This window comes from Nostoc sp. NMS7, assembly GCF_017115085.1.
In the GTDB taxonomy this organism is placed as follows: domain Bacteria; phylum Cyanobacteriota; class Cyanobacteriia; order Cyanobacteriales; family Nostocaceae; genus Nostoc.
The window spans coordinates 1-57,671 of the sequence record NZ_JABXKJ010000164.1; the positions used below are offsets into that span (position 1 = coordinate 1).

The window sequence follows — 57,671 nt, forward strand, 5'->3', positions numbered from 1 at the left end:
TGGGCATGGGGCATTGGGCATGGGGCATTGGGCATGGGGCATTGGGCATGGGGCAGCATGGGTTATTCCCCTTGTCTCCCTTGTCTCCCTCATCTCCCTCATCTCCCCCATCTCCCTCATCTCCCTCATCTCCCCCATCTCCCCCATCTCCCCCTAAACTCCCCACTACCAGACTTTGTAACCAAGTCGCTAACGTGGAGTGAGTCAATTCAAAATGTATCCAACCAGGGGGAACTATTTGGATGCTAAAAACGCCACCACAGATCCCTGATACATCTGAGGCGATCGCACTGGCAAGCTCCATAGCTTTTCGATTCTGAGATTTTGAAAGTCGCAGAGCCACACCTGAAATATACAAAACTCTACTATTATCTCTATCTTTATATAGATTCTTTTCTTCATCTTTTATGCTTATATCTTTTAATTTATAAGTATCAATACTTAGAACATTTATCAAGCAACTACATAGTAGCTGTTTTATTGACGTATATTTGCTATCTAGTAATTTATGATGCACGTAATTTTATTTAAATAATCATGTAAAATATATTTTTTAAATTTTTGTCATCTATCTTGCGGTATAAGTTAAATTTAGATGAAGAAAAATGAGAAGAGGATAAAATTTGATGAATAATCGATGAATAGTAAGTAAACTTTACTACCATCATTGTACAGTAGGAAGTATAACAAAAGAGTAGAGAGTAATTTGCTTTCTATTCTTTGTATGGCTGGCGCTGTTGGGCGTTAAGCCTGCCTCGCCAACACAAAGACACTCCTTGCACCTTTTTATTTACACGTCTTTGTTTTCAGCCGATCGCTCTTTGTTACCTATGCAATCTCAATCCTCCTTTTCTGAGGCATCACGGCCTTTTTTGACTTGGCAACGAATTCTTGACTGGGCTCAAGAACACTACCGCTGCCGCACCTTTAGTAAAGATGAACGCATTCCAGCCCGGCCTGGATTGCTATATTTGGTACAAAGGGGTGCGATCCGCATGGTAGGAACCGCACAAGTTAGTGCGACTGCTAGTCAGCTAACGTCTCGACGAATCAACAGAACCCCAGAAGAAGCGTTCTTGGGTTTTGTGGGAGCGGGACAGCCATTTGAAATTGTTGCTCAATCACCATTTACACTCCAGGCTTACGCCCATGTTGACCAAACTGCGGTGCTGTGGATGTATTGGCACGACCTAGACAATTGGCCTCACTTCCGTCGTGAAGTTATGGATGCCTTTAGGTATCAGCACCAGCGTAAGCTGCTGTGGCTGAGTGCCTTGGGACAACGCCGCACAATTGACCGACTCTTAGGATTTCTCACATTGTTGATTGAGGAATATGGAGAGCCAGCAATGAGCGACACTGATCCAGATGTGATTCGCGGTTATTGTCTGCCTTTTCCCCTCACCCATGCCCAAATTGGTAGCGCGATTGGTTCCACTCGTGTCACCGTCACCCGCTTGATGGGCAAGCTGCGTCAACGCGGCTTAATCCTCACCCAAGGGGATAATCTAATATGCTTGCCAGCAGAGTCGATTAATAGAGCTGGTTAAAGCACAGTTCAGAGCGGCGATTTTCGCCACTCTGGCTTGAGTGGATCGCAGTGTCAGCGAATTTTGACAAACCCAGCTTGGGTAATCAGTTCCTGTCCCTGCTGAGTTAGCAGTAAGTTGGCGTAAGCGACACCTGCTTGCTGCTCAGTCTGACCATTCTGTTTGACCACCACAAACAGATTGCGGGTAATCGGGTATTTTCCTGATTGGAAAGCCTCAATGTTCAACTTGTTCCGTTTACCAGGACATTCCGACGGGAGGACAGAAGGTTCTTGGTAAGGAGCAATATATGTCCCTTGCGTCCGCCCCAACAGCAAGGCTTTGATTGAGCATTGAGGAATCACCTCTGGGGCAGAAGCGTAATAGATACCACCAGGACTACCAGCTAATTTTTGCAAGGCTTGGGTGGTTGTGGAGACAAATTCCACATTGGGGCTGAAAGCTTGACCACCCAAGATGTCTTGGACAAAAAGCTCAACCGTACCGCCATCAGCAATACGGCGGGAATAGGGCTTAATCGGAATATTGGGGCCGCCCACCTGGCTCCAATTATTAACTTTGCCTGTGTAAATTGACTTTAACTGTTCTATGGTTAATCCTGGGATATTAATATTGGGGTTAACTGCGATCGCCAAACCATCAATTGCAACAGGAATTTGTTTTAAACTGAACCCACGCTGCTGGGCACGGCTTAATTCCTGATCTAGAACTGGTCGGGAGGACTGGGCAAAAGCTAATTGACCGTCTATCAGCGACTGGATACCAGTACCAGAACCAGGAGATGCATTGCTAGGTTCTACATAACGTAGGCGAAACTCTGGTCGCGCCGCTTGAATTGCTGGATCAACTACTAGTCGAATCGGTGCCCAAGATGTACTGCCTCCGTAATTAAATAATCCTGTAGGAACATCCTGTACTGAGGTGAAAGTCTTGCCACTAGGTTGTTCTGATGTGGCTTGGGGCGTTTTGGTCTTACCAGAATTAATTGTATTTAGCTCAAGACCAGACTTTCTGCTGAACCACCAAAAACCGCCAGCTACTAGCCCGACCGTGATTAGGATGGATAAGACAAGAATAGGTATTTCGTTTTTTTGGGACATAGTAAATTACCCGCGCGTCCATTCAATACAAGTGCTTGACTTGATAGGTGCTTGCTACTTGAGATTGTATTTGGAGAACGGGTGTTTTATTAACGAATTCTGACAGCATTGAAAAATAGTTGGTTTGAGTGTCTAGGGTGTTTTTGCCAGCACCATTGAAAGTTCAGGTTTGGACTCTTCAAGAATCCCTGTTCCTTTAGGGCTGGGAGTGTCAAAAATCCTCACTTCTGACTATTTTAAAAGCCAAGGTATATTAACAATTCAAAATTCAAAATTCAAAATTAAAGACATTTATTCTTGGTTGAAATTATTCGAGGAACGGGCTTAGAAGAAGTCCTCCTCGGAAATGGTTCGCATTTAATTCGCGATCGAGCTTGAGTAGTGAGCCTTTCCCCAGATGGCGATCAAAGATGTCGCCATAGTTACCTACAGATGTGAGAACTCGGCGTTGCCACTCTTTATCAAGACCGAGTTCGGGTGCAGAAATCGGTAGCGTCCCAGCACCGCCTGCATACCAGGGTGTTTCCGGTCTTTCGGCGTTGATCAATGTATCCACTGTCCACGCGACGATCGCCGACCACTGAGCGTCTTCGGTTCCGGTCGCAGCGATCACCGGAAAGGTTGTCAGCGACTCCGGGAGGATGCGGCTTGATAATCGGTTCACCCCAGAGTCGAGGCGGATATTTGCAAGGGTCGTGATTTCACCAGCGATCGCGTGGCAATTTTGCACATTGTATGTATCGATCATCTCCCCATCCTCAGAGAATGCCCGACGGAACCAATTCTTGTGGAGCGCACCGAAGTAAGCTGTGAGGCTCCGCTCGACCGAACTGCCAATCATGAAGCAGATGCTTTCTCCGGCCAGGTCGCTGACGTGGTGTACAGCCGAGGTGGACGCCACCATCACCACATGGGATTCTACGAAGACAGTAGGACCTGGCAGTAGTTTACCGGCCAGTTTCTGCTCGTTAATTTCCGATCCTGTGAGGAAGTATACGTCGTCCTGCTGGTTACGCACAGCGTCGAAGTCCTTCGGTGTCTCGTACTGATGATATTCGATGCGGTCAGAAGATCCCAGCACGGCGGCGGCGATCGCACGGCAGATATCAACGTTTAGACCACTCCAGCCACCTGACTCGGCTTCAGTTGCCAAACCTGTCCGCTCGACGCTGCCACAGCGAACCACATTGTGTTCCTTGACACGTTTGATCACCGAACCCGCCTGAGCGGGGGAAATCGAGCCGCAGATACCAAGTAGAGTCAGCAAGACTAACACAAAGCGCATGAATTCTCCTCAGGGAATGTCGAAAAACGGGGATACGAAGAGTGCTGAGTTCCGAGTACTGAGTGGAGAATCTCACTTCTTTACTCAGGACTCAGCACTCATGTCTTTAACCGAGTACCGTGGGTTTAAGTCCCCCGGTTCAATAACCGGTAAGTTTTGGGTCGGGGTCTGTCTTACAAAGTTGCTCCTCTTGGGGAGACCCCAAGACCGCACTTTGCGCTAAATCCCCGTCACAAAACTTAATTACGAATTATTTAAGGGTTAGCTGCTGGATAAGTGCTTGGTAGTGGGTTGAAGCCCTTGGGAATTTTATTGACTATCCCCTGGCGCTTGTCCTCCGGCGTGATTCCGATCGCTCGGCAGCCTTGCCCACCGTAGTGCGGTAGTGTGTTTACAACGCTATCTGGAATCTTCGCAAATGAGGCTGGCAGTGGGGGCGAGATGCCAAGCAGTCTCTTCGGATCGAAGCCCGAGAGCAGGCTGTCGGTGATCGGCGAATTGATGTCCCGTGGTCCGAGGTACTTTTGTTCAAATCCTGGCGGCCCGAACTTGTTGAACTCTGGGGAGTTACCAGCAGCAAGTGCCTGTGCCTCATCGGGGAGGCTGGCGAGGGCAGGCAAATTAAAGATCGTGTTAATCGTCTCGATCACCGAGTTGTGATCGCCCTCGACGTGGGAGACAGCGTGCGTCCGCGCGTAGGGTGAAATTAGGATTAACGGCACACGGACACCACGGGAGAGTGGCAACCCGTCAGGGCCATAGGACAAAATCCTTGGTGGCACATGGTCGTAGAAGCCATCGGACTCATCATAGGTAATGATAATAGCACTCTGCTGCCAAAGCTTTGGATTTGAGGCGATCGCATTGATCGCCCTGGCCGCCATCGCCTCGCTGAGTTGGCGATCGGTGTAGCCCGGATGGTCGTCATCGCCCGACTTTGCCGCATTAATCGCGGCAATCTCATCCGCAGGTGTATTGGGGTTCGTGATCGGTGGCTTCAAACCCTGCTGGTTCGTGTAGCCGCCACGGATGTAGAAGACACCGCCTTTGGGCAGGGTATCTTTGGCGATGTCGGTGAAGAAGTCACCAAGTCCGCGGAGGTTTTTGCTTACCTCCGGCGTGTTGGCGATATAGCCGAAATACTCTGCGCCGTTGTGATGAGTGACATAGGCATTGTGGGAAGCGATGCCGTTGGTATCCGTCGGTTCGAGATTGTAGCCTTCTTGGTACCAGCGCCAATTGACAGGCTCACTTCGGAGTTTCTGGATATAGGGGATATCCTGCTGGATATCGGCTAGATCGAATAAAGGATTCCTGTTGCCAGCTAAAACCGACCGAATATTGCGCCCCTGGAAGGTGAGCGGCAGACTGGCGAAGGTCAGGTTTGAGGAGATGTTGTTATCGGCGTAGCTCTCTTTCGTGCCAGCAGGCTGCTTGTTGTTCGTCGTTGTGTCGAACTGGGAACCATAGAATGGCTGTGGGTCGTTGACCAGGGGTACACCCTGCGTCGTCCCCGTGTGGCTACCCACGGTGTAAGATTTGCCGCTCGAACCGTGCTTCACCCACTGAGTTTCACCCGCCTGCCCTGCGATCATCGCCACTGCATTCGGGGTTGAGGGCGTGTCTTCGGTTGCAAAGATGTTGTCGAAGACCGTGAAGCGACTAGCCCACTTCCAGAAGAATGGAATGGTGTCGCAGTCGATGTGCGACATGACTAGACGCGCAAACTGCTTGCCCTCAGCAATATTGGCGGCTCCACCCTTGGACGCGAAGCGCGTGTACTCGTCGTAGACGAACTGATCCATCTGTGGCTTGCCGTCCACAACGTGCAGCTTGGTTGCCAGTCCGGTGTGCGAGTGGTCAACGCTGTCAACGACAGTAGCGTTCTGCTCAGACCCAATCCGAAATGGCTGAACCGTGACGGTCATGCCATTGGCATCGGTGTAGGTCTGGGTGAAGCCCGGCGTTTTCTTTGGGTCACGACGCTTTTGTCCATCTGAGTAGAGTCCGTTAACACCGGGCAACGTGCCATACTCGTTGTCGAAAGAGTGGTTCTCGTTAAAGATTACGAAGACGTACTTGATCCGATCCTGAAGCAGTTTTTTAAGCACCTTTGGCGGCAGCTTGGGTTCCTTGTGCGGATCATTCAAATATCGCGCTACATCTGGCGCTGCATTTGGCTGAGTTGTGACGGTTGAGTTTGCTTGCAATGCTTCGTGTGGAGAGGAATCCTCTGCGATCGCCGAGCCGAGAAACATCGACGGTAGTAGCAAGAATGTCAGAGCAAAATATAACTTTGTAAATCGTTTCAAAGCACATCTCCTTGGTAATTTTTATCCAGGTAATATCGCTATTTAGTATTCAGATACCGCAAGCATTTGATTAATTTAAAATAGGTATTTCGGTTAAGCTGTGCTTTATTGGTTCCGAAATTAATCAAAACTTAATCTCGTTGAGCAAAAGCAAAATTATGCCGCTATTTAAGCTTTTTGCTTTCTTTTAAGCCACAAACCGATAGTACCAACAACTACTATTCCACCAAAATTTCCAGGTTCAGGAACAGGCTCAGTTTTAGCGAAAGTAACGGCAGTAATGCCGGAGCTTTGCACACTTCCAAGGTCGCTGTTGTCCAAAAATTTTCCATCAGTGGTACTACCCAGACCTGTAAAATTCCTGTCAAAATACAGTTCAAAACTGTACAAGTTATTATTTTCTCCTCTCAATAAGCCTGCGTCTGCAAAAGCAAGTATGTTCTCTTGAATGTAAGCTGTATTGCCAGCCAAACTGTTGGATAATGTTCGCAAAACAGTATTGTCATTGACTAAGTTGATAGTCCAACTTGTCAAATCTACAAAAGAACTAGAAGCGGGTAATTGATCCACATCTACTGTGTAAGTTCCATTAAAAGAACCATTTGCTAAATTCACAGGTAGCCCTACTGAACTATCAAGAGGCGTAGGAGCAAAATTTCCCGAAATATTAAATGTTTTCAAATTGACAGCCTGAGCTGGATCTGTGCCAATAGCTGCTAGCATAGCGAAACCAAGCGCGACGTTAGCAGCTGCTTGCGATAACCTTCTTAAAGGTGTTGCACTCAGCATAAGTTTGCTCTTAATATTTTTTGCCCATAGTTTAGAGAAGTGCGCTTTTTGCACACCGAAAATAATGCCAAAGTGAAGAAACTGCTATGGGTAGGCTTGAAGGTATACAGCAGAATTCAGAATCCAGAATCCAGAAGTAAAACAGGGTTTATAAGCTAATCGGCATTGAAGTTGCATAATCAGGGCGGGCAAGACTTCGGCGTGAGCGCTCAGTCGAACGCTGCCCACCCCACAAGATATTGAGAAAATTTTAATATGCAAATTAGATGTGTTTTAGCTTACCTGGCTTTGGGACGAATCGTCGTGTACTTCACCTTCCTTGAAATCTGCTGTAAATAAAAATCCAGAAGTCATAAATGACTGCACCCATAATTTAATACAATTTTCATCGCAGCAAATTATTCTTGATTTTTGCCACAAGGGACAAGGTATTAAACCACTTGTCCATTAGCCGTCTGGGTTCGGCAGTTACTCACTTGGGAAAACCTCAAGATTGCACTACCTCAGCAGCTGCTAAAAATCCCCACTTCTGTATTTTGTTACCTGAAAATTAATGACAAGTTAAGGAAAAGCAAAGGTTATTAAATAGTCGTCTTTAATTTTGAATTTTGAATTGTTAACGCACTGGTTCAAAGTCATAATCAGCGCCGGCACGAGAACCAGGAACGATTTTTACAAGTTGGACTGGCGCATTGCGATCGCCTGATGCTAAAAACCGAATTGTACCAGAAGCGCCAGTGGCAGAAAAGTCAGAGGAAGTTAGTGCTTGTTGAACTCCAGATCGCGTGGGATTGCGTTCTAATGCCGCAATCAAAGCTACAGTGGCATCATCGCTGAGGGCGCTTCGCCAACTCACATCAGCGCCCCATAACTGCCGAGATTTCTGGGGAAAATCTGACTTGGGATCGCTATCAATATGCCAGGGAACTGCCAATACCATCCCCACAGCTTGTTCTCTGCCAATTTCTAAAGTTTTAGCGGTGTAAACATCATCTCCAGAGAGCAGAGTTAACTTTTTCTGGTTAATCTGAATTACTTGCAGCGCTTTATCCAGAGTTTCAGTGTTAGCAGCTAACATCAACACTTCTGCACCTTGTTTAGTTGCTTGTTCTATACTTTTAGCCGCACTAAAATCCACCTTGGATAAGTCAAATTCGCTGGATACCTGTCCACCCTCCAGCAAAACAGATGAAACAAACTCAGACTTTAAAGACTGGCTATAGTTACTCTGAGAATTAAAGAAAACTGCTGCATTTTTTTTCTGCAAGGTTTTCACCATATAGTTAGCCAAACTTCTAGCAGCGATAAAATCACTGGGAACCGTGCGAAAAACGTAGCGGCTAAAGTTAGAAATTTTTACAGATGTGCTGGTAGGGGAAATGGCTACAAGTTGTCCAGAAGTATAAATAGTACCTGCGGCTAAGGTGGAATCGCTAGTAATCGGCCCAACTACACCTAATACTTCTGAATTGCTGACTAGGCTGGAAGCGATTTGCTTGGCTATTTTTGGATCGTCGTTGTCGTTAGCTATCCCTACCTTCAACGGCACTCCTTTGATTCCTCCAGAGGTATTAATTTCATTTTGGGCTTGGGCGATACCACGTAAAACTTCTAAAGAAGTATTGGGGTCACTGCCTATTGGTACAGAAGCCACAATGGTGTAGCTCTTTGAAGATTTGATTCGGGCATTGTTAAGAAAGATCAATGCTTCTGGATCGTTACGGTTGAGTTTTAGGGCAGCTGTGAAATTGGCGATCGCCTGATCATAACTTTTAGCAGCGATCGCCTGTACTCCCGCTTTTTTAACTGAAGAAATGTCGCCAGGAGTCAAGGATTTTTCCCCAAAACTAATCTGGTCTTGTAAGGATGGATTGCTGCCTGTCTTCTGATTTGGAGTATTACCAGGTTTGAAACCAGAGTTGTTACTAAACCACCAAAAACCACCGCCAACTATTCCAACTGTCAGCAACAGAGCCAAGGCTAAAATTGTGGTTTCATTCTTTTGGGACATGAACAAATTTGAATAAAGTAAAAATGTTTATTATTTGTAGAACTTAGGTCTTGAGATAAAAAACGAACTACTCCAGAGGCAGAGAACACTGAGAAATAAGAGTTTAAGAGAGTTTTTGCGTAAGTCCTAATTTGATTATCTTGCTAAATCTAACCACTTTGATCATTTAAGTCTAACAAATCCAGCCTTTTCGATCAGTTCTTGACCTTGAGGTGTCAGCAGCCAATTTGCATAAGCTTCGCCAGCTTGCTGATCTGTTTGACCATTTTGTTTAACGATTACAAATAAATTGCGGGTAATTGCATAGTCTCCACTCCTAAATGCTTGACTATTCAACTGATTACGTTTATTAGGACATTCAGATGGAGGTATAAAGTGTTCTTGGTAGGGAGGCACAAATTGACCGCTTGTGCGCCCTAGTGGTATGGACTTAATCGTACACTGAGGTACAATCTCTGGGGCAGAAGCATAGTAAATTCCGCCAGGACTTGCAGCTACTTTTCGTACCGCTTCAGTGGTGGTGTTAATATAACTAACGTTTGCACCAAAATTCTCTTTATTTAAAACATTTTCGACAAAAAACTCTGCTGTACCCCCAGCTTCTTTGCTGCGAGAGTAGACTGTAATTGGTAAATTTGGGCCACCCACCTGTTGCCAATTAGTAATCTTGCCTGTGTAGATGTCTTTGAGTTGGGCGACAGTTAAACCAGGGATATTGAGACTCTGGTTAACTGCGATCGCAATACCATCAATTGCCACCGGAATTTCTTTTAGACTAAATTCTTTTTGTTTAGCTTCTGCATTTTCTTCAGCTTTAACTGAGCGAGAAGATTGAGAAAAAGCTAGTTGATTATCTATCAACATCCGAATCCCAGTTCCCGATCCTGGTTGACCTGACGGAGGTTGAGTGTAGCGTAAAATAAACCGAGGACACAGGCTTTGCAGAACCGAGTCTGCCTCTTTACGAATGGGTGCCCAGGTTGTGCTACCACCATAGTTGAATGTCCCCTCTGGGAGATTTGCCACGTTACATTTGTTGATAAACTGGTTTAGGGGATTACTTATGTTGCTTGTGTTGCCAGTCTCTGAAGGTTTAGGAATTCCATTTATTTGCGCCCACCGTTCCATAAAAAACCATAAGCCACCAAAGATGAAGCCAATGGTGATGACAGCGGCTAAGAAAAGGCTAAGTGTTTCGTTTTTCTGAGACATAGATGGCTGTTAGCACCAGAAGTTTTTTAAAGAAAGATAGATAATAATTTATAAATAAGTCGAAAGACGGCTGTTAATGAAATAGTTACTAAGCCTGCTGCAACTGCTAAAACAACTACAGCCTGAATGCCAATACCGCCTTGTAAAAAGGGGATAAAAAAAATAATCGCAAAAGTAATTGCCGGAATAATTAATAAATCGAACTTTTCAATCCACCGCCTGGTTTGGACAAATATCAGTATCCCCAAAATTACAGATGCAACAATGAAAGTAGCTATTGGTGATTTTACTAGACTGAAGAGGGCGATCGCGATCAATGCGCCCTCAAATCCACTAAATGCCGCCCCACCTAATAATTCCAGTGTAGAAAACGCTGGTTGAGTTGATGAACGCTGAGGGACGACGGGATTAGAACTTTTGCCTGGTTGTGGTTGCGGAAGTGTTACAGAAGGTGTTACAGAAGGCGAATTAAGTTGTGTAGGGGCTTGAGGCTGTGAGTTAAGTGCATCTAAAACCTCCTGGGCTGACTGGAAGCGCTGATTAGGAGCCGGTAGCAGCATCTTGTCTAAAATGTCAGCAAGGCGAGGGTTGACAGTCACTTGCGATCGCCATTTCCACTGGTTGCTATAAGCATCAAATAATTCAATTGCTTCCTGATTTGTCAACAAAGTAACAAGAGTTACAGCCAATGAGTATAAATCTGTAGATGGGAATACTTGACCCCTAGCCATCTGCTCAGGTGGTGCAAATCCCATAGAATAAATTCCTGTGGAAGAAGCCGCAGAACCAAGTGCAGCGTTTGTTACTTGTTTAACTGCACCAAAATCTAGTAAAAAAAGTTTACCATCACGACGACGCATGATGTTAGAAGGTTTGATGTCTCTGTGGATAATGCCTCGATTATGGACAAAGTTTAGCACCTTCAGGATTTCTTGCAGCACCTCCAACACTTGCTGCTCAGAAAATTTGCCATTTTGAATTAATTCTTCCTCTAAATTTTGCCCATCAATGTATTCTTGTGCCAAGTAAAAAAATTGGTCTTGCTGCCCTGCTTGCAAGCTATTAACTATCACTGGAAAGAAGGCAAACAAGTCAGGAATTTGCTCGTGATCGTTACCAAGTTGGGCTAAAACTTCTGCCTCTCTCTCGAACATCAGCTGTGCTTGTTGCAATTGAGTTGGGCTTAAATTCCCGGCTGGTTGAAACTGCTTAACTACGCATTGACGCATTCCAGGTATTCGGCGATCGCGTGCCAAAAAGGCTGCTCCAAACCCGCCCCTTCCCAGCAACTTCGTTGTCACGTATCGACCATCTAGCATCAGTGGCATACCGCAGGTGGTACAGTACTTCTGCTGCATTGTTCTCAGCGTCGTAGTATCATCTAAATCGACAAAATAGTTTTTTGGGCGTGGGCAATAGGGACGAGTGCAGTAAACTTCCATTTTCGTGATTATTTAAAATAATTCGTAATTGATAATTCGTAATTAGTTCATTCAGGTTACATAGAAACTAAATTTTTTTATCAGGAACAGGAAACTTTTTTAGTGATGTCTAACCTCTGGCTTCCCTACAGCACTCTGCATGAACAGCGATGGGTTAATAATTACGAATTACGAATTACGTAGCTTGCTTCTCGCGTTTGGCGAGTATTACGAATTATTTAGTCATTGGTCGTTTACCAAAAAACAAAAGACAAATGACCTGATTTTAGCCTTCGCCGGATGAGATGGGCGTTGCTCCATCCAAGGTACTTACCACGATGCTTTTTTGTGCCAATATTAACACATCTTGATTCCATCCAGGGTTAGCAAATTCGGGCAAAATTTCCCGGCTAAAAGCTTCTGCGGCCTTGGATCTATACCGATTAGGATTAAAAATCAGCCACAGTGTCCGTTTGACGACAACGCCTTCGATGTTGGCACAGTGCAGAACGCCCATTTGTAACTCTTTAGCGATCGCACTAGTTGAGACAAAGGCAGCCCCCAGACCAGATTGCACAGCATTCTTAATTGCTTCAATGGAATTTAGTTCCATTTCAACCTTAAAACGTCTGGTATCAATCTCACAGCGTGATAGCACTTGGTCAATTACTTTGCGAATAGTCGATTGGGAATCTAGGGCAATGAATTGTAATTTATATAGGTCTTCTTTGTGGATTTTTTCCAGTTTCGCAAAGGGATGAAAGACAGGTAAAATCAGCGCTAGTTCGTCTTCAGCGTAAGGAATAACTTCTAAAGATTCTGATAGTTCACCCGGAATTTCACCGCCGATAATTGCCAGATCAACTTGTCCGTTAGCGACACTCCAAGCAGTGCGTCGAGTAGAGTGGACGTGTAATTGCACTGCCACATCGGGATATTTTTGTCGGAACATCCCGATCATTCTGGGCAAAAGATAAGTGCCGGTGGTTTGAGAAGCACCGACAATCAAAGTACCGCCTTGGAGATTTTGTAAATCCTCGATCGCGCGGCAGGTTTCTTGACACAGACTGAGGATTTTTTCCCCGTAGCTGAGGAGTAAATGCCCTGCTTCAGTTAATTGGGCGCGTCGTCCTCCCCGATCGAATAAGGGGACATCTAGCTGCCGTTCGAGATTTTGAACTTGCAAACTCACGGCAGGTTGGGAGACGTAAAGACTATCAGCGGCACGCTTGAAGCTTCCTTCTTGAGCGATCGCTTTCAGAATACGTAATTGATCTAAAGTGAAAGGAAGGTCAGACATAAGGCTCAAACCACAAACTTTAAAAGGAGCGGATGCATACAACAAATCAGCTTGGGCAACAATCAGCCAGTGATGATTTGTTGCATATTAAACTTGAAGGCTTGACTCGAAAAAGACAGTGGCACAACATCTTGACTAAAGTCTCCTTTGGAATACTCTGTGGTATTGGTTGTACTGAGTTCGATTTTCTTTAAATTATTTCACCCGTGTAATATGCTGCTGATTTCTTGGTTGACACCTAGTCATTTTGTCATACTGGCGTTACAAATAGTTTTTGTGATCGCTCACAGTGGAGGCGCTGCTTTACGCCCTTGGGCAGAAAAATACATCGGACCAAGGCTTTATCGCATTCTGTTTGCATTAGTTAGCCTCCCGTTGGCTGTAATCTTAATTATTTACTTTTTTGGACACCGTTATGATGGTTTGCAACTTTGGCAGGTACAAGGAGTGCCAGGAGTGCAAGAATTTGTTTGGGTGCTATCAGCGATCTCGTTTTTGTTTTTATATCCTGCTACCTTCAATCTACTAGAAGTTGCTGCTATTCAAAAGCCCCAAGTTCATCTTTACGAAACAGGAATTATTCGGATTACCCGTCATCCCCAGATGGTGGGACAAATAATTTGGTGTGTTGCCCATACTCTGTGGCTAGGTACTACCTTTACTATTGTGACTTCCATTGGGTTGGTGTTGCATCACTTGTTTGGGGTTTGGCACGGGGATCGGCGTTTAAGCGATCGCTATGGCGAAGCTTTTGAAATTGCCAAACAACGGACTTCAATTATTCCCTTCAAAGCAATTATCGATGGACGTCAATCTCTCAAATGGCATGAATTTCTTCGCCCTGCCTATTTGGGAGTTGCGATTGTTATCGCTTTATTTTGGTGGTCGCACCCACTCTTGCTGGAAGCAACTAGTAGGATAAAATGGGAAATCTAGGCGATCCCCAATGTCAGCATAAAATCACAAATAAATGAGAATTTCAGCTGATCAATTGTCCCAAAATCAATGTAGGATAAGTTGAAGGATCTATCAGTGGAGGTGTGTTCAGTCAGCTAAAGATTTTATATTGGTAGTTGTTAGTCAGTTGCTTTGACTTGGGAGTAAGTGGCAGATTCAGTCAAATTCTCAGATAAAGACGGTAATCAGGAGTTTAACATTCAAAAAAGCCACCGTGAAAGTAGCGCTGGCTTTTTGAGTCAGAGACAGATTAACGCGCTGAATTTTTGCCTAATTATTCTGTGTCCTGAGATTTAGTTCCTAAAAGCATCTATCGGCAGTTACTGACTTGGCAATCCTTCACTTTAAAGCTGATAGGTAGTCTCATATAAAAACCCTATAATCCAAGAGGCGTCATGGTTTTGTCGGTTAGTGAACGGACATTTACACAAGAAGTTTTAGAATCTCCTATTCCTGTTTTAGTTAATTTTGAAGCACCTTGGTGTGGCTTGTGTCGGATTATCCACCCATTATTGTTGCAATTTCAAGCCCAATGCGGGGAGGAAATTAAATTAGTTACAGTTAACGCCGATCAAAATTTTAAATTGTCTACTACTTATAGGCTAAAATCACTACCCACTTTACTATTGATTGAAAATGGCACTATTGGCGATCGCTTGGAAAGCTTTCGCGGCACAGAAGATTTACGTCTAGCTTTAGAAGGCATTAAAGCCAGATACAGCAGTTGCCCCAAAATTTACAAAAGTTCAAAAACAGTGGACTTAGAGTATCGGTCAGCTTGATGGGCATTGTGAATGGGGCACTTGTACTGAGCGTTGTCGAAGTATGAGGCATAGGGCATAGGGCATAGGGCATTGTGAATGGGGCATGGGGCATGGAACTAATGACCAATGACAAATGACCAATGACCAATGACCAAATCTAAAGCCATGCTTAACACCCCACCCAATCATCATTGGGTGGGTTATTTTTATCCTAAAGGGTGTGTGTCACAATTATTAACAGTTCCGACACGTTAGTTAAGAATTCTAAAAGTAGGCGTCAGTGATGGAAGTAATCTATCAGCATGCCTGGCTGATTCCAGTATTACCTCTTTTTGGGGCAATGCTGGTCGGTCTAGGATTAATCTCGTTCAATCAGGTGACAAACGGCTTACGGCAGCTTAACGCTGTGGTGATTATCTCCCTGATGGGAGCAGCTATGGGGCTGTCGTTTGCCTTGCTATGGAGTCAAATTCAAGGACACGCGACTTATAACCGCACCTTGGAGTGGGCAGCAGCAGGTAATTTTCACCTGAACATGGGCTACACTATTGACCACCTGACAGCCCTAATGCTGGTGATTGTTACCACGGTAGCCTTCTTAGTCATGGTTTACACCGATGGCTACATGGCTCACGATCCCGGTTACGTGCGGTTTTATGCTTATCTGAGTTTGTTTGGTTCTTCAATGTTAGGTCTGGTACTCAGCCCCAACCTAGTACAGATTTATATATTCTGGGAACTGGTTGGGATGTGTTCCTACTTGCTGGTCGGCTTTTGGTACGATCGCAAATCAGCAGCCGATGCCGCTCAAAAAGCCTTTGTCACCAACCGCGTCGGTGACTTTGGTCTATTACTCGGCATTTTGGGGCTGTACTGGGCAACAGGAAGCTTTGAATTTAATGTTATGGGCGATCGCCTGTCCCAACTAGTCCAATCAGGTTCTATCAGCAATTTTCTCGCTATCCTGTTTGCGATTTTAGTTTTCTTAGGGCCAGTGGCGAAATCTGCCCAATTCCCCCTCCACGTCTGGCTACCAGATGCAATGGAAGGCCCCACCCCCATTTCTGCCTTGATTCACGCGGCAACGATGGTGGCAGCAGGTGTTTTCCTGATTGCGCGGATGTATCCAGTATTTGAACACGTTCCAGCAGCAATGAACGTGATTGCCTTTACTGGGGCGTTTACGGCGTTTTTGGGGGCAAGCATTGCGATTACTCAAAACGATATTAAGAAAGGCTTGGCTTACTCCACCATTTCCCAACTCGGTTACATGGTGATGGCAATGGGAATCGGTGCTTACAGTGCTGGACTATTCCACCTGATGACCCACGCCTATTTTAAGGCGATGCTGTTCTTGGGTTCAGGTTCAGTAATTCACGGCATGGAAGGTGTTGTGGGTCACGATCCCGCCTTGGCGCAAGATATGCGCTTGATGGGCAGTCTCCGAAAGTATATGCCGATCACGGCAATTACCTTTTTGATTGGTTGCTTGGCAATTTCTGGGATTCCGCCCTTTGCTGGCTTCTGGTCAAAAGATGAAATTCTGGGCAAAGCTTTTGAAGCTAACCCACTCCTCTGGTTCATTGGCTGGCTAACTGCCGGGATTACGGCTTTCTATATGTTTAGGATGTATTTCTCGACATTTGAAGGTGAATTCCGGGGGAATAACGAGAAAATCAAGCAAAAACTCAAGAAGGCGGCAGCGACAATTGTCCTGGAATTAGAATCAAAAGAACCAGCCCCGAATTTTGGGCCTGGGGCGATGAAAAAAGGAGAATTGGCTGCCACTGGTGAACACCATGACTCCCACGACTCCCACGGGGATCATAGCGATTCTCCTCACGAGTCGCCGTGGACAATGACTCTACCGTTGGCACTGTTAGCTGTGCCTTCGATTTTGATTGGTTTGCTAGGAACTCCCTACGCCAATTATTTTGAAGAGTTTATCTTTCCTCCTAGCGAAACTCTGACCGAAGTTATAGAAAAAGCTTCCGAGTTCAATCCGACGGAATTCTACATCATGGCGGGTGCCTCAGTGGGAATTTCCTTGATTGCAATTACCTTAGCTTCGCTGATGTATTTGCGAGGGAAAATTGACCCAGCGGCGATCGCTGCTAAAATCAAACCACTTTACGAGTTATCCCTCAATAAATGGTATTTCGATGACATTTACCATCGCGTTTTTGTCCTCGGCTTGCGTCGTCTAGCTAGACAAGTTATGGAAGTTGACTTCCGTGTTGTCGATGGTGCTGTTAACCTCACAGGCTTTTTTACCCTTGTCAGTGGTGAAGGTCTGAAGTACCTAGAAAACGGTCGCGCTCAATTCTACGCCTTGATTGTCTTTGGGGCTGTTTTGGGCTTAGTGATTGTCTTTGGTGTCACCTGATTTCTGTAGTGTCAACTGCGACAAGCAACTGGCGGTTAGTTAGAAACCGCCCTTTCTACCTGAAGTTGATTTAGGAGCCTAATTTAGACTCCTTTTTTTTTGGCTGATAGTCAGCAATTAAAATAATTCATAATTTGCTCTAGGCCATCAACGAAAATCGGCGGGAATCCCATCCCAACAAGAGGGGTGTCCGGGATAGCCGCCCGCCTTTCCATTGTCATTAGTTATTAGTCATTAGTCATTGGTACTAATGACTAATGACTAATAACTAATGACTTAGATTTCCCCCCGGCTTGAAGCTGGGGGATGAGTTAAGGTAATATTCTTGCTTTGCCTTGTGTCCCAATTGTAGCAGTAGCTCTTTTTTGAGGAAATTTTTGGCTCGTGCTAACTGACCTGGGTAGTTTTGCCTGCAATGCTATACTAATTACCCAACGGGATATCTAGAACTATTTTCTGGAAATGCGCTCTAAATCTACAATAATGAAGATAAGGTTCGCCCTCACTGCTTATTAACCTGCTGACCTAATTGTTACCGATTCTACATGTGGGAAAATTGGGTTCACCGGCAGTTCCTCCTAGTTAAAAATCAGAGTCTAATGGCGTAAAATTACCTTCACTCTAGACAATCAAACACCTGTAGTTTCCACGCCACTTGACGCCAGTCCGCTCAAGTCGGGAGACCCGCCCACGCGGCTGGCTCCTCCACTTAGCGAGACCCCAAGACCCAACGGGAAAGGCAGTCCCCCAGACGCTCGTTCGCCCTTGGCGTCTCCCTTTGGGAGAAGACTCGCTCTCCGTGGTGCTATCGACGGGAACCGCCATCGCGCTTCGCGTCTCCCCTTCTCCCAAAGGGAGAGGCTAACGCCAAGGGAGAGGACGGGGGCTGCCTCACCGCAGTGGCTCCCCTGCATAGCGCTTTTGGGTAGTATGGATTCTCTAAAACCCAGCTTCTCAAAAACCCGTCGCGTAATTACCTAGCGGGGCTAAATTTTAATCAGGCGTGCAATCTGAAGTTTGGTTAGGTGAAGAGACTTGAACGCAGGCGAACTCTGAGAGCATCGTGCAGTGAGAAGTTCGGATACGCTCAGAGTTGTCCGTGAGTCGGCTTCCTTGCAAAGGAACTGCGGAAGTAGTTCCCCGCTCTTGCTGGGTCGGGCTTCTTTTCCTTAGAACTGAGGAAGCTTTGTCTCAGGGTAATTCGTTTCCAGCTTGTTTCTGTAAGCCGTGAGGGTATACAGAAAAGAACCAGATTAAACAAAAAATGATGTTTTGACCAAAGGTCGGTTCACTGCATGGAATTTTCAATCGCTACACTCCTGGCCAATTTCACCGATGATAAATTGGTAGCTCGGAAAGTTTTAGAAAAGAAACTTGGCTGTGAAGATGAAAAAAGTTTACAAAAACTTCACATTGCCTTAGATGTTCTCGAAAAAATCGGTCTTTTGGTGAAAGAACGGGGCAAGTACCGCCGTGTCTCAGAAGAAGGAATAATCGAGGCAAAACTGCGTTGTTCTAGTAAAGGCTTTTGCTTTGCTATTCAAGATGTGGAAGGAGCTGAGGATATTTACATCCGCGAAAGTCATCTGAGTAATGCTTGGAATGGCGATCGCGTTTTGGTGAGAGTTCTCAAAGAAGGCAGTCGCCGTCGCTCTCCGGAAGGGGAAGTGAAGCTGATTCTAGAACGTTCTAACCACACATTACTGGCACGAATTAAGCAGGTAGAAAGCGGTTTCCGGGCTGTGCCTTTAGATGATCGATTGCTGTTTGAACTCAAAATCCAACCTAACGGGGCAAAGTTGGAAGACGCGATCGATCACCTGGTTCATGTGGAAGTTTTGCGTTACCCCTTGGCACAATATCCTCCCCTCGGTCGAGTTGTGCAAATTCTCGGCAGCGATGCCGAAGCGGCTGCTGATATAGATTTAGTTACGTGCAAACACGACCTTTCCCGGACTTTTCCAGATAATGTCCTAGAAGCAGCCGTCAAGTTACCCAAAAAGCTGCTGAAAGCAGACCTGAAAAATCGCTTAGATTTACGTAATTTGTTTACTCTCACCATTGAAGGGGTAAATGGCGGCGACACCAAAGTTGTAGAAAACGCTTTTAGTTTAGAAAAAAACCTAGCCGGAAATTGGCTTTTGGGCGTTCATATCACCGATGTTTGTCACTATGTCCAACCTGACGAAGCCCTAGATAGAGAAGCATTCAAACGCGGCAAATCAGTGTATCTAGGAGAATTGGTGCTGCCAATGTTGCCCCCAAGTGTGGCAGAACGCTGTTCTTTAGTACCTGGGAGCGATCGCTTAACTATCTCTTTTTTAATTACAATTGATCCCCAATCGGGACAAGTGCTGGAGTGGGAAATTCAATCCAGTGTGATCAATGTAGAAACGGCACTGAGTACTGAACTTGCCCAAGCAATTCTTACAGGTGAAGCTAAAGATCAATCACCACAGGTTTCCCAAATGCTGCAAGACCTCCAAGCCTTGCAAAAAGCTGTCAAACAGGTACGTTTGACTCGTGGTAGCCTCCAGTTGAATCTGCCGCCCAGTCAAAACGCCTACTATGATGAGGGGATTCTAGGGACTGTAGCGGTGAATGATTTACCAGTGCGATCTCTACTCACGGAATTGGTGCTGCTAGTTAATCAACTGACTGCAACTCACTTAAATGCTCTTGGTGTTCCCGCCATCTGGCGAGTCCAAGGCACACCCGATGTCGAAGATGTCCAGGAAATGCTGAAATTGGCAGTCAATTTAGGCGTTGACCTCACACTAGATCCAGAAGTCGATATCCAACCCTTAGATTATCAGCATTTGACCACAGCTTTTGGGGAATCTCCCTCGGAGCAAGTTCTGACATACTTGTTACAAGATACACTTAAGGCATCGGCGTACAGCACCACCAAAGGATCTCACTTTGGTCTGGCATTACCGCAATATGTTCACTTTAGCGCTCCCTTGCGGCGTTACCCAGATTTGCTCATGCAGAGAGTGTATTACACGCTACTCGAAAACGGGCGTGATCGCCGCAATACCCGTGTGAGAGAGCGCGTTAACCTGCGCCACTCCTCCAGCCACGAGGAAATTAACTGGAACGTTTTACCCCCAGAATTGCAACAAGAACTCCAAAGCGATTTAACTAGGGTAATTGTCCAAATCAACGACCGAGAAAAAGAAGTCCAAGAAGCTGAAGCCGATTTAGCCGGACTACAAAAAGCCCAACTGATGAAGCAGCGCATCGGTCAGGTATTTCAAGGCGTGATTACTGGTGTCCAATCCTACGGTTTCTTTGTGGAAATTGAAGTACCAGCAGCTGAGGTGGAATCCAACAGTAATCCGGGTGTGCCTTTGCGCGTGGAAGGATTGGTACACGTCAGTTCTCTTAAAGATGATTGGTATGAATATCGCGCCAGACAACAAGCACTATTTGGTCGCAAAAATCGCGCTTCCTATAGACTGGGCGATCGCGTCGCCGTGCAAGTTAAAAGTGTCGATTACTACCGTCAGCAAATTGATTTGGTAACAGTTGGCAGCGATGGTCTAGCCAAAGGTTCAACTGGCAATGGTTCCCATGATGAGCTTTCAGACCTCTACTTACCAAATGATCTTGAGTCTGATGACCTAGACTCTTACTCGGAGGATGAGTAAAATCCAGTAAAAGTTGCGTGTCAAATAACACTAAGCCTTTAATTTTAGGCGTATCGGGCGCATCTGGTCTGATTTACGCTGTTCGCGCGATCAAATTTTTGCTAGAAGCGGAGTATAGTATTGAATTGGTTGCCTCTAAATCAACTTACATGGTTTGGCAGTCAGAACAGGAAATTCGGATGCCACCAGAACCAACTCAACAAGAACAATTTTGGCGAGAGCAAGCTGGAGTGGCACTTTTGGGGAAACTGCGCTGCCATCCTTGGAGTGATATTGGAGCCGGGATTGCCAGTGGTTCCTTCGCCACTCTGGGGATGATGATCATTCCATGCAGCATGAGTACAGTGGCAAAGCTAGCGGTTGGCTTGAGTTCCGATTTACTAGAACGGGCAGCAGATGTCCAACTCAAAGAAGGGCGAAAGCTGGTCATTGTTCCTCGTGAAACGCCTTTTAGCCTCATCCACCTACGTAACTTAACCTCTTTAGCAGAAGTTGGAGTTAGAATTGTCCCCGCTATTCCCGCCTGGTATCACAATCCCCAAACCATTGAGGATTTAGTTGATTTTGTAGTTGCCCGTGCTTTAGATCAACTAGATATTGACTGCATCCCAATTCAGAGGTGGCAAGGTCGTCGCTAACGCCCTGAGTGGATTGATCATAAATTTCACAATCGTCTTAAAAGGGTAATCATAGAGATGGCTGTTAGTGTCAGTAGTCAGTCAAGAATAATCAGACTCATAACTGATAGCTGACAACTGATAACTGACCACTGATAACTGACAACTGACACAATTGCTATGGCTGTAATTCGCTTAATTCTATTGGTGGCGGTACTAGGAGGACTAACGCTGTTATTACTCCAAAATTGGTCTCCTGCCATATCGCTAGTATTTTTGGGCGTGCGAACTCAACCATTACCACTAGCGATATGGATTTTGTTCAGTACTGCCACTGGTGCTTTCACATCTATATTGATTGCTACTTTGTTTAACTTATCCAATTATTTTGTGGGAGGACGACGCCAAATTCCTAACAAAGCAAGCGCGACTTCACCTCGTGCAAAGGCAACCCGGAGAGAAGAACCTACATCTGGCCCTGCCAGTCCTCCACCACCTGCTAGTAAAAAACAAGAGCCTAGCAGTGATGTATTTGATGATTGGGAGACAAATAGCAATAAAGATGATGATTGGAACTTTGATGAAAAGTCAGAGTCAGCGCCTAACCCTAATCCTCAAACTCAACAGCCTAGAGACTCAACAACTTACGAACCTCAATCAGAAGCCAAAAGCAATTCTCAATCTGGTTCAGTTTATTCCTACAGCTACCGTGAGCCAAAAAATACGGCTGCGGGAAAAACTGAATCAATTTACGATGCTGATTATCGAGTAATCATTCCCCCTTATCAGCCACCGACTACCAATCAAGCGGATGATGATTGGGAATTTTTTGATGATGATGATGATGATTTTGAAAATGATGGTAAACGCCCCCGTCGGTGAGATGTAGCAGGCTACGTCTCTACTTGATGCCACACCGCTCTCTAGACTCCTGCTTGACCTCACCAGTCATCGCAGCTTCCTGCAAAGTCATGAAAGCATTAAAATCTTCCAAGCCATAGCGGGTAGTCAACAGTTGTCGTAGTTGATTTTCAGCTTCCACTGTCAAATAGCCAGTTGCTAAGGCTTTTTGTACAATGTCACGAATTCGAGTCATAGTTGATGCCTCATTCATCCTACTATTTATTAATTCAGGCTTATTGGGGTGAAATATGCAGTAGTTTTTGTGTCAAAACTTCAAATTTGCATTATTTTTTGGGCGATCGCAGTAGATTAGTCATTATTTATACCTTTATCATCAAGATTTAATTGCTCAGTGCTTGTCATAACCCAACTTTTAGAATAACCACAATGTGCTCTTAGAAACAAAGTATTTTGTATACTTAAAATTACCCACCAGAGTAAAAATCCGAATTATTTAGATAGACAGAACTTGTTTGAATAAAGTTTCAAACAAGTTCTGTTAATTTTTTCATCAAGTCTAAAAATACCTAAGCAGCAATTGTCAAGTCACCTAAAGAAAGTTATTAAATTTGTTATAAATTTAGGGTTTATTATGTATGTTGATTTCACAGAAGAATTGTTAATCTATTGCCTGAGTTACTTTAAATACATTAATAACAGTAATCACGGCATTTAATATAATTAAAATAGAAGATGAATTTGTCGGAACTGAAAATAATTGGGAGTTATAAAAGTTATACGTAAATTTTATTCTGCAAAGGAAAAAGGCTTATATGATACTATCGCTCCATGAGTAAACTCAAGAAATTAGTGGAGCAATTTCTCAAGCAGCCTCCAGAAGTGCAGTTTCAGGAAGTACGCTATTTATTAGAAGCTTTTGGCTTTAAAAAAAAAGGTCTAAGGGTAGCCATCATAGTTTTCGAGACTCCCAAGCTAGAACGATCACTATACCCAAAACTGGGGGACAAAAAGTTAAAGGAGTTCATGTTCAGCAAATAGTTGAACTATTAAATTTAGAAGAGTGGATTGATGAAGACACTGAACCAGAAGAACAAGCAAATTGAGAAGCCGTCCCTAGAATATTATTTAAATCTTCACTATCCTGTAACACTTTAGTCATACATAATAAAGTGCGTTAGTCAAGCCCAACCCAGGCATTGCTTGAATAGGCATATATGAGTCATTCAGTTTATAATTAGAAACTGTGACTCAAAACTCACAATTGGAGCGAAGTAACTGGTGAGCAGTTTATTACAAGGAGTCAACCTGTACTTAATTGGCATTATGGGCGTTGGTAAGACGACAGTAGGGCGCTTACTGGCAAAAGAACTAGGTTATGGGTTTGTGGATACCGATAATGTCATTGCCCAAGCAACAGGTAAATCTATCAATCAGTTATTTGCACAAGTTGGTGAAGCCGAGTTTCGCCAGTTAGAAAGCGACGTACTTTCACAAGTTTGTGCTTTTACAAAGTTGACTATTGCAACTGGTGGGGGCATTGTAATGAGGCGAGAAAATTGGGGTTACTTACACCACGGTTTGATAGTGTGGCTAGATGCGCCAGTGGAGATAATTTACAGCCGTTTAGCTGAGGATACCACAAGACCACTGCTGCAAGATGTTGATCCTCAAGGTAAATTGCGATCGCTCCTCGAACAACGAACACCACTTTACTCTCAAGCCGATTTGCACATCATCGAGCGAGAGGGAGAAACACCTGAAGACGTTGCCCAGCGAGTACTTGAGGCAATTCCTACCGTTCTCAAAACACAAGTTTCTCATTAATCGGGAATATTAGACCTCTTGCAAAAGTTGAACATCCGCCCGAAAATAAATTTTCTTTTCTTATAGCTCAAATCGGTTTAAACCGACATCTTGCACCATTCTCAATTAGCACTATCGCCCGCCCAGAACTCAAGTTCTGGGCTGATAGCTCAACTCCACGCTTAGTGGACTCAAACTTTTGCTCAGTCTTCTTTAGAAGACTTTAGCTATTAGCCTCAGAATTCATTCTGAGGCGGTTGTTGGAACTGATGCAAGATATCAGTCGAAAAAGAAACCTAAAGAATTGTTGTTGAAGTAAAGAGTTTTGTCGGGCAATCTGACGTAAAAGATTTGGAGCAAGCATTAGGGCAGTATGTCCTGTATCGCCAAATCCTGAATGAAATGGGGAGCGATCGCAGAAAATAGAATTTATTTTGTTTACAATCCAGTAGATGAGGTGATTGTACAGTGGATAAACTCTCATTAAGAAGACTTAAATTACCAAATTTTGCGAATTACTATAAGCTAACTTCTTCGCGTCTTTTTGCGCTTGTTTTGTGTGAACCAACTGCAAACTCACCAATCCAAATCTCCATCACAATCTTCAATAGGAGTAGCCACCCCTTGTTTAATAGATTCTCGCATTCCAGGGATAGATAATAAGTAAAGAGTTTCCTGAATAGCAGACCAGTCTTTTTCAGCTAGCAGAATCGCGGTAATGCGATTGCCTTCAATGTACCGCAGTACGGTTATCAAAATTCTTTGGAAATAGCTCAGAGTTTTGGTTAAACCTCCAACAAACTTGGGAACTTTATCACGTATTAAAGGAAGAAGAAGAGGAACTAAAAACTATATTGCAATTCAGAACTACGTGATAAATTGCATTTCCACCCACCACACAATAACTCCAAATATCACTGTTTATTCAGTGATTACTAAAAGAGAGAAACCAGTTTTCTATCGGTGATATATTGAAAATAGTGGTGTAGTTTTTGAGAGAAACTGCGATATCTCTTGACTCGCCGCTACGCGTCTGGCCATCCAAACAAAATAATTTGTGAGTGATACCTATATAAAAAGCTTATTTTTGCTCTTGGCAGCTATAAGACATTGTTGCAGGTTACAAAGTCTTCTACACTGACTTAAATAGGTTTTAACTCTTAACGGCGGCTCCTCATGACGGTCAACGATTCTGAATACATCAGGCAAGATGAAGCCACTCGTGTGCGTGTACTAAGCGAAGCACTACCTTATATTCAACAATTCGCCGGTCGCACTGTTGTTGTCAAATATGGTGGCGCAGCGATGAAAGATAGCACACTCAAAGACAAAGTTATCCGCGATATTGTATTTTTATCCTGCGTGGGCTTGCGTCCAATTGTAGTCCACGGCGGTGGCCCAGAAATTAACAGTTGGTTAGATAAGCTGGGCATCGAACCACAATTTAAAAATGGTCTGCGAGTCACTGATGCCGCCACAATGGATGTGGTGGAAATGGTTTTAGTTGGTCGAGTCAATAAAGAAATTGTCTCCCTGATTAACCAAGCTGGAGGCTTGGCTGTAGGACTTTGCGGCAAAGACGGTAATCTATTTACAGCCCGTCCCCAAGGTCAAGAAGGCATCGGTTTTGTGGGGGAAGTCAGTAATGTGAATATCAAGATTTTGGACACCCTCGCTAGCAATGGCTATATTCCGGTAGTGTCCAGCGTCGCCGCAGACGAAACGGGACAAGCTTATAATATTAACGCCGATACTGTAGCTGGAGAAATCGCTGCTGCACTAGGAGCAGAAAAGTTAATTTTACTGACCGACACCAGTGGAATTTTAAAAGATTACAAAGACCAGTCTACTTTGATTCCAAAAGTAGATATCCGCGAAGCCCGCGAGTTGATTGCCAATGGTATAGTTAGCGGTGGGATGATTCCCAAAGTAAGTTGTTGTGTGCGATCGCTTGCTCAAGGAGTCCGTGCAGCACACATCATTGATGGTCGCATTCCTCACGCTCTATTACTAGAAATCTTTACTGATGTTGGGATTGGGACAATGATTTTAGGTTCGCAGTTTACCTCCTAGAGACGCTGGTTATCTTTAATGAAGGTGCAATATTTGACAAAATTCCAGCAAAGAAGTCTTAGAATTTTTGTTATCTAATCATCTTCTCTAAAGCGATTTGCAAATCTTTTGTCAAATCGCTCACAGCTTGTCTAGCCGCCAAGCGATCGCCTTGACAATTTCCCCAGCGTTCGGTAACTGAAATTGGCTCTCCCACGGTGATTTGTACCTGTCGCAAACCTAAACCAGGTCGTCCCGGAAGTGTGGTATTTTGAATTCGGGAAAGCATATCGAATACAAGCAAAGCTGTTTCTGCAAACCGTTCCGCCGTCGGTTGTTCCTGAATATAAGTAGCTGTGACGGCAACAAAACTTTCGACTATCCGCATATGTCGCATTCGCAAGTCTGCTTCCTCGGCAATCCAGTCTGCCAAACCGCGTTTAAAGGGTGGTAAAGTCTTGATATCTGGCAAATCTTCCCGATAAATGTAATTCCAGCCAGCCTCTTCCAAACGGCGACAACGGTCAATAAAATTACCCTGCGCTTGAACTCCAAAATATTGTTCCGCAACTTGTAAAGCCTTATCCAGTAGGCGATGTAGTCGGGCAATCAACACCTGATTCGGACTAGCAGATTCATCAGTTGAGATGCTTTTTGGGATATCTTGATGATAAAAGCGACGATAAAACTCTTCCATCTCCGTAATTAGATATTCAGCCAACCGACAAAGGCGTTGATAGCAAAACTCTACGCCCTCACCCGAATCAATCTCCTTAACTGCCAAGCCGCTATCAGCTTCCAACTTACTCAACAGCAAATCCAGTTTAGACCAAGGTGGCTCAACGTAGCGATATTGGATCGCGATCGGCACAATGATCACAGTCTCAGAACGGTTAGCTTTTTGCAAGTCTTCTACACACCAGAAGCCCATTTGAGCAACACCGGGTTCCAGTGGGCTAACAATACCACTATGACCATTTGTACCGCCTTCGGGTGCCACTGCGATCGGGAGTTCGCCATTAGCAAACAACTCCCGTGCAGTTTGAATAGCTTGGCGATCTAGTCGCCTACCGCGATGAACCGGCACACCTCCGATTCTAGAGAACAACCAAGCTAGCCAATCTCCAGCCCAAACTGTCATACCCCGGTCATAGAGAAAATAGCTGTGAACAAGAGATTGTAGTGTAATACCTTGCTGACGCGCAACCTTTGGCACAATGCGGGAAAGCAAATACAGCATACAGAGAGGATCTTCTACCTCTGGGTGGCGAAATGCCAACAAAAAGCGAATTTTTCCAGCCTGAAATTGTTGATAAAGTTCAGCTAATACCTCAACATTTTTGGCTTCAATCCTAACAATACCAGCCGTCAGCCAAGGTCGAGTGCGAAACCGTAGTGCGATCGGCAGTAACCACCGAACAATCTGAAGTACCAGCCGATTAAACCGTTGAGTAATAAATTTCAGTGGTGGTTGAGTAGACTGAATCGATCTAGGCAAGTCGCTCTCCAGATTGTATCGGAATAAATAGGCAAACACTGCTAAGTTGCAAAAAATTGTAGGTTGGGTGGAGGCTTTGCGTAACCCAACATCCTGATAATCAGTTGGGTTCCGCTCCGCTCCACCCAACCTACGTCTAATGTACTATTTTAGCCTAGACAGTCCACTACGTGCATTTCAAAAATCAAATACTAGTCCTATATCGAATCAAAAATTATTTTGAATGTTTAGGAAAAGTTCGGAATAAATAGACAAACACTGCTAAGTTCAACACAAGAATAAATATTTTTATCGCCGAGAACCCCCGAATCAATTCATAAATTTCTGGGACAATACTGATACCAACAAGTACCAACACCAAGACGTGTGCCCAACGCTTTTCGTACCATAAACCAACGGCTTCAATAGTAGTAACAATAGCATAAACTCCTGCTCCAATACCACTAAATGCCAAGGTTCGCGGATTTAAGTTGAGAACTTTATTTAAAACCCAATCAATAATTATCGATTTACCTTCTAAAACATAATTTTCTGAAAACACCTCTAGATTTTGATAATTTTTTAATGTCAATAATAAAGCGATCGAAGTAACCATAAGCAGCATCGCGGTAAATGCTTTGTAGAAAACAATTGCCACTAATCCCAATGGACGCTTTTTCAAACAACCCCCTCAGTATATATAAGTGAAACTCTGATTAACTGGCTCTGGATGAGTGGAGAGTTCAAAGCTAACACTCATTTAAATTATCAATTATTAATTATCAATTTTTCGTTTTCAGTCAGAGACTAGGAATGCCTAATTAGAGGCTCCGCCTCAAGACTTGCGGCACCGCAATGAGGAGCATTTCTAGCCTCTGGCTAGAAACGAGGTTTTAAAAGCAAAAAGGGCGGTTAGAAACCGCGCGCCAGGTGCTTCTCCCAAGGGGAGACGCACCTGGCGCGAACAAGTCGGCGGAGCCGCCCAACGCACTGGCTTGTCTACACGAGGCTTTACCCACCTCCGTGGGTTAAGAATCCTTGATTTTGTATTAGTCCACGGAGGTGGACGAGAGTTTGTGTAGCCGCGAATTCCATTCGCCAAGGCTTAAGTTGACACGCATGGTTGATCTACCCCAACCCTACAAGGCTTGGCGGCTGTGAGGTTAGGTTTTTGATTACTGAATCGATGCTCTAGTTAAGAATAACCCGATGAAACTTGCAACTTTGCTCAATTCTGGGGTTTTGATTGACATTGGATGTGCATAGGCGTAGCCCGCACTTCTTTACGAGAGGCTGCGCCAACGGCAAAGCTCTGTTACCACCGCAGGTCTTACCCTGAGCTTGCCGAAGGGTCTCGTAGAGAAGGGCATCGCGCATTGAAATAAATCATATCCAATGGAGGTTAGCGGACTCGAACCGCTGACGTCCTGCTTGCAAAGCAGGCGCTCTACCAACTGAGCCAAACCCCCATAAAATTAAAATAGTAGGTAACTTTGGTTGCTGTTGTTATTGTAACTGATATTGTTCCATTACCAAAAGGATGAAGCTAGAAAATATCCAAGTTGTTGCAGCACTGTATAAATTTGTGAAGCTGCCAGATTTTGCCGAGAAACGAGATCCTCTGCTGTCTTACTGCCAAGCACAAGATGTCAAGGGAACAATTTTGCTGGCACATGAAGGCATTAACGGTACAATTGCGGGTTCGCGTCAAGCGATTGACTCTGTTCTCTGCTTTCTGCGTTCTGACCCCCGTTTAGCTGACCTAGAATCCAAAGAATCCTATACCGAAACCCCGCCCTTTGAGCGGATGAAGGTGCGATTGAAGCCGGAAATTGTGACTTTGGGGTTGCCTGAAATTGACCCAAGTGAGCAAGTTGGGACTTATGTCAATCCCCAGGAATGGAATGATTTGATTTGTGATCCAGAAGTAACCGTAATTGACACCCGCAATGATTATGAGGTAAGTATCGGTACTTTTCAAGGGGCGGAAAATCCCCAAACTGGCTCATTCCGGGAATTTCCCAATTATGTGCTACACCACCTCGACCCAACTAAACACAAAAAGGTTGCTCTGTTTTGTACAGGCGGCATTCGCTGTGAAAAAGCCTCATCCTTTATGCTTGCCCAAGGCTTTGCAGAAGTCTATCATCTCAAAGGTGGCATTCTCAAGTATTTGCAGGAAGTTCCAGCACAGGAAAGTTTATGGGAAGGCGAATGTTTTGTCTTTGATGAGCGGGTAACTGTCAGTCATGGGTTGGATGAAGGGAGTTGTGAGCGGTGCTTCTGTTGTGGACGTCCGATTTCTGAAGAAGATAAGCTGTCTCCAAAGTATGAGCTAGGTATCTCCTGTCCCTATTGTTTTGATAGCCTCACCGAGGAGAAAAGAGGGCGTCAGCAGCAAAAATGGCGTCACTACCAAACCCAAGTTGCTAACAAAAATCGGATGTAAGGGTTTAGCATTGCCAAACCCCTACGACAGTTCCGGTTTTTTTCCATCATACATATTTGGTATTTTCTGTGAATGCGTAAGTCCTAGTTTTATCTTGGGCATCCCAATGTAGTGATATATAAAACAGCTTCATCAGCAGGAATACCCAAAACTTCATTTACTTGGTCATCAAAAAATCCAGCGATGCCACTAACGCCGAGATTCAGGTGGATTGCAGCTAAATTTAGGCGTTGTCCCAAATGACCAGCATCCATGTGTAAATAACGGTAAACGCGATCGCCATATTGTGCGATCGCAGCTTTCAGATCGGCTGTATGAAATAACACCGCTCCTGCATCCCGCCCTAATTCTTGTCCTAAACAGAGAAAATGTAACTCTCGCCGAAAGTTTTTAAACCGAATTTGGCGTAATTCTTGGGCTTTAGGTGCGTAATAATAACAACCCGCCTCCAATCCTTGGACTCCGCAAACAGCAATGAATGTTTCGATTAAATTCAAATCAAAGTAGTCTGGAGAAATATCTAAATTTTGGTCGATGTAATTTTGCGGTTGGTAAGTGAAATCGAGTAAACTTTTCAATTCATCGAAAGTTAAATCATCACCATTGTAAGCGCGGGTAGAGCGTCGCTTGTACATTGTGATTTCCAGTTTTGACAGATTTTTCCCCCAGTCTATAGGCGCAGTGGTGGTGGGAATTTTCAAACAGAAAGGAAAATTGTATTTATCCTCCAAAGATTTTTCTTGTTTGATAGTTGGGAGATTGAGATTGCCAGTTATACCTAATTGGATCTGGGTGTGTCGATGAAAATATGCCAGCAATTCACCATCGGGGATTTGGGGATAACTGGTTTCGGTAGCCGAAGGTAAAGCAGTACATCCCAATGGCAAATTTTGATTGACATCTAACAAGTCTGCCAGAGGTAAGACAGCGATCGCACCTTCTTGTTGCGGATCGATATAAAGCAGATCATTTACCGATTCATCTACAAAACCGCCGATTAAATGCGGGCGATAGTCAGTAATCGCACCAGCCAATTCGATATTGCCCAACAGGTGTCCTGTATCTAGAAAAATCCGGCGGTAAGCCCGATCTTCATAGCGCCACGCAGAACGATAAAATACCGCAGTCACAATAATTGCTAATTGGGTATTATCTAGGGAAGGATGCCAGAAACAAGCAGCTTGGAGAGTTTGCCAAACATCACTTTCCCAATAATGCATCAGGGAATGATCCCGACACTGGTAGTTATACAGACCAGGTGGCAATAACGACGTACCACGGGAAACCACATACACCTCGGCAGGGTATAATCCGCCGGCACTGGGAGCAGCACGTAAATACCCCGCACTACCCATAGAAGGCATTTTCGCTGTCAATCCATAGCTGCGAAACAGCAGCCGTGAAAGTCTTTGCCACCATTGAGCATCTGGGTTATTAGCATAAGCCTCTGGTTTCTCTTGGATATAGGGTTTGAGATCAAAAGTAGAGCCAATTTTGTACTCTTTGAAGGGAACCGGCTGTTTAGCCCAATCTAACCCTTGATTTTTGGAGGCGAGAGTATCAGGGTTGTATTTAGTCCGTTCGTGATAATGCTGGGCAATTGATTGGTGTAATTCTGGCATAGTACTTTGAATATCCTTGGGGCATCCTTTTTTTGATCTTGGCATTCATTAGCCTGATTATTTCGTGTAAATTAGTACAATCTTCAGAGTCATAAAGTGGTAATTGGTAACAACTGCATTGGGGAATGGGGAGTGGGGAGTGGGGAATGGGCAAAAAGAATGTAGAGACGTAGCAGTGCTACGTCTCTACAAAGGTTCTGGATAAAGTATATTTAATTTCTGGAGATGTCTAATATTTTTCACAACCCCCGAATCGCAATTTCTAACCCTTCACATACACCGCTGAGAAAATCTAAATCCAAAGTAGCGATCGCATCACTAGATTTGTGATAATGTGGATTTCGCAAGAATGCCGTATCTGTAACCATCATTGCCGGATAACCCAAATCCCAAAAAGGTGCATGATCACTACGCCTGGTTTGGGGAACTATTAAACCTCTATTTGGTACGGGTAGCCATTGACTAGATACGCCAGTTTTCCGAATACTCCGACTCATGCCAATTAAGTCAGGCAATGTCCGCAAATTGCCTATTAAAGCAATAAAATCACCTCTGTCTGGATAGAAGCGTTCCAGAGGAGAGGGGTAACTTTGAGAACCGGCTGTAGAATCCTTATAGCCCAGCATTTCTAGGGAGATCATTAAGCGCAGCTGTTGTTTTTGTTGATGCAACAAAGCTGCATAGTCAGCACTACCCAGTAAGCCGTATTCTTCCATATCGAAAGCAACCAGCCTTAAAGGATATCTTACAGCTTGGCCAGCAAACTTTCTGGCTAATTCTAGCAACACCGCCACACCTGTAGCATTATCATCAGCTCCTGGTGTTCCCGGAACGGTATCATAATGAGCCCCAATTAAAATAGGTGGCAAATCCTGTTTTTCCCCTCTAGCTTGGGAGGGTAAATTTAATATCAAGTTCTTACAAGCTTTACCTCTGACTTCAAAGGTGTGGATTTCCACACTCCCCCATTGGGAAAATTGCTGGCGGATGTATTCTTGGACAAAAAAATGTCCAGCCGTTGCCATGTAAGGATCGCGTTCTCGTGCGATCGCACTCAGGGAAGTTTGTAATCGCTCTGTTAAATTCAAATTTTTAAAGTAGTGGCAATATTAAGGTTTTCAGGCACTCAAAGAAGCAGAACAAGTATTATTAAGGTGCATTTATCAACTTGTAGATACCATAAATAGAAGTAGCATTGAGGCAGCTTAGGCACACCAACCATCTCAATGCTATCCTAGTCTTGCAACTATCTCCTCTAACTGCACTTCTGAGCTTACTGCCTTAATGATGACTATTATACAATTGGGGTGTTTTTATCCTGTGGCACAAAGCTAGAGGTAGTTCCGCCCAATCATAATAAATATATAAGACACTTTAGGAGAAGAGTAACGCATGGGCAAGGTAGTCGGCATCGACTTGGGTACAACCAACTCAGTAGTCGCCGTTATGGAGGGTGGCAAGCCGGTGGTGATTGCCAATGCAGAAGGAATGCGAACAACCCCCTCCGTAGTTGGCTTTAGCAAAGAAGGTGAAAGGGTGGTTGGGCAAATGGCACGACGCCAAACCGTCCTCAATCCCCAAAATACCTTTTTTGCAGTGAAACGCTTCATTGGGCGGAAGTATGGCGAACTTAACCCAGATTCCAAGCGTATACCCTACACTATCCGCAAAGACGAAGTGGGTAATATTAAGATTGCCTGTCCCCGTCTAAATAAAGATTTCGCCCCAGAAGAAATTTCGGCAATGGTGCTGAAAAAATTGGCAGACGATGCTAGCCGCTATTTGGGTGAACCAGTCACAGGGGCAGTGATTACAGTACCTGCTTATTTTAACGATTCTCAGCGCCAAGCAACCCGCGATGCTGGCAGAATTGCCGGTTTAGAGGTGTTGCGGATTCTGAATGAACCGACTGCTGCATCTTTGGCTTATGGATTAGATCGGGGTGAGACGGAAACTATCTTAGTATTTGACTTGGGTGGTGGCACTTTTGACGTGTCGATTTTAGACGTTGGTGATGGGATATTTGAAGTTAAGGCTACCAGTGGAGATACGCAACTTGGTGGTAATGACTTTGACAAAAAAATCGTAGATTGGTTAGCAGATCAATTTCTGGAAACAGAAGAGGTAGACTTAAGACGCGATCGCCAAGCTTTACAACGTCTAATGGAAGCGGCGGAAAAGGCCAAAATTGAACTTTCGGCTGTCAGCGTCACTGATATTAACTTACCCTTCATCACCGCCACGGAAGATGGCCCCAAACATCTGGAAACTAGTCTAACTCGTTCCCAGTTTGAGGGCTTGTGTAGTGATTTGGTGGGGCGGTTGCGGATACCAGTCAAACGAGCGCTCAAAGATGCTGGACTCTCACCTAGAGACATTGAAGAAGTTGTGTTAGTTGGCGGTTCTACACGGATGCCAATGGTAAAACAACTTGTGCGGGACTTGATTGGTACGGAACCCAACGAAAACGTCAACCCCGATGAAGTCGTGGGAGTGGGTGCAGCAATTCAAGCAGGCATTCTCGCCGGGGAACTTAAAGATGTGCTGCTTTTGGATGTCACACCCCTCTCTTTGGGATTGGAAACCATCGGCGGCGTGATGAAAAAACTCATTCCCCGCAACACTACTATCCCAGTCCGCCGTTCTGACATTTTTTCCACGTCCGAAAATAACCAAAATACTGTGGAAATTCACGTAGTCCAGGGTGAACGGGAAATGGCAGCAAATAACAAGTCTCTAGGACGCTTCAAGCTGTATGGCATCCCGCCAGCGCCACGAGGAATCCCCCAAGTTCAGGTGTCATTGGATATCGACGCTAACGGGATTTTACAGGTAACAGCCCTAGATAGAACTACTGGGCGAGAGCAAAGTATCACCATTCAGGGCGCTTCCACCTTGAACGAGTCGGAAGTAAATCGGATGATTCAGGACGCTCAGAAATACGCCGATGTTGATCGGGAACGTAAAGAAAGGGTAGAAAAACGGACTCGTTCTGAGGCGTTGATTTTCCAAGCAGAACGCCAACTCAGAGAAGTAGCGCTGGAATTTGGTATGCAGTTTGCCCGCAGCCGCCGCCAAAGAATTGATAATATTTGCCGACAACTAAAAGAGAGTCTTAAGGAAAATAGCGATCGCGGTATTGATCAAGCCTACGCCGATTTGCAAGATGCTCTCTATGAGCTAAATCGGGAAGTCCGCGAGACTTATGCTGAAGATGAAGACGACGACTTATTTGGTACTATCCGTGACATCTTTACTGGCGGTGATAAAGATAAAGAACGCGAATCTCCCAGAGATACATATCGAGAACGCGACTCATACGGTAAGGATTATGGCAAAGATTACGGTAAAGACTATGGCAGAGACTATAGTCGGGAGGATCGTTCTTCTTCCTATGACAGCCGTCCTGCACGCAAATCACGCCCCAGCTACCAAGATAACTGGGATGATGAAGAAGACAATGATTGGTTGTAGTACTTTTAATAAGACTTAGAAGAGATAAGTGAGGAGTTAAAAATTAAATCTTTCAACTCCTAACTTTTAACTCTTAACTCCTCTCTTCTAATTAATCCCAAATCCCAAATCCTTCGACTGAGCTTGTCGAAGTGTTAGTCCGAAGTCTAAAATCTAAAATTTAAATAACTGACTATGCAAAATTTGCCGAATTTCCGCGATTACTACGAGATTTTGGGAGTATCTAAAGATGCCTCTAGTGAGGAAATTAAAAAGGTTTATCGGCGGTTAGCAAGGCAATATCACCCCGATCTCAATCCGGGTAACAAAGAATCTGAGGAAAAATTTAAGGATATTGGCGAGGCTTATGAAGTTCTTTCAGACATGGCCAAGCGATCGCAATACGACCAGTTTAGCCGCTACTGGAAGCAAAAAGGCTTTGCGGGCAATAAACAGACGCCAAAGGCTAAAACTTGGCAGAGTAATGCTAGCGATCGCAACGTTAATCAGGAGGTAGATCCAAGTCAATTCTCCGACTTTGAAAGCTTTATTAATCAAGTTATTGGCGTCAAAAATAAAAATGGGGCAAATAACTCCACTAATGGCAATACTAGCGATCCATTTCGTTCCCCCAGAACAAAAGTTGCCTATACCGTTAACACTCCACCTCGCACAACCCGTCGGGATATAGAAGCTAGATTAACGCTCCCACTAGAAAAAGCTTATCAAGGTGGTAATGAACGCATTCGTTTGGAAGATGGGCGATCGCTAGAAGTTAGTATGCCTCCAGGTATGGTAACAGGTCAAACCATCCGTTTGCGAAACCAAGGCGTTGGTGGTGGCGATCTCTACTTAAAAATTACCGTTGAACCTCATCCATTATTTAAGCTAGAAGGTTTAAATATACTCTGCCAAGTCCCAGTTACTCCTAGTGAGGCAGTTTTAGGAGGACAGGTAGAAGCACCCACTCTTGATGGTCCTGTAAAAATGACTACTCCTCCCGGAGTTAGGTCTGGTCAAAAATTCCGACTAGGGAATAAAGGCTATCCCAGTGATGATGGGAAACGTGGGGATCAATTAGTAGAAATTCAAATCGTTACACCGAAAAATATTAGTCAAGAAGAACGGGAACTTTACGAAAAGTTACGGCAAATTGAAACCTTTAAACCCCGTGCTGATTTACTGGGTTAGGGATAGCGATCGGGGAATTAGAGGCTATAATCTCAGATTGACGTAAAATAGGTCAAATCTACTTTTCTCTTCCAGTGCATGTCAGCAGAAATCAAATTTCGTCACTACTTTGTTGACGAAGCAGGTGATCTTACATTCTTCGATAAAAAGGGACGCATCATCGTAGGTCAACCTGGAGCATCTAAATTTTTCATGGTTGGTGTTGCTCAAATTTCTGATCCAGAACAAGTTACCTGGGAACTGAATGCACTCCGCTCTAGCTTGATGACACATCCTCGCTTCAAGAATATTCCCTCTATGCAACCTGAAGCAAAAAAGACTGCAATTACCTTTCATGCAAAAAACGATCATCCTGAAATTCGTGAAAAGGTTTTTGATCTGATGCAGTCTTTCGACATCAAGGTTTTAGTTGCAATTTGCAGTAAAGCTGATATGGCAGAATCAGCAAAAGCAAACTTTAAGAGCTTAGGCACAAAGCTTCACCAGAACGCAATTTATGACGATCTAATAACACAGGTATTCAAAAATCTGCTCCATAAAGCAGACGTTATCCGAATTGCTATTGCTAGACGTGGTAAGGCAGTACGCGAAGAAGCACTAGAAGAAGCCATTAACCAAGCTCAGAAAAATTTTGAGTCTCAATGGAAAATTGGTTCAAATAGCTCGATTATCATTGAGCCTACTTATCCATCTGAGGTTGCTGGTTTACAAGTCATCGACTATTACCTGTGGGCTGTACAGCGATGCTATGAACGCGACGATGACCAGTTTTTTCTGCCTCTTGCCAATAAATATAGACTGATTATGGACTTGGACGATAAGCGCAACAAACCTTATGGAGAGTGGTATGGCGATCGCAACCCATTAACACTTGAAAAGCTAAAAGGGGCTAGGTCTAAGTAGAATTACTACTCGGACACACGGCATGAAGCCGACGTTCGCCCCTTAAGCTACTATTATACAGGATATAAATCATCTAAATCCAACTATTCAAGTCTTCACCTATAAAAGGGTTGGGCATGATCCCAGAATATCATCAGCCATTTTTTCCCATGTAGAATGGGCGGGTTTACAATATTAGAAAAAACTTGATCGCAAAGTGACTTAAACAGCCGTGAATCAGAACGGGGCAATGCCACAAAGCAGTAAACCAACTTATTACTCCTTGCTAGGACTGCATCCCTGGGCATCGGTAATCGACATTCGTCGCGCTTATCGGCAACTGAGCAAACGCTATCATCCTGATACTACAGACTTGCCGACTGCGATCGCCACTCCCAAATTTCAGCAAATCAACGAAGCTTACGCCACCCTTAGCCATCCAGAACGTCGGTTAAGCTACGATTTAAAAATTGGCTATTCCCGCTTTGGAGTGATTCAACCACCCCCTGATTTAAATCAGCCCGTTTCCCGTTCTCATGACTGGTCAAAATCAGCTTACCTCGATGCGAGCGATCGCCCCCTCTCATCTGGCGAAATCTTTGCTTTATTTATGTTGGTGTTAACATTTGTAGGTTGTCTACTACTAGCAGTTGCCATCGGCTTAACTCGTGGTGAAACTGCTATCCAAACCCATTTGCTGCAACCAACTGCACCTGTACAACAGCAGATTATCCATGTGTCGCAACCAATTACCCATCTGGTAATTAAAAATAAAAAAATTTCCTAATCCAAAATCGTTCGATTGAGCGTTCGCGGAGCGTCTCGTAGAGAAACCGAAATCCAAAATCTAAAATTCCTATGCCTCTTCTTCCCTCTGATACCCCCCTATATAATCATTCCCTGCCACAAATTGAGCAGTGGCTAAAAGATCAAGGCTGTCAACAAGACGATATAGAGAGACATTGCTGGCGTGTACAGCGCCCTAGTTGGCAAGCTGAATTATGGCTTGATGTTGAGCAAGTCGTAGTGCGATATGTCCAATCCGGGCAAAATGGACAAGATATCCAACGCTCATTCAAATATTCCCTTAGTCGGGATGATATAGAACAAGCTGTATTTTCCGGCCCATAAGAAAGTGCAAAGTGGCACAGAGATAAGTGCGATCGCATCAGTTGAGAGGCGGGACGAATGCGATCGGATCAGTTCTTTAAACAGGTACAATTGTTAAACTCTGATCCAAATGGAGGTAGAATCTAACAACACATCCGACACCATGATTTGCATCGCCAAAGCGGACGCAAAAATTATTATAGATATTTTCACTACTGTTTTCTAGAATCAACGCTTTTTAAAGCATCTTTACCGATGGCATGAATGTACCAGCCTAGACTACCTATTCAGCTAAAATAACTAATTATCAAGAAGTTTTAATAAATAGCTCATGTCCTCAATTCCTCTGACACTAAACCTAATTGAAGGTTCTGTCTCCTTTAGTTTTTCACCCCAAGCAGCACGAGAATTAAAGACAGCGACGGATAAACTGATGGAGCGCCTGAAAGCTGTCGCCGCTAAACCCACTCCTAGCGGCGGTAAAATCACTCCCCAGCCTCCTCTAGAATATTGTTATACAGGTGAAGTATTTTTAGAAATTTTTTGTAATCCTAATATCTGGCCAACGCCCTTCGCAGCCAAAGTTTTGCTGACTGTCCGCAACGTCAACATCCGCTTGACTACTGAAGCTGAACTTACCCGGATCATTGAAGACATTAATCAGTATTTAGAGCAAGTTGGGTAATATTTCGATAAAAATTACCGGAGCAGTTCAACATTAGGAACTACCCCGGTTTGACAATCTACATACTTTACTCAAGTTGTGGCACCAGATATACAGAAAAAATCGTTCTCATGCCTTCTTCCACTTGAAAAGTTGTATCAATTCAGACTCCAATGCTTCTGTGTTAATGAAAAACGCAAGATTCTATATCGGGCAATGCTCATCAAAAACCAGAGATTATCCCCTAAGTTGAGTGTCGAATCTTTGATTGTGATATCGACACATCGAAAATCAACTCCCAATCTCAAATCCGAAATCAAAGATTGATTAGTCGTTGTCCCATTGTTCACGACCAATTAGGTCGCCAATGCGATCGCGCAACAAAAAGTCACATTTCTCTAATTCACATTCAACGCAAACCCACTCTCTCGCTGGAATGTATTGGCAGAGGGTATATATTGGCTGTTGTCTGCTAATCATTCCCTTTTGCACTAGTCGGCGTGCTTCGTCTTGAATCACATCTAGAGAATAGTAATTGATAGAAGACACCGTATTCACACTCATCGTTTTTACTCACTAATTAACACTTACGATAGTATTCCCGTTAATAATTAGGAACAAACATGACAGAATTTAGACTTGTGTCCAGGATTTTGTAGTTTGCTATACGGAACTGTTTTTATTTTGACGCTAGATATCCTGAAATTATCTCAAGAAATGTTAAGAAAGTCAACAAATCCTGACATTTTGGCAAAATCCGCTTTACAAAAAAAATTCCGAGTAGTTAACTTAACCTGCTTCTTTAGCTCTATGACTTTTATCCAATAAGTCTTAAGGCAAGATTTGGCAGTTGGGAAGAGTTCAGGGCGCGTCACCGAGAGCGAGTCATAGAGCGTCATAGCCCGCACTTCGACAAAGCTCAGTGACCACCGCAGGTCTTACCCTGAGCATGCGCCGTACCACTTCCTGGAAGCAAGCTACGCGCAGCGCGGTGCCCTGAGCTTGCCGTTCGCACAGCGCGATGCCCTGAGCTTGCCGTTCGCGCAGCGTCTCGTAGAGAAGGGTCTCGTAGAGAAGGGTCTCGTAGAGAAGGGCATCGCTTAGATATCAAATAATCACCTTAAAACCGGATCTAGAACTGCTGGTATTTATCTAAGCGTAAATAACACAAGAATGTTTGTCAGATACTAGTACTTTGTCAAGTTGGTTTTGAGGGTTTGTAGTAAGCACTTTAGTGCTTAGAAAATAAGGACTAAAGTCCTTACTACGAACTTGCTTACCCATCAATTTAAACTTGACAGACTACTAGGGTGCAAAACATAGCCGCTAAAGTACACTACGAAAGCTTTTACCCTAGCATTTTTTAACAATTTCCTAAGCAAAAGCGTAGTTGGTTAATTTCAGCACTGATATTACACAGTTTTCTTTTGAAAAACATTTGTAGAAGTGTGGAGTCATACTAATTCGTAATTAGGACACATATAAACAGAAAGCATATATATAGCAATCCTATTTGATTTGCTCTCCACCGAGAGGCTCAGATCCCCGACTTCTTGAAGAAGTCGGGAATCTTTTTGTTCGTAACGCATTTAGGATTGCTATATGGAACTACCGATCCCGGAAGCAGGTTATAGTTACATTAAAACAGGCGCAATCTAGTCACGTCTGTAAACTGTTTGGCGGATTTGCTGAGATTAATTGTTCTGAAGTTACATTGTTATTTAAGTTACTTATTCACTAGATGATTGATTATCTTGATCTGGGCTGTCTTCTACTGATACCAGATTTTCTGGCGGACGCTCATCGTTAAGTTGAACTAGTAGTGCTAGTACTCTATTACCGCGTTCTATGGAGTGATCTTCGACAAATATCACCTCTGGTGTACGACGTAGCCGTACCCGCGCCCCAAGTTCGCTGCGGACATAACCCGTGGCCGATTTTAAGCCTGCCATTGTTTCTGCCTTAGCTTCATCTGTACCATAGATACTGACGTAGATTTTGGCGTGTTGGAGATCGCCAGAAACATCAACATTAGTAACACTTACCATTCCTGTACCCACACGGTCATCTTTAATGCCGTTGAGCAGCATTTGGCCAACTTCCCGTTTAATCAGTTCAGCAACGCGGGAAACCCGGCGATTTGTAGACATAAAAATTTCGCCTCCTCACAGAGGTTGTACGACAAAAATAGATGCAAGTTGGGTAGACAATACTTAGCGGGAGCAACGCTAAGATCAACCGTCTCTGGGGCACAGCCCCGATATAGCGCTAGTCTAGATTGTACTCAAGCCCAGCATTGCACGTAGGGTGAGAGTAAGGAAGACTAGGCTGCTCAGAAATAAACCCAAGATGGCGATGAAGGTAACAGGGCGCTTCAACAGTGGCACTAATGGCGCAAAGGCGTTCAGAAACACTCCTAAGAGGATAGTAATTAAGTACCGGGGGTAGCGAAAGACGTTATCCCAAAATCCGTCAAACATCTGAATGTCAACTGCCTTGTTATATACTTACGTTTGTTTTGATATGCTTTATCCACTCAATTGTAATCTATGCGGCTGGAAAATTAGCCAGTTAATATAAAATATGGCTCGTCGGTTATATTGGCTTTATTTAGTTGTGATTATTTTCAGTTCAATCGGAAGTAAATGGTAATTCAAATCCCCAAGGAAACTAGCCCGCGTCCATTTTTGAAGTGGGCAGGGGGTAAAAGTAGGTTGATACAGCAATATATTCCTTATTTTCCCAAGAGTTATAAAAATTACTATGAACCATTCTTAGGTGGTGGTGCTGTTTTTTTCTATCTCCAACCTAGTGCAGCCATTTTAACTGATATTAACGCCGAATTAATTAATACTTATTGTTGTGTTAGAGATCATGTTGAGGAATTAATTTATATATTGAAAGAGCATAAAATTCGACATGATAAAGATTATTACTATAGTGTCCGAAATAACTCTGGTGGTACTAATATAGAAAAAGCTGCTCGAATAATTTATCTTAATAAGACTTGTTTTAATGGTCTTTATCGGGTAAACTCACAGGGTAAATTCAATGTGCCTTTAGGCAGATATGAAAATCCTAATATCTGTCATGAAAACTTACTGCGAGTAGCCTCGGTAGCACTTTCTCACGCAGAAATTCAACAAGCAGATTTTACAAAAGTCCTAAATCATGCGACTAGCAGTGATGACTTTGTATTTTTTGATCCGCCCTACCATCCGATCAGTGAAACTAGCTATTTCACCGCTTATAGTCAAAATTGTTTTAGTAAAAAAGACCAAGAACTTTTAAGAGATACTTGTGCAGAGTTAGCAAGTCGTGGTGTCAAAGTTATGGTATGTAATTCTGATAGCGAATTTATTAGAAAAATTTATACAGAGATTAATTTTGAAACCTCCAAAATAAAAGCAGCGCGTTCAATTAACTCAAATATAAAAAATAGAGGCATGATTGACGAACTACTAATTACATCTTTTAAAGATTTTTATTTGCCCAAGCAATGAACCTGTCTAAGCTATAAACTGCTAATAAATTATGGTTATCGTTAACTCTTGCTTTCAGCCATTTGCTTGCACCTTCTCGCATACCTTCACCACCTAAAATCACGATAGTTGGTGCAGGGTAATAGTGCTGAATGTTCATGTTCAAGTAAGGGAACTTTTCATCAACCGAACCGGGGCTTTCTTGCCATTTGCACTCGAAAATTAAACCAGATGGCATTGCAGGTGAACCAATAACATAAAAATCAACCTTCAGATCGGTATGATAAATTCCAGTTCCAATATAAACTTCTTTTCCATAACGTTTTGGTAATAAAGCAGCATTTAGGATAAATTCTTTCGGGACATAGTTCCCTACTTGGAAATAATTATACCCATTCAAGATTGCTTTTACATTTCCTTCTAAAATATTCCCAGACTTATTTGCTCGTCCGCCTTGAGTCAGAGCCATCTTCAATCCCTCTGCCAAAAGTCCTACTTATTATAGGATTTCACAGAAGCACTAAAAAAGGGTCAGTTACTTAATATGAATTTTTGATTTTGACTAAACAAGGTTGGATTAATAGGTAAAAAAATCCGCAAGTTTGGTACTTTTGTACTAAATAAATACAAATGTATTAATAATTTGGATGAGGAAGGAGTTACTAATTCAGGGAAGTATGAAAGGAATCAAATTTCCTTTTCTTTTTGTCCCTTAACCTCTTTAACAACTGGAATTTAGCTTGGATAAATTTTAGTGATTTCGCCTTAGCTTTAGCCTGTCTGGGCTTCAGTATGACCGTTGCGGATAGCCCATGCGATTTCTAAAAGTTGAGTCCAGCGCTTTTGTAACTGTTTGGGGGTGCATTTGATGACTTTGGCGATCGCTTGGTCGTTTTCCCGTGCAGTTTTTAACTGTAATAGTTGCTGTTGCTCTTGTGTGAGTTGATTCACAAAGATTTCCCACTGCTGGGAAGATAAACCCAACTTTTGCTCTAAACCCGCGCCTAACCATTGATGTACCAATTGCCAATGGTGTTGCTTAGAAAACTTTTCCACATGGTATTTAAACCGTTGTTGGAGATAATCGCGCTGACGGCTGGTTAAACCGAGAATTTGGTCAATTTCTGGGGCTGAAAGGTCTTGGAGTTTCAAGCTGAGGTAGTTCATACAGTCAGATTGACCTTGAGACTCCAGATATTTCATCAATTCAGTGATGACGCGATCGCGTTCTGACTCTTCTGATGGATCAAAATTAGTTTGGGCAATCATCTGCGATCGCAGTTGTTGCACCGCCGAGTTACGCTGGTAAGATTCTGCTTCTTCACCCTTGGCACACTCTACCGCCATTTCAATATCCACAGTAGTTTCTTGGGGCTGACGACGAGCAAAACCTTGGGCCCGCAAGATAATTAATTGCTGATTTGCACCACCAGGTAAATTGATCCGGCGTTTGGCGTACTGTTCTGTAAAGGACATATATTCAGCTAATTGCAGCTGAGTACGCGGCGTCTGATCATTAGGTAGTTCGTTTTCTCTGCGGAAAGCTTTAATAGCTTCGATATAAAATGCTTGTAAAAAATCTTCAATTAGGCTGTAACGAGCCTCAAAACCCAACTCCGAGCCTGACATAGTTATATGGCGGTAAACCATAGCACCCAAATTGCTATGTAATTCCACCCGTCCTTGTTTGGAACCTAGTTGGTAGTAACGTAAGCACTTCTGCATCCGATGCCTTCCCAACGTCATCTGCCAGGACTTGATTTCCCCAGATGTTTGAATACGGGAGCTTTTCTCGCAAATGCGTTCTACTTCCACGACTATGCGCTTTGCTAAAGCTTCTACGCACTTGGGCGCTGCTTTTACTTGCCCTTGCATTTCCTCACACAGCAATTCAATCAAGGTATCGCTGCTGCTGTCTGAAAATTCTTCAGTCGAAAGGTGGTTCTCAAAAATGGGTCTAGAGTTTGGTAGATTGACGACGTTAGCTTTCATGACTTTTCCAGGTAGTAGTATTGCACCGTAATTACAACGCAGACACAGCAATCAAGACCGTGCTTGGCTTGTGAATCTTTAGGCATTCATCCATCAAAACTTGCCCTATGTAATGCTCATATCTAAAGGTCATATATAAAACTGTAGGAAATACGAAAGAGTTACAGTTATGGCAATGTGTCGGTTTTTTTCACAAGCCACTAGATTGAGGCTGGGACACGAGTACCCGCCATTTTCTCAAAGTTGTCAAATACCTTGCTGTGCCAACTGTTGCCACCATTTTGTTATATCCACTGCTTCACCAAACAGCCCGCCGTAGACATCGCCTTTAAATATGACAATTTCAAAACTGGAGTTGTTTTGATCACAATTTCCGAAACAAAGAGGTACGCCTGTGAAGTGGAATTCTTATACCCATGCTGCTGCGGCTTCCCAACCTAAACCCCTCCGTATCATTACTGCTTCGTCTCCGGTCATATCCAAGATGGTAGAGACTTCATATGTAGGTTCCTCGCCAGTGTCTACAATTATGTCTACTAACTTGTCCAAACGGTCAAATAGCTCTACCCGCGACAGAATAGTTTCTGGAACTATTGGAATCATGCCATTATCTGCTTCATCTGATGGCAAATGTGCTGAAGTAGAAATAATCGGATTGCCCAACGCTGCCAGCAACTCCAAACACATAGTATGGTTTGGTACTCTAATTCCAGTAGTTTTCCGTTTGGGGCTTTGCACCAATCGCGGTACTAACTTAGTCGCTGGGAGCAAAAACGTGTATGGACCTGGAATCAGCCGCTTCATAATTCGATAGCCTGTGTCACTTACGAAGGCATAAGTTGCCACATTTGAAAGCGAGGGAGATAAAAATGTCAGTGGTTTATCATTTGCTAGCTGTTTAATTTGCCGCACTCGTTCTACCGCCGATTTAGCATTCAAATCACAACCGATCGCATAGACTGTATCAGTAGGGTAAAGCATGACTGCGCCACTTAAAAGCGCCGACTTTATTTCCTCTATTCGGCGAATTTGAGGATTATCCGGATGAACTGAGAAAATTTTTGCCATAACCGGGAGTGGGGAGTGGGAGAATGGGGAGTGGGGGATAAGGGAGATGAGGGAGATGAGGGAAATGAGGGAGATGAGGCAGTGAGGGAGAAGAATTAATGACTAATGACTAATGACTAATAACTAATAACTAATAACTAATAACTAATGACTAATGACTAATGACTAATGACTAATGACTATGAATAAAATAGCTTATCTTCAATGTCCGACAGGAATTTCTGGTGATATGTGCCTCGGTGCTTTGATAAGTTTGGGTGTTCCTGTGGAGTATTTAATTGAAAAACTCAATGGGTTGGGTATTGAACAGGAATATCAGTTAAGGGCAGAGTTTGTCCAACGGAATGGTCAGCAGGCGACTAAAGTTCATGTGGATTTAGTAGACGATCATCATCACCATCACCACGATCGCGAACACAGTCACGATCGCACACGCCACTTGCCAGAAATAGAGCAGATGATTCTCAAAGCGGAGTTGCCATCACGGGCAGAAGCTTGGAGTTTGGCGGTATTCCGGCAGCTAGCAGTCGCAGAAGGGGCGGTGCATGGCATTGACCCTGAAAAAGTTCATTTTCATGAGGTGGGTGCTGTAGATGCGATCGTCGATATTGTGGGTACTTGCCTGGGGTTGGATTGGTTGGGGATTGAGAGCAATCAGGAAGGATGGCCTTTACTTTACTGCTCGGCGTTCCCGACTGGTGGCGGCACTGTTCGGGCTGCACATGGTCAGATGGCGGTACCAGTACCAGCAGTATTAAAGCTGTGGGAAATGCGGGGTTGTCCAGTTTATAGTAATGGCATTGAACGAGAACTGGTGACACCAACCGGAGCCGCGATCGCCACTACTTTGGCAAGAGATTTTGGTTCACCACCGGCGATCGCTATTAAGCAGATAGGACTGGGAGCAGGAACCATAAATTTACCCATTCCCAATATTCTACGCCTCTGGCTGGGCGAAAGCGCAAGTTTACAGTCTAATTTCAGTGATTCTGAAGATAGCAGCCAAAATTTAGAAACCATCTCAGTATTAGAAACCCAAATTGATGATTTAAATCCGCAAGCGATCGGCTATGTGTTTGAGGCGTTATTTGTTGCTGGTGCGCTAGATGTTTTTACCCAAGCGATCGGCATGAAAAAGTCCCGTCCAGGGATTTTACTAACTGTGATTTGTCATCCAGAAAATTTGCTCAGTTGTGAAGCGGTTTTATTTAGTGAAACGACTACTTTGGGCATTCGGCGAACAACTCAACAACGCGCCATTTTACAACGAGAAATTCAACAAGTGGAAATTGAATATGGCAAAGTGCGTGTTAAAATAGCATGGAAGGGACAATCACTAGAAAAAGTTATTGCTAATGTGCAGCCAGAATATGAAGATTGTGCAGACTTAGCCCGAAAACATCATATTCCCTGGCGCGAAATTCATCGACTGGCGCTACAGCGTTGGTATTTAGAAAATCAAGACCACTAATTATCTTCTCGTAAATCTTTGATTGGGGCAGTGATTCAGAAGATTATTAGTCGTGCTGAATTCCATAAATAAAAACCTCATTCATAGATGATTACTTGTATACAAGTAATCATCTATGGGTGTAATTTAAGGTGAGATCGCAGTTGTATTAACAGCAGTAATTTCTGAGTAACGGGCAAAATCACTAATATTAAATGTAAGAATATGGGTTAACCCATGCACCAGCATTGCTGCAACTAGTCGCGCATCGTGGCACTTTCATAGAAAGGGCGTTCCCTTGATGGTTGTACCAGTCGCTCAAGCATGGTATCCAAGTGAGGTTTAATCTCTTCTGGAGTCCGGTTGGAAATCTTCGCCAACAACAGGGTAATTGTCTCAATATCTTGACTATGGGCTTGTTCTAAATCACTCACAACAGATTTTGGTTGAGTGTTCATAGCTTAAACATCATCTAATTCAAGTTAATCTCTTAATTTTCAGCTTACTGATAAATTGCTGCCCCGGAAGCGCACTTAAGACTTGTCTACAATTTAATAAACTAAAAACCGTTTAATTACTTAGAGCTTTGATTAAATATTGTGTCAATGTAAACGCATCTACACCCAATTCGGTACGCTCTTGGGCGGCTATTATACCTGCTTGCGAATGCCACCAAGCGCCAGTTGCGACAATATCTTCTATGGGAATCTGTTTAGTTGCTGCTTGCGCCAACAATCCACCCAGTAGCCCAGTTAACACGTCGCCGCTACCGCCACGCGCTAAGGCGGGTGTACTTTCAGGAACAATCCAAACGACACCTTCAGGGTTTGCGATCGCAGTTCTCGCCCCTTTCAACAATACTACCGCCCCACTTTGCGCGGCTGCTTCTTGTACTGCTTTCACCCTGTGATGTTTGGCATCAGCGACATCAGCAAACAATCGCTGGAATTCGCCAGTGTGAGGTGTGAGTACGGTTACTGCTTGACGTTTTTTTAATGTGGCGATCGCTCCCATTTGTGCCAAGATATTTAAACCATCGGCATCGAGAATTAAAGGGCGATCGCTGGCGATCACTTCTTGCACAATCGGAGTGGCATCTCGTGTTAAACCCGGACCACAAGCGATCGCATTAAAGGAACTCAGATCGGTGTTTTCTGGTAGTTGTAGGTGGGCGATCGCTCCATTTTCTGTCTCTGGACAACCGACAATTAGGGCTTCTGGCAAGTGTGACACCAAAAGGGGTTTTAGAGATTCGGGTACGGCAATGGAAAGCATCCCCACACCACTAGCTCTAGCACCCAAACCAGTTAAAATTGCCCCACCTGCATAGCGCCGCGAACCGCAAATCAGCAGTAAATGTCCTTCCTGATATTTGTGGGTAACTGGTGGACGGGGTAGGGGTAGAGTCGCAAGTGCCGTTGCTGTTGTAATACGTTTAATCCTGGGTATATTTTTTAGAACAGCTTCTACATCAGCGAAAGGAATATTAAAATCGATTAACTCAGCTTTGCCGAGATATTCCAACGCCTGGTCTTGGAAGAAAGCTAGTTTCCATAAACCCAAGCAAAATGTGTGGGTGGCGCGAATCGCAGTTCCTAATACTTCGCCTGTGTCGGTGTGTAAACCTGAAGCTAAATCGATGCTATAAATCGGCACAGATAATTCATTTAACTGATTAATTGCAGAAGCGATGGGATCAGTAAGATTTCTTTCTAAACCATACCCAAATAAGCCATCAATCAACAAATCAGAATTTGGTAGTTGCTCAATTGTTTGATAAATTGGGATGCCCAAATTCTGGGCATATTGCAAGTGTTGCGAAGTTAATTCTTTGAGCTTAGAGAAAGGAGAATAAATCCAAACCTCATACCCGCGAAAGTATAATTCACGGGCTACTACTAAAGCATCCCCGCCATTATGACCTGGGCCGACAAGAATTCCGACACGCGGATTTAGGGAGGGGGAGAGTAATTTTGAATTGTTTCCGCTTTGTCCAAGGTTCGGGTAAATATCTTGAATGCGACGGGCAATTAATCCCGCGACCTTTTCCATCAAAGCTGCTACAGGCATTCCCGCCGCAAAGATTCGTTCTTCAATATCGCGCATCTGCCCAGCAGTCACTACCACTTGCGAAATTTTTTCTTGCCTGTTCTGCATCAGTGCTGAATTATGAGTTTTAGGTTAACTGAAACTTTAGCAGATTTTAAATAACCTCAAGCAGCCTAACCAAGAAACTGCGATCGCTAAAAGATTTAGAACAGGTGTTTTGTGAGATGAAAGCGCGTAAAGTAATTAAGGTGGCGATCGCTGCTTAATTTTTTGCAGAGTACAGCAGATGATCTGGGTCTAGCCAAACAATGTAGAAAATCTCGTTAATAAAGAATCCATGAACCCTACCATGTTCATTTGAGGAGATGGAAAACTGATATGGTATATCAACTAATTGTTCTTCATTCGGCAAACCAAATCCCCTCTCGCTGGTATCTTCCTACTTGATGGGATGACATCTGAGGGTAGTGCTACGATTCACTAACAACTCTTGAGCCGTTAGGCTAGATAGAGCTTTTAACCGATCAAGCAAGGTCAGCCAGTAGATTACTTCTTTTTCCCTACAAGAAAACTTGTTGTGGGCATCTTGATAGTATTTAAACGAAAAGCTGATGCCTTGAGGTGGCTTCAGCTTTGTTGGTCTAATACCTGATGCGTCGTCTTTGGCAACCTCAGTCTTCTTAATCCTTTTCTTCGGCACGAGATCCGTAGTACTCCTTCATCCACTGTTTCTGAATAACTTCGTTGGAAGGTTCATCAGGTGGTAGATTTCCTCTAGCCAAATTCCAGGGTGTCTCGGCATGAGTCATCTGCTCTAGTTCATAAGCATCGCAGGCAAAGTACTCTTGTGCAACCTCATCTAGAAACTCTTGAATTTCTTGGGGTAATTCCGGGTTAGCATCCTCTAAAATTGGTTGCCATCCTAAAAGCTTATACTTCTGGTACAACGCAGGTATCATAGGCCCATGTATCCAGGCTTGAAAATCCTCTGGGAATAGAGGAGTGTCATTGAGTGCAAGATGCCAAGCCTGAGCATAGTACACAAGCTTTTGCAGCTTTAGATTACTTATAAAAGAGCCTGTTTCATTTGCTAACCAGATAAAGTAATCTGCTACGTTAAAACATGACAACACTACAACCACCTCCTTCAATCTGCTAGATAATAGCTAGCCTTGATTCGCTCTAATACATCAGCTTACAGAGTTATCACAGCAAGAGCTATGAAGAATTTCCGGCTTCTTTCTTATAGTTTAATTGTACTACTTTAAGCTTCTATTTAGTGAATCATAAAACTCTCAATAACTTTTGGTGGACTTGCCGTACAGATAATTTTCTAAGTACGCTTCAACAAAAAACTTGAAGCAGCCTAACGTTCCTGTTAAAGGGTTACTTGCAAACCTTTGCAACCACATCAAGGGCTTCCAGGAATGTCGCTTTTCAGTAATCATAATCCTCCTCATCCATCCAATCTGGCTCAATCATCCCAAAATCGACATCAGGCACTGTAATCTCAATTTCAACATCTTCAACTTCAACTTCTGGTTTAGCTTGGAAGTATTTCTGTATCAAATCACCAACTATTACATAGCCTTCCGCTTCAACTATCTCTAAAGATGTAACTTTTACAAACTGACTAAATCGCTCAGACACAATTTCCTGTGCTTCATGTTCGCCGAAAATTGTTTTTTTAATAACTTCGAGCTTCTTATCCTCAACCTGCCAATGCTCTTTAGCTTGTTTTAGCGATTTCTCAATTTCCTTTTGTGCGTCCCTTGCTTTTTGTATTAGATGTGATGTAATTTCCTCTCTAACCACTTCAGAAAGAATCAATCTTGTAGAACTATCTCGAAATTGTTCTAATTGCTTAAGTAGTCCTGATTCTAGCCTCAAACCCTGAGCGTCGAAAATTGATGTATCTAAGGTAATAGCTTTAAACTGACCCGCTCTAACAAGATTTTTAAGTTGATCTAGCTCCATATATTTAACTCAGAACAATTAAAAGTTGCATAGCCTTGTGACCAGCCTCAACATTTTCTACCGCAAAATAATCTGCGATCGCTTGTAAATCACCAGAAGCAGGGAGTGAGATAATGTACCGGTTCATTCCTAAGCCTCTTTTGCTTGCTTCAACTGTGTTAAAAGCTGATTCACAAAAGTTTCACCATCAATTCTTTCTCCCCTTTCAAGTGATGCTCATAACGATTCCATCCTTGGCTTTTTCTATGATAGAGCGTTGATAAGTCAGATCCTTAATGTCTGAAGTTGGATTGAGGTTTGAAGTAATCCTCCTGAAAACGGGAAGACTATGGTTACTTCACTAATGGGGAAATTTCCATGAAAGTTCTGAATAGGAAAATGCTCAAAAAATCTCTGCTTAACTGTCTAATTTTGCCTTTTTCTTTAGCAACCGGGCTGTGCGTGGGAACGCTTTTTGATTCTCAAGCGAATGCTTTACCAGGGCAAAGTACAGAGGAAGTAGGCGCCTGGATTAAAGCACATCCCACACTCCGCCCCAGGAGTGGGGAGCAATTATTTGTGCAAAAGACTGATACAGCTGCTCAACGATTCAGTTTTCAAGCGTCGGTATTGCCTCCCGGTAGGATAGAATTTTCTAAAGACCGTGGCAGAATTCGCACTGAGCGCATTGCCATGTATGATGCCATTAACGGTATGACATTTGCGCGTCTCCAGGAATCCTTGCGGGTGATTTATGGCTTGGAGATTTATCAAGACTACGATCGCGCCCAAGTCGTGTATCAGTATCCCAACCAAAGCGTAATTAACTCGGCGCGTTTTGCCGAAACTCCGATTCGGGAAGCTTTAAAGGGAGAATTACGAGTAGGCGATCGCTATGTATATTGGGTGGAAATCGCCCAACCGAAGACTGGCAAAGCTTTTACCGGTGAAATGACGATTTTGCTTAAAACTGACCTAGACAAGTTAGAAAAGGAACTGCAAAGTCGTTAATGGGCATCGGGCATTGGGCACTTGTACTGAGCGAAGTCGAAGTATTGGGCATTGGGCATTTCTCTTGTCTCCCTCATCTTTTCTGGTTTAAAAATTACTGAATTGGTGTTCTACAACTTCCCCAACCCTACAGGCGCTAGGGTTTGCCATATACCCGAAAAAATACTTTCAGATGCTAAGGAAATTCGTAGCAAATCTTCTTTCAGTAGTGGCGGCCAATCAACCCCGGCTTTACACCCTGCGGTAAACAGCTGTTGCGCCTTAATGCTTAACTGATAAAGGGCTAAAGCCAGTTCTCGGTCTAGGCTTTTTGCATCTTTGAGGGCTTCAAACACCACTTTCAATGCCAACAAAATCGAGGTGATCTGACCAGGTATCGGGGGTTTCCCGTGTTTCATACGCATTAACAGCGCATCTGGGTTTTCCTCGGTTATGATTGTCTGATCTATGAGGAGTTTCCGAGCTGTTTCGTAATTCATGTAGTCAGTTTAGCGTACATTTTGCTTCAGTATGAATACCTAATTAAAAACTCATAAAACTAGCTTATGGTTATTTATAGCAATCTCATTTGATTTGTGAAAAGATCGGCATAGGGAAAATGAGCCGGAATTTGCGATGCTCTACCTTAACCAGATAGACTCAATATAATATCTTGGAAAAATATACCTTGCTGGGAATCAGAAGCAAAATGATATCACCGAATTTAGAAGAAATTGAGCGCTCCGTGCGTGCCTTGTCTGTGGAAGAACAACTTTGGCTACTAGAAAGGATTGCTCGACAAATCCGAGAAACGGAGTATACAAAAGATAAATTGGCTGATGCCAAAAATCCCGAAGAACAACTGAGAGTGATGGTTAGTCAGCCAAAGATTCCAACCGAAATTGCTGCTAAAAATGATGAGTTTGCGATTTCGGAAATCCTCTGATATCTAAAAGTAAATATTATAAGATTGTCAGAATTAAAAAGTCAAATATGGAAGTTATTGGTGAGCGATAGCTCACCGATAATTGCTGAGTGCGATCGCTCATTAACTACAAAATGATCTCAGACTCCGCCCACCAGTTCTAGAAGCTATAGTAGATCGGATGACCGAGCTAGTGAAAATAGACACAACACCACTAACCGATGCGGAAGTGGAGATAATTTTAAATGAAGGTATTGCTAGATACTAACATCATTCTAGAACCAGAAGCATTTGTAGAAGATGCCACAGCTTTATTAGAAGCCATTGCACAGCAACGATAGATAACTTTCCCATCTAATCTTTTGGATTGACTTTTCTGGCAAATGACTTTACAATTCACCTCCATTATGGTAGATGACTGGGGTAAATACGCTGCGATCATGTTGCTGATTAATAAGTCAATCGGGACGATCTCGCAAAAACAATTGATCAAGGGTGTTCATTACATTGTTTGAAGTTATGTAGCCTTTTGATTACGGCCTATCAACCACTGCGGTAAACTGTGCGTTGATTATGATTCTTTCGCAGAGAAGAACACTCGAAAGGAGCGGTTTTTTAAATGTCTCATGCCGTAAAAATCTACGATACCTGCATTGGCTGCACCCAATGCGTCCGCGCTTGCCCTACTGATGTACTGGAGATGGTTCCTTGGGATGGCTGCAAAGCTGCTCAAATTGCCTCTTCGCCCCGTACAGAAGACTGTGTGGGCTGTAAGCGCTGCGAAACCGCTTGTCCCACCGACTTTTTGAGCATCCGGGTTTACCTGGGTCCTGAAACAACTCGCAGTATGGGTCTAGCTTACTAAAAAGCTCAGTGCTGACTGACTGAACTGCTGATTGCGATGCGGGTCTACTGCCCAACTGTTCTTTCCAGAACGGTTGCCTTGTCCCCTTTGGACACAAGGGAGAGATGCAAGCCTTTGCGCCTGTGGCCAGTGATATAGACCATCAAAAAAAGCCTCCGCACCCTGCGGGATCTTGCTACAGAGTTCTCGCGATCGTCGTTAGTCCTGAGGCAAAATGAAGTAAATCAAAAAAACAATTTCTTGATTCTTCACTCAGCGAGAAGTTCAGATCGGCGGTTTCCGTCGATCTGAACTTCTTGCAAAGGCAGACACCAAGGGCGAACGGGGACTCGGAACTCAGAACTCAGTCTTGAAGAATTTTAAAGTTTCTTAATAAACCACGTCTATCTTGAAACCTGTAGTTCTTCGATGATGAAAAAAATTTTCCCTCATCCCCCAACCCCGAATCCCAGATTTGGGATTGGGGGAGCCAGAATTTCAAAGTGCCTCTCCCAGATATGGAAGAGGGATTTAGGGAGAGGGCGAAAACTACGCTTATAAACTTACAGCAGATTTCAACGAAAGTGAAGTACACAACGATTCGTCTCAAAGCCAGGTATAAAGCCTGTTTTACTTCTGAATTCTCAATTCTGCTGTAGATGAAGTTTAGAAAGCATCTTTAGCAATACCTAGTGCTGGAGGGAGTAAATTACTCCCTTTTTTCTTTGCAAAAAGTCGAATTTGTGCTAACAACTATACTGGTGGATTTAATCATCCTGAAAAAAAGCGGTGTGAAGAATGTGCGGAATCGTTGGATATATAGGCACTCAAGCGGCGACAGACATCTTATTAGCTGGGCTGGAAAAACTAGAGTACAGGGGCTACGATTCTGCTGGAATCGCCACTATTTGGGAAGGTAAGGTTAATTGTGTGCGGGCAAAGGGCAAACTCCATAACCTGCGTTCTAAACTTGAACAAATAGAAACCCCTAGCCAAATTGGTATTGGTCACACACGCTGGGCAACTCATGGTAAACCAGAAGAGTACAACGCCCATCCCCACATGGATACGGCAAAGCGAGTGGCGGTGGTACAAAATGGCATTATCGAAAATTACCGCGAGTTGCGCGAGGAACTCAAAGGAAAAGGACACCAGTTTCTTTCTGAAACCGATACAGAAGTAATTCCCCATCTCATAGCCGAATTTTTAAAGAATCTTCCCCCCTCATCTACCTCATCTGGCTTCCTAGAAGCAATTCGCCAAGCTGTTAACCACTTACATGGGGCATTTGCGATCGCAGTTATTTCTGCTGACTACCCCGATGAATTGATTGTTGTTCGCCAACAAGCACCTTTGGTAATTGGTTTTGGGCAAGGGGAGTTCTTTTGTGCGTCTGACACCCTAGCGATCGCTTCCTACACCCGTGCAGTGCTACCTTTGGAAAATGGCGAAATTGCCCGCCTCACACCTTTGGGCGTTGAGATTTACAATTTTGCTGGCGACAGGTTGAAAAAACAACCCCGGCTGCTCAACTTCAATCCTGGAATGGTAGAAAAGCAGGGATTCAAACACTTCATGCTCAAAGAAATCCATGAGCAACCAGGGGTAGTAAGAGCTAGTTTAGAAGCATACTTTAATAATCTTGGAGAATCTACCGAATCGCCAATCAATCTTGGTTTACCTGCGGATTTATACAACGATTCAGAACAAATTCAGATTGTCGCCTGTGGTACCAGTTGGCACGCAGCATTAATCGGAAAATATTTAATCGAACAACTAGCAGGAATTTCAACTCAGGTACATTACGCTTCTGAGTATCGTTATGCACCATCACCCGTGACCGCTAATACGTTGATCATTGGCGTTACCCAATCAGGTGAAACCGCCGATACCCTAGCAGCTTTGGCGATGGAAAAAGAACGTCGCCAAGGGAAAGAACCCAAATATCAAGCGCGACTACTGGGTATTACTAATCGCCCCGAAAGCAGCCTTGGTCATCTGGTATCGCATATCATTAGTACTCTAGCGGGAATTGAAATTGGGGTAGCGGCGACGAAAACTTTTACTGCTCAATTGATGGCGTTTTATGCTTTGGCATTGGATTTAGCAGCTCGTCGTCAGACACTTTCAAAAGATATTTTAGAGAAAATTATTAATGGGTTGTGGCAGATTCCCAAAGAAATTGAGGCAACTTTGGAAACTCAGGAACGTTTAACTGAACAGTTAGCCCACGAATTCGCCGAAACCCAAGATTTTATTTTTCTGGGAAGGGGAATTAACTTTCCGATTGCTTTAGAAGGGGCGTTGAAATTAAAAGAAATCAGCTATATTCACGCCGAAGGCTATCCGGCTGGAGAGATGAAACATGGCCCGATCGCTCTGTTAGATGCGAAAGTACCAGTAGTTGCGATCGCAATCCCTGGTAGTGTTTACGAAAAAGTTATTTCCAATGCCCAGGAAGCTAAAGCTAGAGATTCTCGGTTAATTGGCGTGACTCCCGTCAACGATGGCGAAGCTGCGGAAATCTTTAACGATCTTCTTCCTGTCTCTCATGTGGACGAGTTACTTTCTCCCCTTCTCACAGTAGTTCCCTTACAATTGTTGGCTTATCATATTGCCGCCCGTCGCGGTTTGGATGTCGATCAGCCCAGGAATTTAGCCAAGTCTGTAACAGTTGAGTAAGTGTTTGGGATAGATATTAAGTGAGTGTACAACAATAAAAAAGTCGTATAACAAATAAAAAAGTTATACAATATATAAAAAAGTTGTACAATTTATAACTTCTGAGTAGCTAACGATAGAATAATGCTTGTAGGCGCTTAAATTGTACGACTTTTTTATACTTCTACAGTGAGGTGTAGAGGAATAAAAAAGTTCAACAATAAATAATAAAGTTCTACAATTTCTGTTAGGTGCTTTACCCCGCTCCAGGCATCCGTCCATGAATCGCTCGCTTGTCTGTACGCCGTGCGATCGCTACGTTATTACTAGAGCGATCGCCTCCGGCGGGGCGTAGCCCATCGCGCCCACATTCGGGTAGAATCACTCTCCTAATTGTTCAACTTTTTTATTTAAGTTTGGTGTCTCTGTGTTGAAAAAGTGGTATGGTGATACCTTTTCTATCCCCAAATTGTTCAACTTGTTTTTACGTGGACTTGCACCCAACCACGAAAAATCAATGCTTTGAGAGACTAGAATTGTTGAACTTTTTTATATGCTTACATGAGGGTTTTGTCAATACGGTTCATTAAGGTGCGCGTCGCATATTTGCTATATCGGCGAACTCATTTGCTATATCGGCGAACTCATTTGCTATTTCGGCGAACTCATTTGCTATATCGGCGAACTCATTTGCTATATCGGCAAACTCATTTGCTATATCGGCGAACTCATTTGCTATTTCGGCGAACTCATTTGCTATTTCGGCGACTCCATTTGCTATTTCGGCGACTCCATTTGCTATTTCGGCGACTTACTTGCCACAAAAACCATCACTAGATATTTATCCAAAAGACTTGTCTGCTTTAACTCCTGCCATTTTTTAAGTCGTCGAACTCACGCTAATAGAGTTATTTTGGTCGTGATAAATACAGCAATTCGCTGGGGTTGTAAGGTGAACCCAGAAATTAATATTCATCTACAAACTGAGGATGAACCCACAGAAATTCGCGGCGTTTGTTCTGCACTCGCACCAAACCACCAAAGCTAGGATCTTTTTGTTTCAATAGGGCGTGTAATTCTCGCAAAATCGAGCCTTGGGCGCGAATTGCATCACCTTCTAAAAAGGAAGCATCGCCTTTGGACTTCCCAGTTAATGCCATCTCACTGCCCTTCAAAGTAGATTCAATAGTTTTTTGTCCCAAATCAAGTTGTTTTTCAAAGGCTTTGTAGGTGGTGTCATCCAGCATAAACTTAGTTGCCGAACCAGCTACAGGTAATACTAGGCTGAGAGTTCCTGTCAAAAGTTTGAGATAGGGGACTGCCTTGGTGA

54 protein-coding genes, 1 tRNA gene and 2 pseudogenes (1 of these 57 running past the window's edge) are annotated in these 57,671 nt (G+C 43.7%); 26 read left to right on the forward strand and 31 right to left on the reverse strand.

All coding sequences use genetic code 11. The features are described from left to right. Nucleotides 1-304 (reverse strand): annotated as a pseudogene (locus tag HWQ38_RS17135) (glutamate acetyltransferase); the annotation flags it as partial. A gap of 526 nt (nucleotides 305-830) precedes the next feature. Here HWQ38_RS17135 and HWQ38_RS17140 point away from each other — a divergent pair. After that, nucleotides 831-1,550, forward strand: a complete 720-nt coding sequence (locus HWQ38_RS17140; protein WP_292795523.1) for a Crp/Fnr family transcriptional regulator — start codon at nucleotides 831-833, stop codon at nucleotides 1,548-1,550. A 53-nt stretch (nucleotides 1,551-1,603) separates the two neighbouring features. Here HWQ38_RS17140 and HWQ38_RS17145 read toward each other — a convergent pair whose 3' ends face one another. After that, entirely contained in the window at nucleotides 1,604-2,650 is a 1,047-nt protein-coding gene (locus tag HWQ38_RS17145; protein WP_292795526.1) for a PstS family phosphate ABC transporter substrate-binding protein, read from the reverse strand. Nucleotides 2,651-2,957: 307 nt separating this feature from the next. Continuing rightward, nucleotides 2,958-3,398 (reverse strand): hypothetical protein, encoded by a 441-nt coding sequence (locus HWQ38_RS17150; RefSeq protein WP_292795529.1) that lies wholly within the window; start codon nucleotides 3,396-3,398, stop codon nucleotides 2,958-2,960. A gap of 310 nt (nucleotides 3,399-3,708) precedes the next feature. Between HWQ38_RS17150 and HWQ38_RS17155 the strand changes: the two genes are divergently transcribed. Further along, nucleotides 3,709-3,876 carry a hypothetical protein gene (locus tag HWQ38_RS17155; protein WP_292795532.1) on the forward strand — a complete coding sequence of 56 codons (168 nt, stop codon included), beginning with the start codon at nucleotides 3,709-3,711 and terminating at the stop codon, nucleotides 3,874-3,876. A gap of 313 nt (nucleotides 3,877-4,189) precedes the next feature. On the opposite strand, the gene HWQ38_RS17160 is transcribed toward HWQ38_RS17155, so the two are convergent. The 6 genes from HWQ38_RS17160 to HWQ38_RS17185 all read right to left on the reverse strand — a co-directional run bounded on the left by HWQ38_RS17160 (nucleotide 4,190) and on the right by HWQ38_RS17185 (nucleotide 12,980). Next, complete coding sequence (locus HWQ38_RS17160; RefSeq protein WP_292795534.1) at nucleotides 4,190-6,247, reverse strand: alkaline phosphatase family protein; 2,058 nt, start codon at nucleotides 6,245-6,247, stop codon at nucleotides 4,190-4,192. Between the two features lie 168 nt (nucleotides 6,248-6,415). Further along, a complete protein-coding gene (locus tag HWQ38_RS17165; protein WP_292795536.1) occupies nucleotides 6,416-7,036 on the reverse strand; it encodes a PEP-CTERM sorting domain-containing protein in 621 nt (206 codons plus the stop codon). A gap of 616 nt (nucleotides 7,037-7,652) precedes the next feature. Continuing rightward, on the reverse strand, nucleotides 7,653-9,047 hold the full coding sequence (locus HWQ38_RS17170) for an ABC transporter substrate-binding protein (protein ID WP_292795538.1): 1,395 nt from the start codon (nucleotides 9,045-9,047) through the stop codon (nucleotides 7,653-7,655). Between the two features lie 162 nt (nucleotides 9,048-9,209). After that, complete coding sequence (locus HWQ38_RS17175; protein ID WP_292795540.1) at nucleotides 9,210-10,259, reverse strand: phosphate ABC transporter substrate-binding protein; 1,050 nt, start codon at nucleotides 10,257-10,259, stop codon at nucleotides 9,210-9,212. A gap of 26 nt (nucleotides 10,260-10,285) precedes the next feature. Continuing rightward, nucleotides 10,286-11,701 carry a serine/threonine-protein kinase gene (locus HWQ38_RS17180; protein WP_292795542.1) on the reverse strand — a complete coding sequence of 472 codons (1,416 nt, stop codon included), beginning with the start codon at nucleotides 11,699-11,701 and terminating at the stop codon, nucleotides 10,286-10,288. A gap of 265 nt (nucleotides 11,702-11,966) precedes the next feature. After that, a complete protein-coding gene (locus tag HWQ38_RS17185; RefSeq protein ID WP_292795544.1) occupies nucleotides 11,967-12,980 on the reverse strand; it encodes a LysR family transcriptional regulator in 1,014 nt (337 codons plus the stop codon). 32 nt (nucleotides 12,981-13,012) lie between these two features. On the opposite strand from HWQ38_RS17185, the gene HWQ38_RS17190 reads away from it, so the two are divergent. The 7 genes from HWQ38_RS17190 to HWQ38_RS17220 all read left to right on the forward strand — a co-directional run bounded on the left by HWQ38_RS17190 (nucleotide 13,013) and on the right by HWQ38_RS17220 (nucleotide 22,239). After that, nucleotides 13,013-13,174: a hypothetical protein gene (locus tag HWQ38_RS17190; protein WP_292795546.1), complete on the forward strand. Its 162-nt coding sequence runs from the start codon at nucleotides 13,013-13,015 to the stop codon at nucleotides 13,172-13,174. A gap of 19 nt (nucleotides 13,175-13,193) precedes the next feature. Next, nucleotides 13,194-13,916, forward strand: a complete 723-nt coding sequence (locus HWQ38_RS17195) for an NnrU family protein (RefSeq protein ID WP_292795548.1) — start codon at nucleotides 13,194-13,196, stop codon at nucleotides 13,914-13,916. Between the two features lie 416 nt (nucleotides 13,917-14,332). Beyond that, complete coding sequence (locus HWQ38_RS17200; RefSeq protein ID WP_292795551.1) at nucleotides 14,333-14,719, forward strand: thioredoxin family protein; 387 nt, start codon at nucleotides 14,333-14,335, stop codon at nucleotides 14,717-14,719. Between the two features lie 265 nt (nucleotides 14,720-14,984). Then, the gene (locus HWQ38_RS17205; protein WP_292795553.1) at nucleotides 14,985-17,087 is read left to right on the forward strand and encodes an NAD(P)H-quinone oxidoreductase subunit 5; all 2,103 of its coding nucleotides are present in this window, start codon (nucleotides 14,985-14,987) and stop codon (nucleotides 17,085-17,087) included. Nucleotides 17,088-18,382: 1,295 nt separating this feature from the next. Then, complete coding sequence (locus tag HWQ38_RS17210) at nucleotides 18,383-20,740, forward strand: ribonuclease R family protein (RefSeq protein ID WP_292795555.1); 2,358 nt, start codon at nucleotides 18,383-18,385, stop codon at nucleotides 20,738-20,740. A gap of 17 nt (nucleotides 20,741-20,757) precedes the next feature. Beyond that, nucleotides 20,758-21,378, forward strand: coding sequence for a flavin prenyltransferase UbiX (locus tag HWQ38_RS17215; protein ID WP_292795557.1), 621 nt, complete (start codon nucleotides 20,758-20,760; stop codon nucleotides 21,376-21,378). A gap of 159 nt (nucleotides 21,379-21,537) precedes the next feature. Beyond that, on the forward strand, nucleotides 21,538-22,239 hold the full coding sequence (locus HWQ38_RS17220; RefSeq protein ID WP_292795559.1) for a LapA family protein: 702 nt from the start codon (nucleotides 21,538-21,540) through the stop codon (nucleotides 22,237-22,239). Between the two features lie 19 nt (nucleotides 22,240-22,258). Here HWQ38_RS17220 and HWQ38_RS17225 read toward each other — a convergent pair whose 3' ends face one another. Continuing rightward, complete coding sequence (locus HWQ38_RS17225; protein WP_292795562.1) at nucleotides 22,259-22,453, reverse strand: hypothetical protein; 195 nt, start codon at nucleotides 22,451-22,453, stop codon at nucleotides 22,259-22,261. A gap of 596 nt (nucleotides 22,454-23,049) precedes the next feature. Here HWQ38_RS17225 and HWQ38_RS17230 point away from each other — a divergent pair. From HWQ38_RS17230 to HWQ38_RS40500, 3 genes are all read left to right on the forward strand, one after another. After that, the gene (locus HWQ38_RS17230; RefSeq protein ID WP_292795564.1) at nucleotides 23,050-23,259 is read left to right on the forward strand and encodes a hypothetical protein; all 210 of its coding nucleotides are present in this window, start codon (nucleotides 23,050-23,052) and stop codon (nucleotides 23,257-23,259) included. 240 nt (nucleotides 23,260-23,499) lie between these two features. Continuing rightward, the gene (locus tag HWQ38_RS17235; RefSeq protein ID WP_292795566.1) at nucleotides 23,500-24,045 is read left to right on the forward strand and encodes a shikimate kinase; all 546 of its coding nucleotides are present in this window, start codon (nucleotides 23,500-23,502) and stop codon (nucleotides 24,043-24,045) included. 282 nt (nucleotides 24,046-24,327) lie between these two features. Then, complete coding sequence (locus tag HWQ38_RS40500; RefSeq protein WP_366933313.1) at nucleotides 24,328-24,450, forward strand: element excision factor XisH family protein; 123 nt, start codon at nucleotides 24,328-24,330, stop codon at nucleotides 24,448-24,450. Between the two features lie 150 nt (nucleotides 24,451-24,600). Here HWQ38_RS40500 and HWQ38_RS17240 read toward each other — a convergent pair. Then, a pseudogene (locus HWQ38_RS17240) lies at nucleotides 24,601-24,738 on the reverse strand (type II toxin-antitoxin system prevent-host-death family antitoxin); the annotation flags it as partial. A gap of 462 nt (nucleotides 24,739-25,200) precedes the next feature. Here HWQ38_RS17240 and argB point away from each other — a divergent pair. Next, nucleotides 25,201-26,097 carry an acetylglutamate kinase gene (argB, locus tag HWQ38_RS17245; protein ID WP_292795570.1) on the forward strand — a complete coding sequence of 299 codons (897 nt, stop codon included), beginning with the start codon at nucleotides 25,201-25,203 and terminating at the stop codon, nucleotides 26,095-26,097. A 70-nt stretch (nucleotides 26,098-26,167) separates the two neighbouring features. On the opposite strand, the gene HWQ38_RS17250 is transcribed toward argB, so the two are convergent. The 3 genes from HWQ38_RS17250 to HWQ38_RS17260 all read right to left on the reverse strand — a co-directional run bounded on the left by HWQ38_RS17250 (nucleotide 26,168) and on the right by HWQ38_RS17260 (nucleotide 29,022). After that, nucleotides 26,168-27,574, reverse strand: coding sequence for a 1-acyl-sn-glycerol-3-phosphate acyltransferase (locus HWQ38_RS17250; protein WP_292795572.1), 1,407 nt, complete (start codon nucleotides 27,572-27,574; stop codon nucleotides 26,168-26,170). A gap of 214 nt (nucleotides 27,575-27,788) precedes the next feature. Continuing rightward, a complete protein-coding gene (locus tag HWQ38_RS17255) occupies nucleotides 27,789-28,235 on the reverse strand; it encodes a DUF2127 domain-containing protein (protein ID WP_292795575.1) in 447 nt (148 codons plus the stop codon). 714 nt (nucleotides 28,236-28,949) lie between these two features. After that, nucleotides 28,950-29,022: transfer RNA gene (locus HWQ38_RS17260), tRNA-Ala, on the reverse strand. Between the two features lie 71 nt (nucleotides 29,023-29,093). On the opposite strand from HWQ38_RS17260, the gene HWQ38_RS17265 reads away from it, so the two are divergent. Further along, nucleotides 29,094-30,002: a rhodanese-related sulfurtransferase gene (locus HWQ38_RS17265; protein ID WP_292795577.1), complete on the forward strand. Its 909-nt coding sequence runs from the start codon at nucleotides 29,094-29,096 to the stop codon at nucleotides 30,000-30,002. A gap of 89 nt (nucleotides 30,003-30,091) precedes the next feature. Here HWQ38_RS17265 and HWQ38_RS17270 read toward each other — a convergent pair whose 3' ends face one another. Continuing rightward, complete coding sequence (locus HWQ38_RS17270) at nucleotides 30,092-31,624, reverse strand: SagB/ThcOx family dehydrogenase (protein WP_292795714.1); 1,533 nt, start codon at nucleotides 31,622-31,624, stop codon at nucleotides 30,092-30,094. Nucleotides 31,625-31,863: 239 nt separating this feature from the next. Further along, nucleotides 31,864-32,712, reverse strand: a complete 849-nt coding sequence (locus tag HWQ38_RS17275) for a M28 family peptidase (protein WP_292795580.1) — start codon at nucleotides 32,710-32,712, stop codon at nucleotides 31,864-31,866. 304 nt (nucleotides 32,713-33,016) lie between these two features. On the opposite strand from HWQ38_RS17275, the gene dnaK reads away from it, so the two are divergent. The 6 genes from dnaK (at nucleotide 33,017) to HWQ38_RS17305 (ending at nucleotide 38,945) form a co-directional block, all read left to right on the forward strand. Beyond that, entirely contained in the window at nucleotides 33,017-35,098 is a 2,082-nt protein-coding gene (gene dnaK / locus HWQ38_RS17280; RefSeq protein WP_292795582.1) for a molecular chaperone DnaK, read from the forward strand. Nucleotides 35,099-35,272: 174 nt separating this feature from the next. After that, complete coding sequence (locus HWQ38_RS17285; RefSeq protein WP_292795584.1) at nucleotides 35,273-36,268, forward strand: J domain-containing protein; 996 nt, start codon at nucleotides 35,273-35,275, stop codon at nucleotides 36,266-36,268. 78 nt (nucleotides 36,269-36,346) lie between these two features. Further along, nucleotides 36,347-37,171 carry a DUF3800 domain-containing protein gene (locus tag HWQ38_RS17290; protein ID WP_292795587.1) on the forward strand — a complete coding sequence of 275 codons (825 nt, stop codon included), beginning with the start codon at nucleotides 36,347-36,349 and terminating at the stop codon, nucleotides 37,169-37,171. Between the two features lie 229 nt (nucleotides 37,172-37,400). Beyond that, nucleotides 37,401-37,937: a J domain-containing protein gene (locus tag HWQ38_RS17295; protein WP_292795716.1), complete on the forward strand. Its 537-nt coding sequence runs from the start codon at nucleotides 37,401-37,403 to the stop codon at nucleotides 37,935-37,937. A 71-nt stretch (nucleotides 37,938-38,008) separates the two neighbouring features. Beyond that, nucleotides 38,009-38,281 carry a DUF3143 domain-containing protein gene (locus HWQ38_RS17300; RefSeq protein WP_292795590.1) on the forward strand — a complete coding sequence of 91 codons (273 nt, stop codon included), beginning with the start codon at nucleotides 38,009-38,011 and terminating at the stop codon, nucleotides 38,279-38,281. A gap of 310 nt (nucleotides 38,282-38,591) precedes the next feature. After that, nucleotides 38,592-38,945, forward strand: a complete 354-nt coding sequence (locus HWQ38_RS17305) for a hypothetical protein (protein WP_292795593.1) — start codon at nucleotides 38,592-38,594, stop codon at nucleotides 38,943-38,945. Between the two features lie 306 nt (nucleotides 38,946-39,251). On the opposite strand, the gene HWQ38_RS17310 is transcribed toward HWQ38_RS17305, so the two are convergent. The 3 genes from HWQ38_RS17310 to HWQ38_RS17320 all read right to left on the reverse strand — a co-directional run bounded on the left by HWQ38_RS17310 (nucleotide 39,252) and on the right by HWQ38_RS17320 (nucleotide 41,404). Beyond that, nucleotides 39,252-39,488 carry a DUF4327 family protein gene (locus tag HWQ38_RS17310; protein WP_292795596.1) on the reverse strand — a complete coding sequence of 79 codons (237 nt, stop codon included), beginning with the start codon at nucleotides 39,486-39,488 and terminating at the stop codon, nucleotides 39,252-39,254. Nucleotides 39,489-40,654: 1,166 nt separating this feature from the next. After that, a complete protein-coding gene (gene rbfA, locus HWQ38_RS17315; protein WP_292795598.1) occupies nucleotides 40,655-41,074 on the reverse strand; it encodes a 30S ribosome-binding factor RbfA in 420 nt (139 codons plus the stop codon). 123 nt (nucleotides 41,075-41,197) lie between these two features. Beyond that, nucleotides 41,198-41,404 carry a DUF751 family protein gene (locus tag HWQ38_RS17320; protein ID WP_292795601.1) on the reverse strand — a complete coding sequence of 69 codons (207 nt, stop codon included), beginning with the start codon at nucleotides 41,402-41,404 and terminating at the stop codon, nucleotides 41,198-41,200. 165 nt (nucleotides 41,405-41,569) lie between these two features. On the opposite strand from HWQ38_RS17320, the gene HWQ38_RS17325 reads away from it, so the two are divergent. Beyond that, a complete protein-coding gene (locus HWQ38_RS17325) occupies nucleotides 41,570-42,427 on the forward strand; it encodes a DNA adenine methylase (RefSeq protein ID WP_292795603.1) in 858 nt (285 codons plus the stop codon). Here HWQ38_RS17325 and HWQ38_RS17330 read toward each other — a convergent pair. The 3 genes from HWQ38_RS17330 to HWQ38_RS17340 all read right to left on the reverse strand — a co-directional run bounded on the left by HWQ38_RS17330 (nucleotide 42,399) and on the right by HWQ38_RS17340 (nucleotide 45,466). Beyond that, complete coding sequence (locus HWQ38_RS17330) at nucleotides 42,399-42,875, reverse strand: PD-(D/E)XK nuclease superfamily protein (protein ID WP_292795605.1); 477 nt, start codon at nucleotides 42,873-42,875, stop codon at nucleotides 42,399-42,401. The genes HWQ38_RS17325 and HWQ38_RS17330 overlap by 29 nt on opposite strands. A gap of 302 nt (nucleotides 42,876-43,177) precedes the next feature. Then, the gene (locus HWQ38_RS17335; RefSeq protein WP_292795607.1) at nucleotides 43,178-44,398 is read right to left on the reverse strand and encodes a HetZ-related protein; all 1,221 of its coding nucleotides are present in this window, start codon (nucleotides 44,396-44,398) and stop codon (nucleotides 43,178-43,180) included. 408 nt (nucleotides 44,399-44,806) lie between these two features. After that, nucleotides 44,807-45,466 carry an L-threonylcarbamoyladenylate synthase gene (locus HWQ38_RS17340; protein ID WP_292795610.1) on the reverse strand — a complete coding sequence of 220 codons (660 nt, stop codon included), beginning with the start codon at nucleotides 45,464-45,466 and terminating at the stop codon, nucleotides 44,807-44,809. Nucleotides 45,467-45,647: 181 nt separating this feature from the next. Here HWQ38_RS17340 and larC point away from each other — a divergent pair, with 181 nt between their 5' ends. Then, nucleotides 45,648-46,937, forward strand: coding sequence for a nickel pincer cofactor biosynthesis protein LarC (larC, locus tag HWQ38_RS17345; protein ID WP_292795718.1), 1,290 nt, complete (start codon nucleotides 45,648-45,650; stop codon nucleotides 46,935-46,937). 236 nt (nucleotides 46,938-47,173) lie between these two features. Here larC and HWQ38_RS17350 read toward each other — a convergent pair whose 3' ends face one another. From HWQ38_RS17350 to HWQ38_RS17375, 6 genes are all read right to left on the reverse strand, one after another. Then, a complete protein-coding gene (locus tag HWQ38_RS17350) occupies nucleotides 47,174-47,374 on the reverse strand; it encodes a hypothetical protein (RefSeq protein WP_292795613.1) in 201 nt (66 codons plus the stop codon). Between the two features lie 112 nt (nucleotides 47,375-47,486). Further along, nucleotides 47,487-49,073 carry an NAD(P)H-hydrate dehydratase gene (locus HWQ38_RS17355; protein WP_292795616.1) on the reverse strand — a complete coding sequence of 529 codons (1,587 nt, stop codon included), beginning with the start codon at nucleotides 49,071-49,073 and terminating at the stop codon, nucleotides 47,487-47,489. Nucleotides 49,074-49,404: 331 nt separating this feature from the next. Next, nucleotides 49,405-49,665 (reverse strand): hypothetical protein, encoded by a 261-nt coding sequence (locus HWQ38_RS17360; RefSeq protein ID WP_292795618.1) that lies wholly within the window; start codon nucleotides 49,663-49,665, stop codon nucleotides 49,405-49,407. Then, the gene (locus HWQ38_RS17365) at nucleotides 49,646-50,098 is read right to left on the reverse strand and encodes a type II toxin-antitoxin system antitoxin SocA domain-containing protein (RefSeq protein WP_292795620.1); all 453 of its coding nucleotides are present in this window, start codon (nucleotides 50,096-50,098) and stop codon (nucleotides 49,646-49,648) included. Before HWQ38_RS17365 ends, HWQ38_RS17360 begins: the two co-directional genes overlap by 20 nt. Nucleotides 50,099-50,402: 304 nt before the next feature. Continuing rightward, nucleotides 50,403-50,942, reverse strand: coding sequence for a PIN domain-containing protein (locus tag HWQ38_RS17370; protein ID WP_292795622.1), 540 nt, complete (start codon nucleotides 50,940-50,942; stop codon nucleotides 50,403-50,405). Between the two features lie 4 nt (nucleotides 50,943-50,946). Then, complete coding sequence (locus tag HWQ38_RS17375; protein WP_292795625.1) at nucleotides 50,947-51,069, reverse strand: hypothetical protein; 123 nt, start codon at nucleotides 51,067-51,069, stop codon at nucleotides 50,947-50,949. A 251-nt stretch (nucleotides 51,070-51,320) separates the two neighbouring features. On the opposite strand from HWQ38_RS17375, the gene HWQ38_RS17380 reads away from it, so the two are divergent. After that, nucleotides 51,321-51,932: a hypothetical protein gene (locus HWQ38_RS17380; protein ID WP_292795628.1), complete on the forward strand. Its 612-nt coding sequence runs from the start codon at nucleotides 51,321-51,323 to the stop codon at nucleotides 51,930-51,932. Between the two features lie 110 nt (nucleotides 51,933-52,042). On the opposite strand, the gene HWQ38_RS17385 is transcribed toward HWQ38_RS17380, so the two are convergent. Further along, a complete protein-coding gene (locus HWQ38_RS17385; RefSeq protein WP_292795630.1) occupies nucleotides 52,043-52,411 on the reverse strand; it encodes a Dethiobiotin synthetase in 369 nt (122 codons plus the stop codon). Nucleotides 52,412-52,620: 209 nt separating this feature from the next. Here HWQ38_RS17385 and HWQ38_RS17390 point away from each other — a divergent pair, with 209 nt between their 5' ends. The 3 genes from HWQ38_RS17390 to glmS all read left to right on the forward strand — a co-directional run bounded on the left by HWQ38_RS17390 (nucleotide 52,621) and on the right by glmS (nucleotide 56,362). Beyond that, complete coding sequence (locus HWQ38_RS17390) at nucleotides 52,621-52,857, forward strand: hypothetical protein (protein WP_292795633.1); 237 nt, start codon at nucleotides 52,621-52,623, stop codon at nucleotides 52,855-52,857. Between the two features lie 598 nt (nucleotides 52,858-53,455). Beyond that, entirely contained in the window at nucleotides 53,456-53,701 is a 246-nt protein-coding gene (psaC, locus tag HWQ38_RS17395) for a photosystem I iron-sulfur center protein PsaC (RefSeq protein WP_292795635.1), read from the forward strand. A 777-nt stretch (nucleotides 53,702-54,478) separates the two neighbouring features. After that, nucleotides 54,479-56,362 (forward strand): glutamine--fructose-6-phosphate transaminase (isomerizing), encoded by a 1,884-nt coding sequence (gene glmS, locus HWQ38_RS17400; RefSeq protein ID WP_292795638.1) that lies wholly within the window; start codon nucleotides 54,479-54,481, stop codon nucleotides 56,360-56,362. A 235-nt stretch (nucleotides 56,363-56,597) separates the two neighbouring features. Here glmS and HWQ38_RS17405 read toward each other — a convergent pair whose 3' ends face one another. Further along, on the reverse strand, nucleotides 56,598-56,726 hold the full coding sequence (locus tag HWQ38_RS17405; protein WP_292795640.1) for a hypothetical protein: 129 nt from the start codon (nucleotides 56,724-56,726) through the stop codon (nucleotides 56,598-56,600). A gap of 580 nt (nucleotides 56,727-57,306) precedes the next feature. Next, a protein-coding gene (locus HWQ38_RS17410) for a COR domain-containing protein (RefSeq protein ID WP_292795642.1) crosses the window boundary here: on the reverse strand, nucleotides 57,307-57,671 show its 3' portion. The gene runs 2,938 nt beyond the window's last position; the window shows 365 of its 3,303 coding nt (coding positions 2,939-3,303); the start codon falls outside the window, past its right edge; its stop codon occupies nucleotides 57,307-57,309.

Coding starts and splice junctions, on each gene's coding strand:
- HWQ38_RS17355 (WP_292795616.1), bottom strand. CDS start 49,073: ATGCAGAACAGGCAAGAAAAAATTTCGCAAGTGGTAGTGACTGCTGGG.
- larC (WP_292795718.1), top strand. CDS start 45,648: ATGAATAAAATAGCTTATCTTCAATGTCCGACAGGAATTTCTGGTGAT.
- HWQ38_RS17165 (WP_292795536.1), bottom strand. CDS start 7,036: ATGCTGAGTGCAACACCTTTAAGAAGGTTATCGCAAGCAGCTGCTAAC.
- HWQ38_RS17295 (WP_292795716.1), top strand. CDS start 37,401: ATGCCACAAAGCAGTAAACCAACTTATTACTCCTTGCTAGGACTGCAT.
- HWQ38_RS17170 (WP_292795538.1), bottom strand. CDS start 9,047: ATGTCCCAAAAGAATGAAACCACAATTTTAGCCTTGGCTCTGTTGCTG.
- HWQ38_RS17150 (WP_292795529.1), bottom strand. CDS start 3,398: ATGATCGATACATACAATGTGCAAAATTGCCACGCGATCGCTGGTGAA.
- HWQ38_RS17220 (WP_292795559.1), top strand. CDS start 21,538: ATGGCTGTAATTCGCTTAATTCTATTGGTGGCGGTACTAGGAGGACTA.
- HWQ38_RS17375 (WP_292795625.1), bottom strand. CDS start 51,069: ATGAACCGGTACATTATCTCACTCCCTGCTTCTGGTGATTTACAAGCG.
- HWQ38_RS17190 (WP_292795546.1), top strand. CDS start 13,013: ATGCATACAACAAATCAGCTTGGGCAACAATCAGCCAGTGATGATTTG.
- HWQ38_RS17185 (WP_292795544.1), bottom strand. CDS start 12,980: ATGTCTGACCTTCCTTTCACTTTAGATCAATTACGTATTCTGAAAGCG.
- HWQ38_RS17290 (WP_292795587.1), top strand. CDS start 36,347: ATGTCAGCAGAAATCAAATTTCGTCACTACTTTGTTGACGAAGCAGGT.
- HWQ38_RS17155 (WP_292795532.1), top strand. CDS start 3,709: ATGCGGTCAGAAGATCCCAGCACGGCGGCGGCGATCGCACGGCAGATA.
- HWQ38_RS17325 (WP_292795603.1), top strand. CDS start 41,570: ATGGTAATTCAAATCCCCAAGGAAACTAGCCCGCGTCCATTTTTGAAG.
- psaC (WP_292795635.1), top strand. CDS start 53,456: ATGTCTCATGCCGTAAAAATCTACGATACCTGCATTGGCTGCACCCAA.
- HWQ38_RS17270 (WP_292795714.1), bottom strand. CDS start 31,624: ATGCCAGAATTACACCAATCAATTGCCCAGCATTATCACGAACGGACT.
- HWQ38_RS17180 (WP_292795542.1), bottom strand. CDS start 11,701: ATGGAAGTTTACTGCACTCGTCCCTATTGCCCACGCCCAAAAAACTAT.
- HWQ38_RS17200 (WP_292795551.1), top strand. CDS start 14,333: ATGGTTTTGTCGGTTAGTGAACGGACATTTACACAAGAAGTTTTAGAA.
- HWQ38_RS17285 (WP_292795584.1), top strand. CDS start 35,273: ATGCAAAATTTGCCGAATTTCCGCGATTACTACGAGATTTTGGGAGTA.
- glmS (WP_292795638.1), top strand. CDS start 54,479: ATGTGCGGAATCGTTGGATATATAGGCACTCAAGCGGCGACAGACATC.
- HWQ38_RS17230 (WP_292795564.1), top strand. CDS start 23,050: ATGAGTAAACTCAAGAAATTAGTGGAGCAATTTCTCAAGCAGCCTCCA.
- HWQ38_RS17310 (WP_292795596.1), bottom strand. CDS start 39,488: ATGAGTGTGAATACGGTGTCTTCTATCAATTACTATTCTCTAGATGTG.
- HWQ38_RS17370 (WP_292795622.1), bottom strand. CDS start 50,942: ATGGAGCTAGATCAACTTAAAAATCTTGTTAGAGCGGGTCAGTTTAAA.
- HWQ38_RS17225 (WP_292795562.1), bottom strand. CDS start 22,453: ATGACTCGAATTCGTGACATTGTACAAAAAGCCTTAGCAACTGGCTAT.
- HWQ38_RS17205 (WP_292795553.1), top strand. CDS start 14,985: ATGGAAGTAATCTATCAGCATGCCTGGCTGATTCCAGTATTACCTCTT.
- HWQ38_RS17320 (WP_292795601.1), bottom strand. CDS start 41,404: ATGTTTGACGGATTTTGGGATAACGTCTTTCGCTACCCCCGGTACTTA.
- rbfA (WP_292795598.1), bottom strand. CDS start 41,074: ATGTCTACAAATCGCCGGGTTTCCCGCGTTGCTGAACTGATTAAACGG.
- argB (WP_292795570.1), top strand. CDS start 25,201: ATGACGGTCAACGATTCTGAATACATCAGGCAAGATGAAGCCACTCGT.
- HWQ38_RS17145 (WP_292795526.1), bottom strand. CDS start 2,650: ATGTCCCAAAAAAACGAAATACCTATTCTTGTCTTATCCATCCTAATC.
- HWQ38_RS17385 (WP_292795630.1), bottom strand. CDS start 52,411: ATGAATTACGAAACAGCTCGGAAACTCCTCATAGATCAGACAATCATA.
- HWQ38_RS17340 (WP_292795610.1), bottom strand. CDS start 45,466: ATGGCAAAAATTTTCTCAGTTCATCCGGATAATCCTCAAATTCGCCGA.
- HWQ38_RS17140 (WP_292795523.1), top strand. CDS start 831: ATGCAATCTCAATCCTCCTTTTCTGAGGCATCACGGCCTTTTTTGACT.
- HWQ38_RS17350 (WP_292795613.1), bottom strand. CDS start 47,374: ATGAACACTCAACCAAAATCTGTTGTGAGTGATTTAGAACAAGCCCAT.
- dnaK (WP_292795582.1), top strand. CDS start 33,017: ATGGGCAAGGTAGTCGGCATCGACTTGGGTACAACCAACTCAGTAGTC.
- HWQ38_RS17305 (WP_292795593.1), top strand. CDS start 38,592: ATGTCCTCAATTCCTCTGACACTAAACCTAATTGAAGGTTCTGTCTCC.
- HWQ38_RS17380 (WP_292795628.1), top strand. CDS start 51,321: ATGCTCAAAAAATCTCTGCTTAACTGTCTAATTTTGCCTTTTTCTTTA.
- HWQ38_RS17175 (WP_292795540.1), bottom strand. CDS start 10,259: ATGTCTCAGAAAAACGAAACACTTAGCCTTTTCTTAGCCGCTGTCATC.
- HWQ38_RS17210 (WP_292795555.1), top strand. CDS start 18,383: ATGGAATTTTCAATCGCTACACTCCTGGCCAATTTCACCGATGATAAA.
- HWQ38_RS17195 (WP_292795548.1), top strand. CDS start 13,194: ATGCTGCTGATTTCTTGGTTGACACCTAGTCATTTTGTCATACTGGCG.
- HWQ38_RS17390 (WP_292795633.1), top strand. CDS start 52,621: ATGATATCACCGAATTTAGAAGAAATTGAGCGCTCCGTGCGTGCCTTG.
- HWQ38_RS17300 (WP_292795590.1), top strand. CDS start 38,009: ATGCCTCTTCTTCCCTCTGATACCCCCCTATATAATCATTCCCTGCCA.
- HWQ38_RS17330 (WP_292795605.1), bottom strand. CDS start 42,875: ATGGCTCTGACTCAAGGCGGACGAGCAAATAAGTCTGGGAATATTTTA.
- HWQ38_RS17335 (WP_292795607.1), bottom strand. CDS start 44,398: ATGAAAGCTAACGTCGTCAATCTACCAAACTCTAGACCCATTTTTGAG.
- HWQ38_RS17265 (WP_292795577.1), top strand. CDS start 29,094: ATGAAGCTAGAAAATATCCAAGTTGTTGCAGCACTGTATAAATTTGTG.